At 45.7% G+C, this 57671-nt stretch carries 55 protein-coding genes and 1 riboswitch (2 of these 56 running past the window's edge); of the genes, 50 read left to right on the top strand and 5 right to left on the bottom strand.

Annotation, left to right across the window (positions count from 1 at the left end):
* The 4 genes from QBE54_RS09380 to QBE54_RS09365 form a co-directional block, all read left to right on the top strand.
* Window positions 1-431, top strand: partial view of a TspO/MBR family protein gene (locus QBE54_RS09380; protein WP_369017929.1) — the 3' portion only. It extends 34 nt beyond the left edge of the window; the window shows 431 of its 465 coding nt (coding positions 35-465); the start codon falls outside the window, past its left edge; the stop codon is at window positions 429-431.
* A 105-nt stretch (window positions 432-536) separates the two neighbouring features.
* Entirely contained in the window at window positions 537-1061 is a 525-nt protein-coding gene (locus QBE54_RS09375) for a Spy/CpxP family protein refolding chaperone (protein ID WP_369017928.1), read from the top strand.
* A 266-nt stretch (window positions 1062-1327) separates the two neighbouring features.
* A complete protein-coding gene (locus QBE54_RS09370; protein WP_369017927.1) occupies window positions 1328-2782 on the top strand; it encodes a methyl-accepting chemotaxis protein in 1455 nt (484 codons plus the stop codon).
* A gap of 16 nt (window positions 2783-2798) precedes the next feature.
* On the top strand, window positions 2799-4160 hold the full coding sequence (locus QBE54_RS09365; protein WP_369017926.1) for an HD-GYP domain-containing protein: 1362 nt from the start codon (window positions 2799-2801) through the stop codon (window positions 4158-4160).
* A gap of 263 nt (window positions 4161-4423) precedes the next feature.
* Here the strand turns inward: QBE54_RS09365 and QBE54_RS09360 are convergent, their stop codons facing one another.
* On the bottom strand, window positions 4424-5080 hold the full coding sequence (locus tag QBE54_RS09360) for a hypothetical protein (protein WP_369017925.1): 657 nt from the start codon (window positions 5078-5080) through the stop codon (window positions 4424-4426).
* A 196-nt stretch (window positions 5081-5276) separates the two neighbouring features.
* Between QBE54_RS09360 and QBE54_RS09355 the strand changes: the two genes are divergently transcribed.
* The 33 genes from QBE54_RS09355 to hxlB all read left to right on the top strand — a co-directional run bounded on the left by QBE54_RS09355 (window position 5277) and on the right by hxlB (window position 40622).
* Window positions 5277-6041, top strand: coding sequence for a GolD/DthD family dehydrogenase (locus QBE54_RS09355; RefSeq protein ID WP_369017924.1), 765 nt, complete (start codon window positions 5277-5279; stop codon window positions 6039-6041).
* Window positions 6042-6053: 12 nt separating this feature from the next.
* Window positions 6054-6803 carry an SDR family NAD(P)-dependent oxidoreductase gene (locus QBE54_RS09350; protein ID WP_369017923.1) on the top strand — a complete coding sequence of 250 codons (750 nt, stop codon included), beginning with the start codon at window positions 6054-6056 and terminating at the stop codon, window positions 6801-6803.
* 18 nt (window positions 6804-6821) lie between these two features.
* Complete coding sequence (gene xylB, locus QBE54_RS09345; RefSeq protein WP_369017922.1) at window positions 6822-8327, top strand: xylulokinase; 1506 nt, start codon at window positions 6822-6824, stop codon at window positions 8325-8327.
* A 42-nt stretch (window positions 8328-8369) separates the two neighbouring features.
* Window positions 8370-9347 carry a sugar-binding transcriptional regulator gene (locus QBE54_RS09340; RefSeq protein ID WP_369017921.1) on the top strand — a complete coding sequence of 326 codons (978 nt, stop codon included), beginning with the start codon at window positions 8370-8372 and terminating at the stop codon, window positions 9345-9347.
* Between the two features lie 217 nt (window positions 9348-9564).
* Entirely contained in the window at window positions 9565-10980 is a 1416-nt protein-coding gene (locus QBE54_RS09335; RefSeq protein ID WP_369017920.1) for an extracellular solute-binding protein, read from the top strand.
* 75 nt (window positions 10981-11055) lie between these two features.
* A complete protein-coding gene (locus tag QBE54_RS09330; RefSeq protein ID WP_369017919.1) occupies window positions 11056-11949 on the top strand; it encodes a carbohydrate ABC transporter permease in 894 nt (297 codons plus the stop codon).
* A 13-nt stretch (window positions 11950-11962) separates the two neighbouring features.
* Entirely contained in the window at window positions 11963-12826 is an 864-nt protein-coding gene (locus tag QBE54_RS09325) for a carbohydrate ABC transporter permease (RefSeq protein WP_369017918.1), read from the top strand.
* Window positions 12827-12842: 16 nt separating this feature from the next.
* Complete coding sequence (locus tag QBE54_RS09320; protein WP_369017917.1) at window positions 12843-13973, top strand: ABC transporter ATP-binding protein; 1131 nt, start codon at window positions 12843-12845, stop codon at window positions 13971-13973.
* Between the two features lie 17 nt (window positions 13974-13990).
* On the top strand, window positions 13991-15124 hold the full coding sequence (locus tag QBE54_RS09315) for an ABC transporter ATP-binding protein (RefSeq protein ID WP_369017916.1): 1134 nt from the start codon (window positions 13991-13993) through the stop codon (window positions 15122-15124).
* Window positions 15125-15138: 14 nt separating this feature from the next.
* Window positions 15139-16239, top strand: a complete 1101-nt coding sequence (locus tag QBE54_RS09310) for an alcohol dehydrogenase catalytic domain-containing protein (protein ID WP_369019431.1) — start codon at window positions 15139-15141, stop codon at window positions 16237-16239.
* A gap of 14 nt (window positions 16240-16253) precedes the next feature.
* The gene (gene rpiB / locus QBE54_RS09305) at window positions 16254-16712 is read left to right on the top strand and encodes a ribose 5-phosphate isomerase B (RefSeq protein ID WP_369017915.1); all 459 of its coding nucleotides are present in this window, start codon (window positions 16254-16256) and stop codon (window positions 16710-16712) included.
* 3 nt (window positions 16713-16715) lie between these two features.
* Window positions 16716-17714 (top strand): dihydroxyacetone kinase subunit DhaK, encoded by a 999-nt coding sequence (gene dhaK, locus QBE54_RS09300; protein WP_369017914.1) that lies wholly within the window; start codon window positions 16716-16718, stop codon window positions 17712-17714.
* Window positions 17715-17720: 6 nt separating this feature from the next.
* Window positions 17721-18368, top strand: coding sequence for a dihydroxyacetone kinase subunit DhaL (dhaL, locus tag QBE54_RS09295; protein WP_369017913.1), 648 nt, complete (start codon window positions 17721-17723; stop codon window positions 18366-18368).
* 147 nt (window positions 18369-18515) lie between these two features.
* On the top strand, window positions 18516-19490 hold the full coding sequence (locus QBE54_RS09290) for a sugar phosphate isomerase/epimerase family protein (RefSeq protein WP_369017912.1): 975 nt from the start codon (window positions 18516-18518) through the stop codon (window positions 19488-19490).
* Between the two features lie 56 nt (window positions 19491-19546).
* Window positions 19547-21073, top strand: a complete 1527-nt coding sequence (locus QBE54_RS09285) for an ABC transporter substrate-binding protein (protein ID WP_369017911.1) — start codon at window positions 19547-19549, stop codon at window positions 21071-21073.
* Between the two features lie 89 nt (window positions 21074-21162).
* Complete coding sequence (locus QBE54_RS09280) at window positions 21163-22035, top strand: carbohydrate ABC transporter permease (protein WP_369017910.1); 873 nt, start codon at window positions 21163-21165, stop codon at window positions 22033-22035.
* A 13-nt stretch (window positions 22036-22048) separates the two neighbouring features.
* A complete protein-coding gene (locus tag QBE54_RS09275) occupies window positions 22049-22864 on the top strand; it encodes a carbohydrate ABC transporter permease (protein WP_369017909.1) in 816 nt (271 codons plus the stop codon).
* A gap of 14 nt (window positions 22865-22878) precedes the next feature.
* A complete protein-coding gene (locus QBE54_RS09270; RefSeq protein WP_369017908.1) occupies window positions 22879-23991 on the top strand; it encodes an ABC transporter ATP-binding protein in 1113 nt (370 codons plus the stop codon).
* A complete protein-coding gene (locus tag QBE54_RS09265) occupies window positions 23991-25082 on the top strand; it encodes an ABC transporter ATP-binding protein (protein WP_369017907.1) in 1092 nt (363 codons plus the stop codon). The genes QBE54_RS09270 and QBE54_RS09265 overlap by 1 nt, the downstream gene beginning before the upstream one ends.
* A 195-nt stretch (window positions 25083-25277) precedes the next feature.
* Entirely contained in the window at window positions 25278-25922 is a 645-nt protein-coding gene (gene rpe / locus QBE54_RS09260) for a ribulose-phosphate 3-epimerase (RefSeq protein ID WP_369017906.1), read from the top strand.
* Between the two features lie 243 nt (window positions 25923-26165).
* A complete protein-coding gene (locus QBE54_RS09255) occupies window positions 26166-27146 on the top strand; it encodes an autoinducer 2 ABC transporter substrate-binding protein (protein ID WP_369017905.1) in 981 nt (326 codons plus the stop codon).
* A gap of 121 nt (window positions 27147-27267) precedes the next feature.
* Window positions 27268-28803 (top strand): sugar ABC transporter ATP-binding protein, encoded by a 1536-nt coding sequence (locus QBE54_RS09250; RefSeq protein WP_369017904.1) that lies wholly within the window; start codon window positions 27268-27270, stop codon window positions 28801-28803.
* A gap of 29 nt (window positions 28804-28832) precedes the next feature.
* The gene (locus tag QBE54_RS09245) at window positions 28833-29849 is read left to right on the top strand and encodes an ABC transporter permease (protein ID WP_369017903.1); all 1017 of its coding nucleotides are present in this window, start codon (window positions 28833-28835) and stop codon (window positions 29847-29849) included.
* A 17-nt stretch (window positions 29850-29866) separates the two neighbouring features.
* Complete coding sequence (locus QBE54_RS09240) at window positions 29867-30976, top strand: ABC transporter permease (RefSeq protein ID WP_369017902.1); 1110 nt, start codon at window positions 29867-29869, stop codon at window positions 30974-30976.
* Window positions 30977-31266: 290 nt separating this feature from the next.
* Window positions 31267-32286 carry a zinc-binding dehydrogenase gene (locus QBE54_RS09235; protein ID WP_369017901.1) on the top strand — a complete coding sequence of 340 codons (1020 nt, stop codon included), beginning with the start codon at window positions 31267-31269 and terminating at the stop codon, window positions 32284-32286.
* 17 nt (window positions 32287-32303) lie between these two features.
* Window positions 32304-32723, top strand: a complete 420-nt coding sequence (locus tag QBE54_RS09230; protein WP_369017900.1) for a cupin domain-containing protein — start codon at window positions 32304-32306, stop codon at window positions 32721-32723.
* Window positions 32720-33778 carry an alcohol dehydrogenase catalytic domain-containing protein gene (locus QBE54_RS09225; protein WP_369017899.1) on the top strand — a complete coding sequence of 353 codons (1059 nt, stop codon included), beginning with the start codon at window positions 32720-32722 and terminating at the stop codon, window positions 33776-33778. The genes QBE54_RS09230 and QBE54_RS09225 overlap by 4 nt, the downstream gene beginning before the upstream one ends.
* Window positions 33778-35307, top strand: coding sequence for an FGGY family carbohydrate kinase (locus QBE54_RS09220; protein ID WP_369017898.1), 1530 nt, complete (start codon window positions 33778-33780; stop codon window positions 35305-35307). The genes QBE54_RS09225 and QBE54_RS09220 overlap by 1 nt, the downstream gene beginning before the upstream one ends.
* Before the next feature lie 18 nt (window positions 35308-35325).
* Window positions 35326-36021 carry an L-ribulose-5-phosphate 4-epimerase gene (locus QBE54_RS09215; protein ID WP_369019430.1) on the top strand — a complete coding sequence of 232 codons (696 nt, stop codon included), beginning with the start codon at window positions 35326-35328 and terminating at the stop codon, window positions 36019-36021.
* A gap of 232 nt (window positions 36022-36253) precedes the next feature.
* Window positions 36254-38095 (top strand): ASKHA domain-containing protein, encoded by a 1842-nt coding sequence (locus tag QBE54_RS09210; RefSeq protein ID WP_369017897.1) that lies wholly within the window; start codon window positions 36254-36256, stop codon window positions 38093-38095.
* Between the two features lie 13 nt (window positions 38096-38108).
* Window positions 38109-39404, top strand: coding sequence for a DUF1015 domain-containing protein (locus QBE54_RS09205; protein WP_369017896.1), 1296 nt, complete (start codon window positions 38109-38111; stop codon window positions 39402-39404).
* Window positions 39401-40063 carry an orotidine 5'-phosphate decarboxylase / HUMPS family protein gene (locus QBE54_RS09200; protein WP_369017895.1) on the top strand — a complete coding sequence of 221 codons (663 nt, stop codon included), beginning with the start codon at window positions 39401-39403 and terminating at the stop codon, window positions 40061-40063. Before QBE54_RS09205 ends, QBE54_RS09200 begins: the two co-directional genes overlap by 4 nt.
* Entirely contained in the window at window positions 40044-40622 is a 579-nt protein-coding gene (gene hxlB / locus QBE54_RS09195; protein WP_369017894.1) for a 6-phospho-3-hexuloisomerase, read from the top strand. The genes QBE54_RS09200 and hxlB overlap by 20 nt, the downstream gene beginning before the upstream one ends.
* Before the next feature lie 6 nt (window positions 40623-40628).
* Here hxlB and QBE54_RS09190 read toward each other — a convergent pair whose 3' ends face one another.
* The 4 genes from QBE54_RS09190 to QBE54_RS09175 all read right to left on the bottom strand — a co-directional run bounded on the left by QBE54_RS09190 (window position 40629) and on the right by QBE54_RS09175 (window position 44900).
* Window positions 40629-41333: an anaerobic ribonucleoside-triphosphate reductase activating protein gene (locus QBE54_RS09190; protein ID WP_369017893.1), complete on the bottom strand. Its 705-nt coding sequence runs from the start codon at window positions 41331-41333 to the stop codon at window positions 40629-40631.
* Window positions 41334-41357: 24 nt separating this feature from the next.
* Window positions 41358-43466 carry a ribonucleoside triphosphate reductase gene (locus QBE54_RS09185; protein ID WP_369017892.1) on the bottom strand — a complete coding sequence of 703 codons (2109 nt, stop codon included), beginning with the start codon at window positions 43464-43466 and terminating at the stop codon, window positions 41358-41360.
* Between the two features lie 3 nt (window positions 43467-43469).
* Window positions 43470-43937, bottom strand: a complete 468-nt coding sequence (gene nrdR, locus QBE54_RS09180; RefSeq protein ID WP_369017891.1) for a transcriptional regulator NrdR — start codon at window positions 43935-43937, stop codon at window positions 43470-43472.
* Window positions 43938-44096: 159 nt separating this feature from the next.
* The gene (locus tag QBE54_RS09175) at window positions 44097-44900 is read right to left on the bottom strand and encodes a nitrilase-related carbon-nitrogen hydrolase (RefSeq protein WP_369017890.1); all 804 of its coding nucleotides are present in this window, start codon (window positions 44898-44900) and stop codon (window positions 44097-44099) included.
* 57 nt (window positions 44901-44957) lie between these two features.
* A riboswitch (cobalamin riboswitch) is annotated at window positions 44958-45128 on the top strand.
* A 65-nt stretch (window positions 45129-45193) separates the two neighbouring features.
* Here QBE54_RS09175 and QBE54_RS09170 point away from each other — a divergent pair.
* The 13 genes in view from QBE54_RS09170 to QBE54_RS09110 are tightly spaced (at most 51 nt apart) and all read left to right on the top strand, a layout consistent with a single transcriptional unit that may run on beyond the window.
* On the top strand, window positions 45194-46087 hold the full coding sequence (locus QBE54_RS09170) for a sirohydrochlorin cobaltochelatase (RefSeq protein WP_369017889.1): 894 nt from the start codon (window positions 45194-45196) through the stop codon (window positions 46085-46087).
* A 6-nt stretch (window positions 46088-46093) separates the two neighbouring features.
* Entirely contained in the window at window positions 46094-47140 is a 1047-nt protein-coding gene (locus QBE54_RS09165) for a FecCD family ABC transporter permease (protein ID WP_369017888.1), read from the top strand.
* Complete coding sequence (locus QBE54_RS09160) at window positions 47130-47906, top strand: ABC transporter ATP-binding protein (protein WP_369017887.1); 777 nt, start codon at window positions 47130-47132, stop codon at window positions 47904-47906. The genes QBE54_RS09165 and QBE54_RS09160 overlap by 11 nt, the downstream gene beginning before the upstream one ends.
* 13 nt (window positions 47907-47919) lie before the next feature.
* Entirely contained in the window at window positions 47920-49365 is a 1446-nt protein-coding gene (locus tag QBE54_RS09155; RefSeq protein ID WP_369017886.1) for an ABC transporter substrate-binding protein, read from the top strand.
* Window positions 49355-49978 (top strand): precorrin-8X methylmutase, encoded by a 624-nt coding sequence (locus tag QBE54_RS09150; protein ID WP_369017885.1) that lies wholly within the window; start codon window positions 49355-49357, stop codon window positions 49976-49978. The genes QBE54_RS09155 and QBE54_RS09150 overlap by 11 nt, the downstream gene beginning before the upstream one ends.
* Window positions 49962-51056: a cobalt-precorrin-5B (C(1))-methyltransferase CbiD gene (gene cbiD / locus QBE54_RS09145; protein ID WP_369017884.1), complete on the top strand. Its 1095-nt coding sequence runs from the start codon at window positions 49962-49964 to the stop codon at window positions 51054-51056. The genes QBE54_RS09150 and cbiD overlap by 17 nt, the downstream gene beginning before the upstream one ends.
* Window position 51057: 1 nt before the next feature.
* Window positions 51058-52254, top strand: a complete 1197-nt coding sequence (gene cbiT / locus QBE54_RS09140) for a precorrin-6Y C5,15-methyltransferase (decarboxylating) subunit CbiT (protein ID WP_369017883.1) — start codon at window positions 51058-51060, stop codon at window positions 52252-52254.
* Window positions 52247-52981, top strand: a complete 735-nt coding sequence (cobM, locus tag QBE54_RS09135; RefSeq protein ID WP_369017882.1) for a precorrin-4 C(11)-methyltransferase — start codon at window positions 52247-52249, stop codon at window positions 52979-52981. The genes cbiT and cobM overlap by 8 nt, the downstream gene beginning before the upstream one ends.
* A complete protein-coding gene (locus QBE54_RS09130) occupies window positions 52978-54669 on the top strand; it encodes a cobalamin biosynthesis protein (RefSeq protein WP_369017881.1) in 1692 nt (563 codons plus the stop codon). Before cobM ends, QBE54_RS09130 begins: the two co-directional genes overlap by 4 nt.
* Window positions 54666-55325, top strand: coding sequence for a precorrin-2 C(20)-methyltransferase (locus QBE54_RS09125; RefSeq protein WP_369017880.1), 660 nt, complete (start codon window positions 54666-54668; stop codon window positions 55323-55325). Before QBE54_RS09130 ends, QBE54_RS09125 begins: the two co-directional genes overlap by 4 nt.
* A 51-nt stretch (window positions 55326-55376) precedes the next feature.
* The gene (locus QBE54_RS09120) at window positions 55377-55883 is read left to right on the top strand and encodes a GNAT family N-acetyltransferase (RefSeq protein ID WP_369017879.1); all 507 of its coding nucleotides are present in this window, start codon (window positions 55377-55379) and stop codon (window positions 55881-55883) included.
* Window positions 55861-56907 (top strand): M20 family metallopeptidase, encoded by a 1047-nt coding sequence (locus QBE54_RS09115; protein WP_369017878.1) that lies wholly within the window; start codon window positions 55861-55863, stop codon window positions 56905-56907. Before QBE54_RS09120 ends, QBE54_RS09115 begins: the two co-directional genes overlap by 23 nt.
* Before the next feature lie 48 nt (window positions 56908-56955).
* Window positions 56956-57671, top strand: partial view of an acyl-CoA dehydratase activase-related protein gene (locus QBE54_RS09110; RefSeq protein WP_369017877.1) — the 5' portion only. 286 nt of this gene lie beyond the right edge of the window; 716 of the gene's 1002 nt are visible here — the first part of the coding sequence; its start codon is at window positions 56956-56958; its stop codon lies beyond the right edge, outside the window.

Genomic DNA, 57671 nt, shown 5'->3' with positions numbered 1-57671 from the left:
CTATTCCACTGGTTGCCGGGTTTGCAGGTTCTCTATTCACTTCTCAGTCACTTGAAGACTGGTATCCAGCGTTGCGTAAACCCTTTTTTACTCCTCCCAACTGGTTGTTTTTTCCAGTCTGGACCACGCTCTTTGTGTTAATGGGGATTGCTTTTTATCTTGTTTGGCAGAGAAACTTTGCAGGTTACAGGGTAGTGCTCTATCTTTATTGCTTGCAACTTGTTGCTAACGTTCTGTGGTCCTGGTTCTTTTTCGGATTGCGCCGTCCGGAATGGGCTCTGGTGGATATCCTGGTACTCTGGGTGCTCATTCTGGCTTGCATTGTTTCTTTTTACCGTATTTCGCATCTTGCTGGATATCTGCTCCTGCCTTATCTGGGTTGGGTTTCGCTGGCCAGCTTTCTCAATTATTTTATCGTGCGCCTAAATTGACTTTACCTGTTCACAGAATTTTCACACTCCTTTCCTTGTTTTGCCTCAGCTCCCCTGTATTATGGAGTTGCATTACAAAAAAGCGAACAAGGGAGGTAGAGGCAGATGAAAAGAAAAACTCTAATTGGTTTGCTGGTTGGTGCGATGCTGGTTTTTGGAGTTGCTTTTTCAGCTTTTGCTCTGGCTGGACCAGGCAGGGGCTGGATGTGGCAGGAAGAAGGGATAGTTTCTTTCCTTGACAAACAATTTGACCTTACCGATGAGCAGGAAGCAAAATTTGATGAATTAAGGGTTCAGATGTTCGAGGAACTCAAACCTTTGCGTCTTGAGCTTCAGCAGATTCAGATGGACCTTCAGGAGGCTCGCTTAAAAGGTGAGTCTGGTGAGGTTATCAAGGAAAAACTTTCTCAACTGCTTGACCTGTGGGATAAGATTCAGGAAGTACACCTCAAATATGCCAAAGAGTTTCTGAATCTCCTTACTCCAGAGCAGCTTAGCAAAGCTTCTTTCCCGGCTTTCCCGGGTTGGGGTTTCTTTGGCGGTAAAGTTGGAGATACAGATAGACCAGGTTTTCGGGCTTTTGATGGACGAAAGGCTCCCCTCCAGAGAAGGGCTGGCCCCTGCTGGTAGTGGTAATGTAGGTCCTGTTTTTACGGAGTAGGGGTGAGCTTCTCGACAAGATGGGGCGCATTAATGCGCCCCATCTTGTTTTTATGTACAGGATTTTTAGTAGTTAGATTGTTAGATTTCTTTGATAAAAGCTCTCTATGGTGGTTAAGAGGCGCATTTTGGCAAAATATTTTATGTTGATTTTCTAAAGAAGCTCGGAGCGGGCTTCTTAACAAAACTTTTGCAGGAAGTACACGGCAATTTCGTTTGTTGAAGGAGGGCTGGAAGTGGCAAAAGAATTGAGCTTTGAACACTGTCAGGAAGCTGCGACAATTCTTGATTATGTGGAGGCACTTTTTCGAGGGGAGCGTCCCCGGGAACCTCGGGTTGTGTATCCCCTGCATGTAAAGGTTTTGAACGCCTTTAAAAGGCTTTTTGAAAACGAGGCGAGAATGTCGAAAGGCTCGCGAGAGCTGCTTGATGCTGCAGCTTCTCTGAGTAGTTTTGATGTAGAAATGGCTCATGTTGCTGGGGTTATATCGGAGCTTGCTGAGGAAATTAACAACATTAGCCAGTCCAATCTTGCAGTAGTAGAAGAAACTATTGCTGGTATGGATGAGGTTAATCGGGCTATTAGTCAAATTTCAGAAAATCTGGGAAGGTTGGTTGACGAAACCCGTGCGTTGCACAAGCAAAACGATGAAAGTATTTCTCTGTTGCAGGAAGTGGTTTCTCTTAAAGATGCTCTGCTACAAGAAGCACACATTATGAATGAAAAAAGTCAACGGTTAATCGATCTGGTCAAGGAAGTGGAGAAGATAGTGGATAGTGTGGAGGAAGTTGCAGAGCGCACTAATCTTCTTGCGCTTAATGCTGCTATTGAGGCGGCAAGAGCTGGTGATGCAGGACGTGGTTTCGCGGTGGTAGCTCAGGAGATTCGCAAGCTGGCAGATAACACACGTAAAAACCTGGAAGGAATGCGACAGTTTATGCAACACATTCAGGATACTGCTCAAGAAAGCGAGAGAAGCCTTCAAAGTACCATTGGAGCAAGCGAAAAGATCAGCGAAAAAATAGAATTGGTTCAGAATACAACCGAAAAAACAGTGGAAATGTTTGATAGGATAAGCGGGAATGTCGAGGAAGTTAATCACTTTGCGGATGAAATTCGCCGATCGGCTTTGGAAGTGAATCAGGCTATGGAATCTTTGGGTAAAGACGCAGAGCACCTGAGTCAGCTTACTGAGAAGGCTAATGATTATGCTCGTAAGGTTAACAGTATTTCTAAAAGAGCTTCTCATATTGATGATACCATCTCGGGAATAGTGGCTGAGATGTTTGAAGGATTGGAAAAAGGCCTACACAGGGTAACCGATGAAGAAATCATTGAGAGAATTGAAAAGGCTCGTCGTGCTCATGGTGAGTGGATGAAGCTTCTGGAGGAAATGGTCAAGACCATGCAAGTTTATCCTTTGCAAGTGAATTCAAGAAAATGCGCTTTCGGGCATTTTTACTATTCAGTTCCTTTAAACCGTGACGCTATCGTAGAAGAGTGGAGAGAAATTGAAACTGTTCATAACAGACTGCACCGCCTGGGTGAGGAGGTCATTGAAGCGATCAAAAGAGGAGATAAAATTTCTGCTGAATCCCTTTACAAGGAGACCTTTGATTGCTCAAAGGAACTGTTAAAACATTTGCAAGCCGTGGAAGAAAAGCTAAAGCTTGCCTCTGGTGTAGAGTGAGACTACTTGATCTTGGATGTTTGGAGATGAAAGGGGGTGTTGTTTTCTGGTTTTTTCTTCTTTTCTTGAAGAAGAGTTGGATGAGGGTTTAGACTTTCCTGCGATACCGTTATTTGATTTGCTCCTTTGTCTTGCCGAAGTGGTGGATCTGGTTAGTCCTCGTCTTTTTGATCACCATTTGAAGGTAGGGTATCTTGCTTATCGTCTTGGTGAAGCTATGGGATTTCCTGAGAGAGGACAGGAACAGCTCCTTTTTGCTGGGTTAATTCATGACAGTGGTGCTTTCTCTTTGAAAGAACGTCTTGAAGCCCTGGAATTTGAGTTCAGTAATCTTCATTACCATGCTTTCGTAGCTCATTTGCTTTTTAAGGAGTTTTCTTTCCTTCCCGAAATTTCCCGGATATTACTTTTCCATCATCTTCCCTGGGAGGGAGGAAAGGGTTCCTACTGGCAGGGAGATAGGGTTCCTCTGGAGAGCCACGTCCTGCATTTTGCTGATAGATTAAGTATTCTTTTTAAAGCAGACAATGAACCTCTGGAGGAAGTGCGCCGGGTTGGGGAAATTTTGAGGGAACATGTTCCTGAAATTTTCCATCCTGAAGTTTTCGAGGCCTTTTCTTCCTTGCTTGCCAGGGATTATGTGTGGTTTGACTTTTCGTCTCGGGATTTACACCGGATAATCCTGGAAAATGCTTCACCGCAAAAAAAGTGTGTGAATCCCAGTGATTTCCTGGCTCTGGTGAAGCTTGTTTCACATCTCATCGATTTCAGAAGTCCCTTCACAGTAACTCATTCTGCGGGTGTGGCCCAGGTAGCGCTTTTTTTGTCCAAACTGGTTGGATTGGAGAAAAACAAACGGTTTTTATTCTTTGGGATTACCTTCTTGCACGATCTGGGAAAGCTTGCTATTCCGCTGGAGATTTTGGAAAAAGCCGGACCCCTTACTCAGAAAGAACATAACATTGTGAGGTCTCACCCCTACTATACTTATCGAGCACTTGCTTCCGTACCCTCTTTGCGTGTACCCGCTCGGTGGGCAGCTGAACACCACGAGCGTCTTAACGGTGGGGGGTATCCTTTTGGTTTAAAGGGTGAAGAAATTTCTTTAGAATCTCGTATTGTGGCAGTGGCTGATGTTTTTGTGGCTCTTTGTGAAGATCGCCCTTATCGGAAAGGGCTTAGCAGGGCTGAAGTGAAAGAAATTCTTGGCAGGTTGGCTTCTGAGGGGAACCTCGATGAGAGCTTAATTTCTTTACTTTTTGAAAACCTGGATGAAATTGATGAAACAAGAAAAATAGCTCAGGAGGAAGCCGTCCGGGAGTATCAGATGTTTCGTTCCCGCCTGAAAGACTTCAGAAACAAATTCTTTCCAAAATAGAGTTAATATGCTGTTTTTAGTTGTTTTTCTGGGTTGAGTGGGTGTGATTACCCGGAAAATACTAATTTCGAGAGTTTTGCCGTTTTCGGGGTAATCTTTTCTTTCGCTTTCTGGGTTTTTGAGTGAAGTTTTAGCCTTGTTTGTGCTCTTTTGAAGATGCTGCAGTGATGCCTCACCTAAAAATCTTGATGAAATGGATTCGTTGCCTCATTTAAAATTCTATACCAAATTCACCTCCTTAGGGTGAGGAATGGAATCATTTTTCAAGGTAACCATCTCGAACAATTGACATTGGTTACATCAAGAGTTTGGCAGAAATCCCCACTGGGGTTTCCGCCATCGTGGGCAACCAGATCCATTTCACAGAATCCCGGTCTTTTCTCATCCCAATCAGCAAAAGTTCGAACTGGAATCTGGTGTTTGAGAAGCGTTCCGGGCTTGGTGTAGGACCGAAAGGTGAAGGTGAGCTTTCGTTTTTCCTTTTGGAGAAGCCGATCGACGGTCGCTGGAGAAATAGAAAGAAGTTTGGCTTTGACCTCTTGGGAAAGAACCAGTTCCTCATGCTTTTCCAGTTTTTTGATCATCCAAGGAAGTGAGGGAGCGAGTCTTTTCCCACAGGGGCAATCAAAGATGAGCCAGATCTTTTTTAAAGAAGAAAGGACTTCCTCATCATAGATCTTTTTTCGGTTCCTTTTTACCTTGGTGATGGATCCAATGACTCGATACTTTTTGCCGTTTCGTCCGGTGAGATAGACTTTCCGTCTATGATGAGAAAGGAGCCAGGAGGCATACGTCCGGGTGTATCCAGTGAGATGGACGAGTTCATCCAAGATCTTTCTTTTTTCTTTCTTAGTGGCTTTTTGATACTCGGGTGCCATTTTCTTAATGATTTCCCTTCTGGTATTCATGGTGAGCTCCATTTCGTTACCTCCTGTTTTAAAAAAATCACCTGGAGGTAGAATAGTTTATATCAAGATTTTTAGTTGAGGCAACGATAGGAGTTCATCAAGATTTTAGATGATTCAACTCGGGGGCTTGACAAAGTAATAGTTTTCTGTTACTTTACCAAATGATAACTAACATTTGTATGATAAACTCTAAGGAGGGGGTGGATGAATGAGTTTTCAATTTGCAGAGTTTGACCTCACAGATAAAACCGCATTGGTTACTGGAGCAGCCCAGGGTATTGGCAAAGCCATTGCCTTGCTTTTTGCAAGTAAAGGTGCAGACCTTGTTCTTGTTGACCTTAAAGAAGGAGTAAAAAATTTGGCCGAAGAAGTCGCAAAACTGGGCAAGAGAGCGCTTCCTATTGTAGCTGACCTCACCGATTTTTCCTCGCTTCCTGGAGTGGTAGAGAAAGCAATGGATGTTTTTTCAAAAATAGACATCCTGGTGAATAACGCTGGAGTAGCCATTCTCGATGATGCTGAAAATCTTTCTGAAGAAGCCTGGGATAAGACAATGGATATCAATCTTAAGGCTCCGTTTTTGCTCTCTCAACTTGTGGGAAGAGAAATGATCAAAAGAAAAAGCGGCAAGATCATCAACATCGCTTCCCAGGCGGGCATCGTTGCTCTTGATAGGCATGTTGCGTATTGCACAAGCAAGGCTGGTTTAATTGCTATGACCAAAGTGCTGGCGCTTGAGTGGGGCGAATTTGGTATTAACGTGAATGCCATTGCTCCCACCGTGGTGCTTACCGAGTTGGGCAAGAAAGCTTGGGCGGGAGAAGTTGGAGAGGCTATGAAGCAGAAGATACCTTTACGCAGGTTTGCTCTTCCCGAAGAAATCGCTGCTGCAGCCCTGTTTTTGGCAAGCAATGCTTCCGACATGATTACCGGTACCACCTTGGTTGTAGACGGTGGCTACACCATACAGTAGGGGGGATCTTTTATGCGCCTTAAAGACAAAGTGGCTATTGTTACTGGTGCGGGTCAGGGGATTGGAAAAGCGATTGCTCTTGGTTTGGCGAAAGAAGGTTGTTCGGTAATCGTCAACGATGTTAACGAACAAACTGGACAGCAAACTGCCCAGGAAATTCAGGATTTGGGAAGAAAGGCGATATTTGTTCAGGGCGATGTGAGCAAGATAGAGACTGCGTATAAACTCAGAGATACTGCGCTGGAAGAGTTTGGGAGAATCGATATTTTAGTCAATAATGCTGGAATCATGATTTCTGGTCTGGTGGTTGATTACCGCGAGGAGGACTGGGACCGCATTTTTGCTGTTAACGCAAAAAGCGTTTTTCTAATGTGCAAGGTCATAGGTAAAGTGATGATTGACCAGCGCTATGGGAAAATTGTCAACGTGGCTTCCATAGGTGCTAAAGATGGAGATCGCTATCAGGCTGCTTATGCGGCAACCAAGGCTGCAGTTATGAACTTCAGCCGCGCTTTTTCCAAAGAAGTTGCCCAGTACGGGATAAACGTTAACTCTATTTGTCCTGGTTTTGTGGATACTGAAATGGGCAAGGTAAATCTTGCTGACCCTGAAAAGAGAAAAAAGTTTATAGAGAGAACGCCCAAAGGCAGAGTGAGTGTTCCCGAGGATATGGTGGGGCTCACGGTATTTCTGTGTACTGATGAGTCCGAGTTTATCGTTGGTCAAGCCATTAATGTGGACGGAGGAGTACTTTACTACTGATTGGAAGGAGCGAAAATGGTGTCTGGACGGTATATTTTGGGAGTGGACCTTGGCACCTCTTCAATAAAAGCCTCCGTTCTGGATTTAAAGGAGAAAAACATAATCAACGATAGTGTTCCTCTTGAAGTTTCCTATCCGGACTCCTTCAGCGCCGAACAGAATCCTCAAGATTGGTGGCAGGGTTTTGTGGGCTTGATACACAAACTCGCGCAGAAGCTCGGCAATCTCAGGGAAATCCAGGCCGTAGGTCTTTCCGGGCAGATGCTGGGTCTGGTGCTCATGGATAAGGGAGGTAGCCCAGTTCGCCCTTGTCTTATCTGGTGTGATCAGCGCAGTCACCGGGAGAATGAGGAGATTAAAAGTAAACTGGGCTTGGAGAGGGTTGTGAGGATGACAGCAAATACACCTCTTCCCGGCTACTGGCTTCCTAAGATTTTATGGCTGCGCAAGCACGAGCCTGAAAATCTCAAGCATACCAGTAAATTTCTCCTCCCCAAGGATTTTTTGCGTTTTAAGCTCACGGGGGTATATGCTACGGATGTTTCAGATGCTTCGGGCACCCTCCTTTTTGACGTTCAGAATCGCTGTTGGTCAAAGGAAATTTTGAGCATCTTCTCCATCGATGAAAGCCTTCTCCCTCAGGCCGTTGAGTCAACGACAATAACTGGCCAGATTACACAAAAAGCTGCTCTGGAGACTGGTCTTCCCGAAGGCATTCCTGTGGTGGGTGGTGGAGGGGACCAATCCTCAGGCGGTATAGGTCTGGGGGTTATCCGAGATGGCATTATTTCTTGTGTTTTAGGTACTTCAGGTGTAGTTATGGCGAAAACTGATGACGTCAAGCTTGACTTTGAAAACCGGGGTTTGCATTCCTTTTGTTATTCCATGCCAGGAAAATGGTTTTTGATGGGTTGTACGCTGGCAGCCGGTGGTTCTTACCGCTGGTTGCGTGAAGCACTTTCAGTCATAAAACCTGACCTGAGTTTTTCGGAAATGAACAGGCTTGCCGAAAGCGTTCCTGCGGGTAGTGAAGGACTTTTGTTTTTGCCTTATCTTATTGGGGAGCGCACTCCTCATTCTGACCCTATGGCACGGGGAGTTTTTGTGGGCTTGAGCTATCGGCACACAACTGCACATATTGTTCGTTCAGTCATTGAGGGCGTTGCCTTCAGTCAAAAAGACTCAGTGGAGATTTTGAAAAGTTTTTCGCTTACTGGGGAAACTTTGGTGCTTTCGGGTGGAGCAGCTAAAAGCCCTCTCTGGTGCCAGATTCTTGCTGATGTAATTGGTATCACCACCCAGACTACCAACATAGAAGATCCTGCTTCTTCAGGAGCGGCTTTTATTGCAGGTGTGGGTTCAAGAGCCTTTGGTTCTTTTGAAGAGGTTTGTGATTTGTTCATTCGAAGATTACAGTCTTTTGAGCCTTCCTCGGAAACGGTCGAGGGTTATGGAGAAAAGTATATTGCCTACAAAAAGGTCTACCACAGCTTGAAGGAGGTTTTCCCTCTACTTCAAATATAGGTATAATATGTGAAATTATGACCTGGTCGGAGGAGAGAAGCTTTGCCGAGACCGAAGTCTGATAATCCTGAGTTGATGGCCAAGATTGCACGTATGTATTATGAAGATGAGCTGAACATCATTGAAATTGCAGATATATTTGGTGTTTCCCGACAGCTTTGTTCCCGTCTTTTGAAGGAAGCAAAAGACCGAGGTTTGGTGCAAATCAGAATTGTAGATCCCACCAGAGAGCGCGAAAAGGAAATCGAGGATCGACTTCAGGAAGTTTTTGGCCTGCGAGCGGTAAGATGTGTGGAAACCTTTACCCTGGAAAGTGAGCTGACAAGGAAAATCGTTGGGGCAGCAGCAGGACACTTTTTGCTTCGGCTTTTGAAGGCTGGAGATACTATCGGTGTGGCTTACGGAAGAACCATTTATGAAGTAGTTCGCCTGATGCGTCCCAGTGTGTCCATTCCTAACCTGACCGTTGTCCAGATTATGGGAGGTATGAGCCGGGTTTCTGGAGATATTATGGCCACTGAGATACCTCGCAGATTAGGAGAGGTTCTCAAGGCAAAGGTGGTGTATCTTCTGGCACCTGCTTTCACCAAAGACCGAGCTTCAAAGGAGGCTATGCTTCAGGATCCCACTATTAGGGCAACGCTTTCTGAGAAGCTGGATGTGGCTCTGGTCGGTATTGGTGGGGTTTCTCCAGACTCAACGCTTATTCGCACTGGAACAATTACTCAAGAGGAGTTTCAGGAACTTGTAAATAGGAAAGCGGTAGGCGATGTAGTGGGAACCTATTACAACTTACAAGGTGAAATTGTGCATTTTTCGGGAGACGAACGCAGAATTGCTTTGTCGGTTGACGACTTGCGCCAGGTTCCCTGGGTGGTTGGAGTGGTAGGAGGCCTGGAAAAGGTTGATGCTATTTTGGGGGCATTGCGGGGTAGGTTGGTCAACGCTTTGGTGATTGATAGCGTAACTGCTCGAGAAGTCCTTAAAAGAGGCGGTTTCAATATCCAACCTGGAGATTAGGTAAAATTTTTCCAAATTTGTTCTGAAAATATATTGCGTTTGCTTGACAATGTTTTTATTTTACCTTAAATTATGACTGATGTTATTTAACAGAAGTAATAAATTAGTCTGAATCGGGAGGTGATGAGTATAGAAAAAGAGTTGGGATATATGCAAAAACTCTTTAACAGTGTGTTTGCATTGGCTAATTGATTAATTTGAATGGGAGGGATGTTTGGTGAGTCGTTTTCTGAAAGTAGTAGGAGTTATTGGTATCGCTATTTTCCTTTTAAGCGCGGTGGTTTTTGCTCAGGAGGAAGATCTTCTTTCGTACTGTCAGAAAGCCAAAATCAACTGGAGAGCTTACGAAGGTACTCAGTTAACCATTGGTTTGAATAAGCATCCTTTCACAGAATCACTACGCCCCCTTATCCCAGTTTTTGAGGAACTTACAGGTATGAAAGTAGCTTATGTCATATTACCCGAGGAAGAATATTTTGAAAAGCTATTGATTGACCTTTCCAGTGGCGGAGGTATTTTTGACGTATATATGACTTCCCCCATGTTTGAGTGGCGTTACCAGTATGCAGGATGGATCGAAGATCTGAACAAATACTGGAATGACCCCAACCTTACTGACCAGGAGTGGTATGACAGAGAGGACTTTTATGACAAGCCCTTGCGTGCCAACATGTGGGATGGGACCATTGGTGGTGGCCTGGGTCAGGGCCGCTGGAATGCCATCCCGGTGATGGTTGAGTTTTATTGCCAGGCCTACAGGAACGATCTGAGAGAAAAATGGGGTCTGACTGTGGCTCAGACCTATCCAGAGTTACTCGACGTTTTGACCAAGGCAGCTGAGTTGGGTAAAAAAGAACGTCCCCCAGTTTATGGGGTTGCAAATAGGGGTATTAAGAGTTGGTCAACAGTGCACTCAGGTTACTTCACTGCTTTCTTGAGCTACGGCCAGCGAGACCTGACTCCGGATTTGTATGCGGCAATCAATACCCCTGAAGCGATCGAAATAACCAAGATCTGGATTGACATCCTCAAAAAAGCAGGACCTCCGGGCTGGCCAAATTATACCTGGTATGACGCAAAGCAGAGCTTTGCGGCTGGCAGGTTCTATGAAATTACTGACTGTGACTTTTTTGCCGCAACCTATGAGAATCCCAACCAGTCGGTAGTGGCTGGTAAAGTTGGATATGCTCTTCCTCCAAAGGGACCGGACGGAACCATCAAATCCAACATGTGGACCTGGTCGCTGGGTATGAGTTCGCTGTCCAAGCATAAAGAAGCTGCATGGCTCTTCTTGCAGTGGGCAACTGCCCCTATGACCATGCTTGACGCAACTCTTAAACATGATAACTTCAATCCTACTCGTAAATCCGTGTGGGAAAATCCGGCGGTTATTGAAAAGACTATGAAATGGGGAACCAAACCTGGTGAATACAGAGAACTGGTTGACGCAATGTATGCTCAGTATGGAGATGTTGCCTGGATGCCCAATCCAGACGTTACCACGGTTGGCGATATCTGGGCTGAGGCTTTACATGAAGCGTATGAGGACAAAAAGACTGTAGAGGAAGCTCTCAACGACGCAGCTGCAAAGATCAACGAATTCATGGCAAAGTGGAGAGAAAAGAAGGAGTAAATATCCAAAGTACGTTTAACCTCCTCCTGGTCCATCCTTCTGGCGGACCAGGAGGAGGTTAAAGAAGGGAGCTTGATGAGAATGCTAAAGCAAGTTGCCAAAAAGAAGAACATCGCTTTCTGGCTTTTTTTGCCGGCCTTTGCCTTAACGGTAGGCATTCTGGTTCCTTTTGGTTATTCAGTTGCCATGTCGTTTACCAATCTTAATCTTACTGCCGGAACCAAGGCTTTCATAGGTTTAGGCAATTATATAAAAATGATGAAAGACCCAGAATTTTGGAACTCTTTAAAGGTGACGATCTTTTTCACGATTGGAGCCGTTGCTTTTGAAGTTCTGGTGGGCTTTGCTGCTGCGTATCTTCTTAATCTGGGGTTGATGGGCCAGAGAATTTATCGCACTCTTTTTCTGGTTCCGGTGATGTTGCCTCCAACTGTAGCGGCCATTATGTGGAAACTCATGATGGCACCCATACAGGGGGTGTTAAATTATCTTTTGCAACTTGCAGGATTTCTTGGCCTTGAATGGCTTGGTTCTTCAAAAACAGCCCTCATGTCAGTAATTTTGATCGATGCATACGTTTTTATCCCCTTCTGTGGAATGATTTTTCTGGCTGGAGTGCAAAATCTTCCGAAAGAACCTTATGAAGCTGCGGCGGTTGACGGAGTTTCAAGCTGGTTCGTTTTTCGTAAGTTGACTCTCCCGCTTTTAAAGCCGGTGATTCTTATCGTATTGTTGTTCAGGATTATGGATTGTTTAAAGCACTTTGACATAATCTACGCAGCTACCAAAGGTGGACCTGCCAGTGCTACTATGACTTTAACAGTGCAGGCTTATTATCACAGTTTTCGCTGGACGGATATGGGTTATGCCTTTGCCCACCTAGTTGTTCTCTGGGCTATTGTCTACGTTTTGAGTTATTTCATTGTTGAACAGTGGAAAAAAGCCGTGGCTGAAGTGCACGGAAGATAGGGGGTGAGAGAGAATGAGAGACGACGGACTTTCTGTTGGCAAGGCTCTGGCCATTTTTGGATTAGTTTTAATAATGTTGTGGACCCTTTTTCCGTTGTACTGGATATTTTTGATGTCCATTAAGACACCAGTGGATGTTATTGCTTATCCTCCTAAGTTTGTTTTTGATCCCACGCTTGAGAATTATTCGGTTGTTTTGTTTGGAAAGGCCTGGCTTGGAAAGTATGAAACAGTGAAAACGGACTTTCCCCGCTATTTTCTCAACAGTATCATTGTTTGTTCCGGAGCGGTCGCTCTCAGTATGCTGGTTGGTGTTCCTGCTGCCTATTCTCTGGCCCGCTTTGATTTCAGAGGGAAAGAAAACTTTGCTTTTACACTGTTGAGTTTCCGTTTCGCTCCTGGTTTGATAGTTATAATTCCGCTCTACATTATTTTCAGGAAACTTGGTTTCTATGGGACCTATCATGGTATGATCATCGCCTACCAGGTTATTACCCTTCCTTTTGCTGTTTGGTTGATGCGAGGCTTTTTCGAAGATATTCCTCAGGAGCTTGAACAGGCAGCCCGGATTGATGGGTATACCTGGTGGGGAGTGTTTCGCAAGGTCAACATGCCCCTTGTAGCTCCGGGCATTGCAGCCACCGCCATTCTCTCTTTCATCTTTGCCTGGAATGACTTTTTATTTGGGCATGTTCTTTCTTCCGACGTTACCAGGCCAGTTACTCCTTCCTTGATGGGTTTTATTTCCTATGAACAGGTTCTGTGGGGACAAATGGCTGCTGCAGCGATCGTTACTCTGTTGCCTTCAGTGGTTCTGGCTTTCTTTATTCAGCGTTATCTGGTTAGAGGCTTAACTTTTGGAGCAGTAAAGGGTTAAGGTGGAGGTCTGCGGGATGAAAGAAGTCGAATTTGTAGAAGTGGTTAAAAAGTATGGAGATCTGGTGGCAGTGAATAACCTTAATTTAAAAGTTAATGATGGCGAACTGCTTGCAATACTTGGTGCTCCGGGCGCTGGAAAAAGCTCGACTTTAAAAATGGTAGCTGGCGTAGAGGATATTACTTCAGGAGTCATAAAAATTGGAGGTCAGGTAGTTAACGATCTGGATCCCTCCGAAAGAGATGTGGCGATGGCTTTTGAAACTTATGCTCTGTATCCTCACATATCAGTTTTTGAAAATATCGCTTTTCCTCTCCGTTCTCCCAAACGTGCTAAGTACTTTACTGAAGAAGATATTAAAAAAAGAGTACGGGAAGTAGCGGAATTTCTGGAAATAGATATGTTGCTTAACAGAAAACCTAAAGAACTCAGTGGAGGTCAAAGGCAGAGAGTTAGTTTGGCAAGATGTCTTATTAGAGACCCCAAGGTGTTTTTGCTCGATGAGCCCATCGCTCATCTTGATGCCAAGCTGAGACATAAGCTTAGGAGAGAGCTAAAAATCTGGCAGCAAAGAAAGAAAACTACCATGCTTTACACGACCACCGATTATCTGGAAGCCTTTTCTGTGGGAGACAGGATCGCTGTTTTGCATCGGGGTTCGCTTTTACAAGTGGGGACCTGGGATGAAATTTACGAACGGCCTGCTCACCGTTTTATTGGGCAGCTGGTCAGCGATCCCCCCATGAACTTTTTCCAAGGGCAGTTGGTAAGAAATGGAGGGGCAATTCTTTTTGAAACCAAAGGTATTCGTTTTGCGCTTTCTCCAGAAATTCAGAAGAGATTGATGGAGCGCAGCTTCGAAGAAGTGATTTTAGGCGTTTTTCCCAGTAAAGTGCTATTGGAGTTTTCGGATTTCCGTATGGAAGAACACACTGGAACGCTTGTTAAAGCTGTAGTTAGGTTTTCGGAGGTGCGGGGTTCCCGTAAAATCGTTTTTGCTCAGACGGGAGAGGGCGTTACTTTTACTGCTCAAGCTGCTTTGGGTATCCAGTGTCCTCCAGGAAGCGAAAGGGAGTTTTTCTTTCCTGCAGCTTCACTCCAGGTTTTCGACAACATTACTCAACGCAACGTTCTTTTACTTGATTAGGTGGGGTGGTGTAAGTAATGGCTGAGGTGCGAGTTGAGCATGTTTGGAAGTTTTATAGAGAGGAGCTCGGTGAATCAGGGAGAGTACTTGCGGTAGAGGATGTTTCTTTTGTGTGTGAAGATAAAAGTTTTTTATGCTTGCTTGGTCCATCAGGATGTGGGAAAACCACCACTTTACGTATGATTGCTGGTCTTGAAAAAATTTCGAAAGGCGATATTTACATTGGCCAAAGGAAGGTAAACAATCTGCATCCTCGGGACCGTCAAATTGCCATGGCTTTCGAGTCCTACGCTCTTTATCCTCCACTCACCGTTTTTGATAACATTGCTTTCCCGCTTAGAGCCCGGAAATACCCGGAGAAAAAGATACGCGATAAAATCAATACGGTTGCAGAGCTACTGGAAATCCAGGACATCCTTAACCACCGTCCAGCTCGCTTAAGCGGTGGAGAACAGCAACGAGTGTCCCTTGCTCGGGCTCTGGTCCGAGAGGATGCGCTGGTCACTTTAATGGACGAACCTATCTCTCACCTCGATTCACAACTCAAAGCAAAACTAAGAATTGAGTTAAAAAGGGTCCAGGAGGAGTGGGGGTTGACCGTTATATATGTCACTCATGATCAGCTTGAAGCACTGAGTATGGCTGATCGGGTGGTGGTCATGAATTTAGGAAGGATACAGCAAATTGGTTCACCAATTGAGCTTTACGAAAAGCCCAGCAACCTCTTTGTGGCGGGTTTTATAGGTGAGCCCCCCATGAACTTTATTGAGTGTGCTTTAGCTAAAGAAGGAGATAAGTTTTTTTTGCGGTCGACTTTTTTCAATTTTGAGCTGGATAGGGGGCTGGGTTCGGAAATTGCAAAAGAGAGTAAAGCTCCTCAAAAGTTAATCATGGGTGTAAGACCTGGTGATATGACTCTCGGAAAAAGCGAGGATGCTGAATCATATTCCTTGCAGGGACAAATTTTCAGTATAGAACCTCACGGGGAGTCTTCAGTGGTAATCCTTAACCTGGAGAAAGACGTACAGATTTACGTTGAGGTTCCAGGTCTTCCTGAGGCTGCTGAGGGCGAGGTTGCTTGGGTTTCTTTTTCCAAACAAAAGATGCACGTGTTTGATGGAGAAACCGGTGAAGTAATAAGGATTAGTTAGTTTGAAAGGGGTGTATAGAAGTGGAAAGAACGAGTGATATTCCTCGCAAAATGAAAGCGGTAGTGGCTTATAAGCCTGGGGACTATCGTTTGGAAGAAGTCGATGTTCCAGCAATTAACGAAGATGAGGTACTTTTGAGAGTGGGTGGTTGTGGTATTTGTGCTGGCGATGTGAAAGGATACCACGGTGCTCCTTCTTTCTGGGGAGGAGATGGCCAACCTGCTTGGATTATTGCTCCCTTTATTCCGGGTCACGAATTTTATGGACAGGTCGTAGCCATAGGTGATCAAGCCCGAGAGAAGTACGGATTAAACCTTGGTGATTGGGTAGTCTCAGAGCAAATTATTCCCTGTGGTAAGTGTCGCTTTTGTTTAGAGGGAAGTTACTGGATGTGCGAAGTGCACCACATTTACGGTTTCCAGGGCAAAGTTGCTGATGGTGCTTTTGCAGAATACGTGAAACTCCCTTCTACAGCCCGCAATTATCGTTTGCCGGACGGCTTTCCTCTGGAAGTGGCTCCTTATGTTGAGCCTCTGGCCTGTGCCATTCATGCTGTAGAACGGGCAGATATCCAGTTTTACGATGTAGTGGTAATTGCTGGTATGGGTGCTCTGGGATTAGGCATGCTGCAAGCTGCGAAGCTTAAGAATCCCCAGATGGTTATTGTCTTGGATGTCAGGGATCAAAGGTTGGAGTTAGCCAGGAAGCTGGGGGCAGATCTTGCTCTCAATCCGGCCAAGGAGGATGTGGTAAAGAAGATAAAGGAACTTACCGATGGTTATGGTTGCGATGTGTATATTCAGGCAAGTGGGCATCCCAACGGGGTTATCCAGGGTTTGCAGGCCATAAGGAAAATGGGCAGGTATGTGGAATTCAGTGTTTATAATGAGCCAACCACCGTTGACTGGAGCATAATTGGAGACCGTAAAGAACTGGATTTGCGCGGAGCACATTTGAGTCCAAAGGCGTATCCTTCGGCAATTCGTTTTCTTAATTCAGGCGAAATAAAGGCCGATGAAATCATCACTAATCGACTTCCTCTTGATAATTTTATGGAAGGTTTTAAACTGGTAGAAAAGGGTGAGGAATCCATTAAGGTTGTGCTCATACCTTGAGAGGAGGTTAGGCTATGTACCTGGTCATTGCTTCAGACCACTTTGGATATCCCCTGAAGCAGGTAATTGTGGAACACCTGAAAGCAAAAGGAGTTGAGCTTGAGGACTTGGGAGTGTTTTCAGAGAACGAAGAAGTACTTTACCCCGATGTCGCCTTAAAAGCCTGCATGGGGATTAAAGAAGGGAAATACCAGTATGGGATTCTGGTTTGTGGCACCGGCATTGGAATGGCGCTTGCTGCCAATAAAATTCCCGGTATTTACGCTGCCTGCGCTCATGATATTTATTCTGCAGAGAGAGCCAAAAAAAGCAACAATTCTAACGTTTTGACGCTGGGAAGGCACATTGTTGGGCCGGAGCTTGCCAAAAAGCTGGTTGACGCCTGGTTGGAGAGCGATTTTCAGGGAGGGCGTTCTTTGCCCAAAGTTGAGCGTATCAGGGAAATCGAGAAAAAGTTTTTGAAGGAGGCATAAAGCATGAAAAAGTTTATTAATTCCCCTCAGAATCTAATTGAGGAAATGCTGGAAGGTTTTGTGGCTGCCAATTCCAATAAAGTGCGCCGCTTGGAAACAGAAAGAGTACTGGTACGCAAAGACGCTCCAGTGCAGGGTAAAGTAGGCATTGTAACCGGCGGTGGCTCGGGGCATAAACCTGCTTTCATCGGATACATTGGTAAAGGTCTGGTTGATGCAGTGGCGGTGGGGGATATTTTTGCTGCTCCGCCGGTGCAGCGAGCCTATGAAGCTATTAAGGCAGCAAATGGAGGAAAGGGAGTTTTGTTGTGCATTGGAAACTATTCGGGAGATATCATGAACTTTGGCATGGCTAAAGAACTGGCTGAGGCGGAAGGCATACCAGTTGAAACTGTTGTGGTCAACGATGATGTTGCTTCAAGCCCCAAAGAGCGCATGGACAACCGCCGGGGAGTTGCTGGTGAAGTGATACTCTGGAAAATTGCTGGTGCCCTGGCTGAAGAGGGGGCGGACCTCCAAAAACTGAAAGAAGTTGGAGAGCGAGCGGTTTTCAACACCCGTAGCATGGGTGTAGCGCATACTCCCTGCGTTTTGCCCACCACAGGAAAACCCAGCTTTGAAATAGGCGAAGATGAGATGGAAATTGGTGTAGGCCATCATGGTGAGCCAGGGATCCAGAGGACCAAGATGATGAGCGCAGACGAAGTAAGCGAACTTTTGACTCTGAAGGTCATCGAGGATTTGCCTTTCAAATCGGGAGACGAAGTAGTGGTGTTGATCAACGGTTTGGGATCTACTTCGTTGCTTGAGATGTACATTTGCTTCCGTAAAGTCAATCAAATTCTTGCTGACCACAACATAAAGGTTCACCGCACCTATGTTGGAGAGTTTTTCACCTCCCTTGAGATGGGTGGTTTTTCGGTAACTCTGACTAAACTGGATGATGAGCTGAAGAGGCTAATCGATGCTCCCTGTGATGGGGTGCATTTCATTCAACATTGAGGGTGAATGACCATGGAAAAAATCCCTTTCGAGAAAATCAAAGAAGCTTTTTCCAAGGTGGTCGAAAATCTTGAAAAAAACCGCCAATACCTCAACGATTTGGATTCACCCATTGGAGATTCAGACCACGGAGAGAGTGTTTGCAATGCCTTCCAGAAGGTAAAAGAAGCTGTTGATAAGTTTCCTGCTGATCGGAGAGACATTGGGGCGCTTCTTCAGGAAGCGGGCAAGGCCATTATCTTTTCCGGTGGGGCAGCCATGGGACCCCTTTATGGTACTGCTTTTATGGATGCGGGAAAAGCTGTGGTTGGCAAAGAAGAGCTGAACAAAGAAGACGTACTTGCCATGTGGAAGGCTTTTGCTCAGGGCATTCAAAGACGTGGCCAGGTGCAGCCTGGTGAAAAGACCATGTATGATACTATCTATCCTTCTCTCCAGGCCATGGAGAAAGCGTTTTCCGAAGGCAAAAGTTTGCAGGAGATGTTACAGGAGGCAATAAAAGCAGCCAAAGCTGGTATGGAAAGTACCAAGGATATGCTCTCTAAGAGAGGGCGGTCCAGTCGCTTAGGTGAGCGCAGCATTGGTCATATTGACCCTGGTGCTGCATCGAGCTATTTTATAATTGAAGCTTTCTTTGGGAGCCTGATAGAGTAAATCCTTAGGGGGCTTTTAGCCCCCTTTTCTTCCCACTCATTTTTTATAACTCCTTGATGCTTGACTTGAAAAGTGCAAAGTGTTATTCTCTTCTTAAGAAAAAGTTTTATTACATTTGTAACATAAAATCTTCTGGAGGAGGCAGAGATGAATCAACCAAAGCTTTCAGTAGGAATATGGTGTATGGGTGGCGTGGCTGACCGTTTTATGCCCCAGGGCTACGAAGAACCGGTGGATATCAAGGAAAGAATTAAGCGGGTTGCTAAGGTTCCTGAGGTTCGGGCAATTGAATTTTTCGATGACGAACTTATGCATATAGAAGCCAAGGAGCTAAAGTGCATCCTGGATGACCATGGACTGGCTGTGTGTTCAATGAATCTCAACACGCATTCTTTTCCAAAGTGGCAGCTGGGAGCCTTAACTCATTATGATGAAAAAAGAAGAAGGGAGGCGATAGATGCAGCGAAAAAATTAATTGATTTGACGGAAATCTTTGAGTGTTCGACGGTTGGTTTGTGGTTGGGGGTTGATGGATTCGACTATGCTTTTCAAGCAGACTATGAACGTAGCTGGAATTTGCTATCTGAGTCAGTAGCTGAAATTGCTGAATACGGCAACTCAGTTAAAATTGCTCTTGAATACAAGCTCAAGGAACCACGACAGTATTTGCTCCTGGGGAATGCTTTCCGGGCCATATATCTCATTAAAAAACTTGGCAAACCCAATGTTGGTGTTACGGTTGATTTTGGTCATGCTCTGATGGCAAAAGAAAATCCTGGGGAAGTGGTTTCCGTCCTGGCCAAAGAAGGAGTTCTGTATGGGGTGCATTTCAACGATGCGTACCGGGAATGGGATGACGATTTGGTTGCAGGTAGCGTAAACCTTTATGAGACGTTGGAGTTTCTTTACTACGTTAAAAAGAGCAACTACCAGGGATACTTGAGCTTTGACATCTTCCCATATCGAATGGCTCCGGAAAAGGCGCTTGAGTTGTGTGTGAAAAATACCCTGGGTCTTTATGCTCTGCTCGATGAAATAGACGAAGCAGCACTTTCTAAAGCGAGAGAAAGCATGGATGCCGGAGCGGTGCACGAAGTGGTGAGAAAGGTGTTTTTTAAGTGATGTAGTTTGGTAATCCGAATTTCACGTTTCTTGTACGTTTAATGGAGGGGGTTGACATGCGTAAGTACCTTTTTGTACTTGTCGCATTGCTGGTTGTGGCAACTTTTTCCCTGGGAGAGGCAAAAATCAAGTTATTTTTGCCTCCCGGGGAGAAGAATCCGGATGTTGATTTCAGCGGTATTACTTTGAGGGCCATCCATGATTCAGGAGCAGGTAGGATCTTAGAGTGGTATGCTCCGCTTCTTGAAAAAGAGTGCGGAGTTAAGATCGAACGTACTGAGATGGTTGACCTGCCACGGCTTCGCGAAAAGGTTATGGGCGACTTGCTGGCAGGTAAGCCAAGCTGGCAAATCATTGAGATTAATCCCCGTTTCATTGCTGACTTCGCTCTCACCGGTTTGATAGAGCCCCTTGATTCTTACTTTGAAATGTTTGATCCAGAGGACGTCAAAAAATACCTTGACGATATCATTCCAACTTATCGGGAATTCTACATGAAGTGGGGAGGACATTACTGGGCTATTCCTTTTGATGGTGATATCCACCTCTTTAATTATCGCAAGTCTTTCTTTGAAAACCCCAAGTACCAGGAAATGTTTAAGGCCCAGTTCGGGAAAGAATTGCAGCCTCCCGAAACCTGGGATGATTTCGTCGATCTGGCAAAATTCTTTAAGGAGAATGTTTTGCCGCCCGATATGTATTCCACCATGTGGTGGCTTTTGCCCCCTGATGGTTCAGTCTTTTATTTTGATATCGCTGCCTCATACGGAGTGCGTTACTTCAGCGACGATATGGAGCATGCGTTATGGCCCAGAGATAAAGCAGTGGCTGCGTTAAAAAAGATGGTAGAGACGGAACCATACTGTCCTCCTGGAGTGTCCAACTTTGGATTTACAGAAACGGTTGACTACTGGCTGGCAGGAAAGGTTGTATTCCAGATTTGGTTCATAGATATTAATGAGTGGGGGCAGATGGGACAACCCGAAGTTAAAGGTGATGTTGCCAACGCTCTGATCCCTGGCTACAGGGATCCGGAAACTGGAGTGGTAACTCATCGAGCAATGGCTCCCTATAACCGCTTCTGGATTATTCCCAAAAACTTACCTGAGAAAGTAAAGCAGGCAGCATTTTATGTGATGCTGCGAGTATCCAGCCCTGTCTACAGCATCTATTCAGTAGCCGATACCTACTGCGGCATGGATCCTTACCTCTATTCTCACTTTACTGATGAGGCTGCGGCACAGTATACCAAGCCCAATCCCTTGCGAGGTGTTGCTCCCGATTGGCCTGAAAATATACCCACTTTTTCCACTTTTGAAGAGGCCCGCAAGCACCTGGATGGGGGTTTAGCTAACCTGGCTGTTGCGTTCCCAGAAATTAACTGGCCTGGAGCTACCGAGTATACAGAATCTCTATCGAGATGGGTACAGAGAGCTATGAGTGGAGAAGTTACCCCAGAAGAAGCGATTGAGAAAGCAGCTGAGGAATGGGAAGCAATTCGCGACAAACTGGGCAAAGAGAAACAGAAAGAATACTACAAGGAATTTCTGGAAGCAGGCAGAAGAGTCGGTTTCTGGGATTAGAGTTTTAGGTGGTTGCAAGTTGAAAAAACTGCAGGAGGCATTCTGCCTCCTGCAGTGAATCGGAAAAAGAGGGGGTTAAGTAAGGAGAGATGCTCTTTCCCAAGAGAATGCCCAAAAGACCGCTTTATTTAATCATCCCGCCGCAGCTTCTGGTACTGGCTATAGTTATATTTCCCCTGCTTTGGGCAATTTACATTTCTTTTCATAGTTGGAATCCGACCATTTCTCCCGAAAGGCGCTTTGTAGGTATTGCCAATTATATTGCGGTTCTCAAGGACGAACGCTTTTTGGCTTCGCTGGGTAGGATGCTTTATTATTCCGGCGTTGGTGTTACCATTCAGCTTGTTTTGGGAACCTTGATTGCGCTTGCCCTGGTTGAGTACATTCGTTCTGAACGTTTGAGAACTTTTGCTCTGGTCGTTTTTCTCCTTCCCATGATGATGGCGGAAGCCGTGGTGGCCCAAATGTGGACTTTGCTGGTTACGGATACAGGCACCATCAATAACATCCTGGTCTGGCTGGGTTTTTCCCCAATTGGTTGGAGAACACAAAAACTTGCTCTGACCACTCTCATGATAGTGGATATCTGGCAGTGGACGAGCTTGCCTTTATTGATTGCTTATGCTGCACGCATTTCTGTACCCGAGAGATTACTTGAGTCAGCTCGGCTTGACGGAGCTTCAAAGTTTTTGATTCTCAGAAAGATTATTCTTCCCTATATGAGAGTTCCCTTAGCGATAGCTTTTCTGTTACGTTTCATGGATTCTTACAAGTTTCTCGATAAGGTTTTTATCATGACTTATGGGGGGCCAGGAACAGCTACCGAACTTCCGACTTTTTACCTTTATCAAACAGCATTTTCTTACTTTAACGTTGGTTATGCGGCTTCCATGTCCTGGATATTCGGCATTATGGCCGTTGTTGCAATGCTGATTTTCTGGAGATTAACCAAGAGGGCTTAAGGGGTGTTAAGAAATGCAGAAGGGAAAGTGGGGTAGAAGGCTTGGCATTTTAGGTCTTGTTGTTTATGGTATTTTTATTCTGTTTCCAATTTATTGGACAGTAAATACTTCTTTCAAGCATGTGGGAGATGTATACAAAGTTCCTCCAGCTTTCATCCCTCCAGACTTTACTTTAGAGGCTTACCAATTTGTTCTACAGGGCACAGGTAGAATTGCCCTTGGCAACAGCTTGATCGTTGGTATTTTGGCCACCGTTCTGGCGGTTGTTTTGGGTACTATGGCAAGTTATGCCTATTCGCGCTATCCAAACACTCCTTTGACTAACGAAACTGCCCAGTTCAACCTTTTGACTCTTCGTATGTTTCCTCCTATTGCTTTTCTCTTGCCTATTTTCTGGTTCTGGAAAACTTTTGGCTTGCTCGATACCTATTTTTCTTTGGTCATTACTTATGCTGCTTTTAACCTCCCTCTCGCTGTGTGGCTCCTTAAGGGTTTTCTGGATGCACTACCACGAAGCATTGAAGAAGCGAGTTATGTTGATGGCTACTCTTTCTGGCAAACAGCTCGTAGAATAGTACTCCCTTTGATTGGCCCAGGACTTGCTGCAACAGTTGCTTTGACATGGATATTTATTTGGAATGAATTCATCATCGCTTATCTTCTTGGAGGACGTAATGTGTTACTCTATACCGCTTATTTGCCAAGCCTGAGGCGAGGTATGAGAATTATGTGGAACCAGATTGCTGCCTTATCAATTCTGGCGATTATTCCTTCAATAATAATATTAATTTTCTTCCGTAAGCATTTGATAAAAGTCTATCTCCGTTGAGGGAATGAGACACGATGATTAATATAAGGCTTTCGAATATAAGCAAATATTTTGGTAAGAACCTTGCTCTAAAGGGAGTTAGCGCAGAGATTGAAGGGGGAACTTTTTTCTGCATTCTGGGTGAACCTGGTGCGGGTAAGACCACTCTTTTACGGATTATAGCTGGTTTGGAAATACCTGATGAAGGGGAGGTTTTTTTTGACGGGCAGGAAGTTACCTTGCTTCCCCCTCAGAAAAGGAACATAGCTATGGTTTTTCAGGATTTCGCTCTGTACCCACATATGTCAGTGTTCGAGAATATAGCCAGTCCCTTGCGCGTAAAAGGTCTGTCGGAAGAGGTGATTAGAGAGAAAGTTTTGCAAGTTGCTAAATTTCTAAAAATAGATGCTCTTTTGGACCGCTTGCCTGATTACATCAGCGGGGGAGAGAGACAGCGGGTGGCTATTTGCAGAGCCTTAGTAAAAGAACCCAGTGTTTGTCTTTTCGATGAGCCGCTTGTTAATCTTGACTTTAAAATACGAGAAGAAATGCGGGTACAATTTAAGTTGATGCAGCGAGAGTTCAGACAGACACTTGTTTATGCTACACCCGACCCTGTTGATGCGCTGTCGATGGCTGATATTTTGCTTGTTCTCCACGAAGGTAAGGTGCAACAATTGGGTAATGTTTGGGAAGCCTATTATCATCCGGCCAATGTGTTTGTGGCTACCTATCTGGGTTTTCCGGCAATGAATATTGTAAGGGGTTTTTTGGAGATGGAAAAAGGTTCGGTGCTTTGGAAGGGGTCTTCTTTGCAACTGGACCTCAGTGGTTGGGGAGATTTCTCAAAGCTCAACGAAAAAGATAGAGAAATATTTTTGGGTATTCGTCCTGAGAACATAGTGCTTGGTAATGTGGAAGGAAAAAATTTCACCTTCGAAGGCAAAGCAGTTTTGAGCGAAGTTGTGGGTTCAGATACTATTGTCCACATAGAGATTGGTGATTTAACTCTACGTTCCTTTGTGCCAGGTGTTTTCAGAGTCTCTCCGGGTGAAAAATTGCCCTTTGGCTTTTCAATAGAGGATGTGTATCTTTTTTCCGCATCTACCGGTGAAAACCTGGAGTTTATTGTTAAGGGTGAGCGATAATGGCGAGCATATTATTGCAAAACATTACCAAGGTTTTTGATAATAAAGTGGTTGCGGTTAAAGACTTGACTCTGGAGATTCCTGATAAGGGGTTGGTTAGTCTTCTGGGTCCTTCAGGTTGTGGCAAAACTACAACCATGAGAATCATATCTGGTTTGGAAGAGCCAACTGCAGGCAAGGTCTTTTTTGATGGTAGAGACGTCACGCAGGTTTCACCTGAAGAGAGAAATGTGGCAATGGTGTTTCAGTTTCCGGTTGTGTATCCGGGAATGACCGTTTACGAAAACATTGCTTTTCCACTGGTTGCCCATAAAGTGCCGAAAAAAGAAATCAGGCGCAGGGTCGAAGAAGTTGCTGAAGTGTTTGAAATCTCACACCTTTTAAAGCAGGATACTTATAATCTCGATGCAGGAATCAAACAAAAAATCGTTCTGGCCCGGGCTTTTGTAAGAAAACCCAATGTTTACCTTTTAGATGAACCCCTTACCAATGTGGATCCTGCAACGAGGTTGGAGTTGCGGACCATTTTGAAACGCTTGCAATCCAATCTTGGACAAACCATGGTTTATGTGACCCACGATCAGGGTGAAGCCCTGACTCTGGCTGACAGGATTGCCGTTATGAATGAGGGTAAGGTATTGCAGTATGATTCTCCTGAGGAGGTCTATTCTAACCCCAGCAATACCTTTGTTGGTTACTTTATAGGGAACCCAGGTATGAATTTCTTAAACTGTTCCTTGCAAGCGGGAGAGTCTGTTTGCATTATGCAAGCTCGTAGCTTTTCTTATGTTTTGAAAAATCTTTCTCGAGATTTTCTTGGTGATTCAGAAAAGAGAGAGCTTATAATTGGCATACGTCCGGAAAATCTGGAAATCCTTTTTGAGCCCCGCGAGGGTTATGTTCCCTTTGAGGTTGTTTTGTCCGAGCCAATAGGGAACAGGTTAGTTTTACACCTTCGTAGCGGGGAAGATACGCTGAAGGCTAAAATTCCGCGTACCAGTGTAGAGATTGGACAGAAAGTATGGGTTGGCTTTCCGCTTGAGTTTTTGAAGTTCTTCGATGCGCAGACTCTGGAGGCGGTCGAGGTTTAGGGTTGTAAGGGTTTAGTTCTCTTAATCTTGATAATCGTGTAATTTTCATTGGTAAAGCGTGAGCTTTTTATTTCTTTTATCGCTAAAATTGGAGGGGATGCTCTTAGCGGGGCATCCCTGTCTTTTTGAATGTTCCTGTAATGGATTACAAATGGTAAAAACACGATGTGGATTCTTTTGAAAGGAGTAAGGGTCTTGAAAATTTCCGCTTCGCTTTTGTCTTGTGACACAGCCTATCTGGGCGATACGGTCGTTGAGCTGGAACGGGCAGGAGTGGATTTCGTTCACCTGGATATTATGGATGGCCATTATGTGGAAAATTTTGCTTTTTCTCCCAAAACAGTTCAAGATTTGAGGAGAATAACTAATTTGCCGCTTGAGGTGCACCTCGAAATAGATAATCCTGAACGTTATATCACTGCTTTTGCGGAAGCTGGGGCGGATTTGATAATTGTTCAGCTCGATGTTTGCAGGCATCCGATACGAATTTTGGATACCATCCACAAATATGGTAAAAAGGCCGGGCTTGCTGTTAATCCTGGCGACAGTTTTGAGCGAATCAAGTATTTTGCTGAATATGTTGATTATGTGCTTTTGATGAGTGTTGAACCGGGCTTTGGTGGTCAAAAGTTTGAGAGGTCAGTTATGGGAAAAGTTCGGCTGGTAAAAACATTGTTTGAGGAATGCGATTATCAGATTCCTGTAGGCCTGGATGGCGGAGTGAGCCTTGAAAACATTGGTGCGATAAGAGAAGCTGGGATAGAGGTGGTCGTGGTAGGAACAGCCCTATTTTCTCAAGAACCTTTATCCCAGGTTGTTGCTGCGTTTAAGGGTTTGTAGGGTTGGGGTTTCCCACGTTGTGGTTGAGGCTTTTTGTCCAATTGACAGAATCAAAATCGTTCTGTTAGAATGAACAAAATTTTTTAAACAAAATTTCATAAATATTAAAAGAAAGGAGGTAGATGAACGGAGGGAGTAAGAGTTTTTAAATCATTAATTTGCAATAAAGCTTTTTTGGGATAGGTTCGCTTCCTATCTCGGAACCAATCACTGCAAAATCAAAGTTGAGTGAGGAGGTTGCACATGAAGAAGTTAACTCTTTTCTTAATGGTAGTTTTGTTGGTAGCCATTCTGGTTGTTCCAGCAATGGCAAAGAAGTATACCATTGCTACTGTAGTAAAGGTTGATGGTATCGCCTGGTTTGAACGCATGCGAGAAGGTGTTAAGAAATTCGCCGCCGATACTGGTCATGAGGCTTTCCTGGTGGGTCCTCCTCGTGCTGATGCCGCCCTGCAGGTTCAAATCATTGAAGATTTGATTGCTCAGGGAGTAGATGCTATCTGCGTGGTTCCCTTCTCCCCTGAAGCGGTAGAACCAGTTTTGAAGAGAGCTATGGATGAGGATATTGTGGTTATTACCCATGAAGCATCCAATATCCAGAATGCTCACTGGGATCTCGAGGCTTTCGATAATTACGCTTTTGGAGCCAAATTGATGGATATTCTGGCCAGCTACATGGGTGAAGAGGGAGAATACGCCACTATGGTGGGCAGCCTTACTTCCAAGACCCACATGGAGTGGATTACTGGAAGCGTAGAGCGCCAGAAGGAAAAATATCCCAAAATGAAGCTGGTAACCGAAACACCCCTTGAGGACTACGACGACCAGACCCGTGCTTACGAGAATATGAAGGAACTCTTGCGAACCTATCCCAATTTGCGTGGTGTGAGAACTGCAGCTTCCACCGCGGCTCCTGGTTGTGGACTGGCAGTGGAAGAAGCTGGCTTGCAAGACCAGATTGCGGTAGTTGGTCCCAGTCTGGTATCCCTTTGTGGACAGTACCTGGAGAGCGGAGCAGTCAAAGCTATTGGTTTCTGGGATCCGGCCGATGCAGGGTATGCTATGAACAAGCTGGCAGTTATGGTTTTGGAAGGCAAGGAAGTTACCGATGGAATGGACCTGGGAGTTCCTGGCTACAACAACCTTCGCATGGATGGACGCGTTCTCTACGGCGAGGCCTGGGTTTTTGTAACCAAAGACAACATGGACCAGTATGATTTTTAACGAGTAAATTCCAGCAGGGGTTGGTAGTGTTTTACTGCCAGCCCCTGTTTCTTCGAGGACAGGAGCAGTGTGCTTACTTTCGAAGCGAAAATAAAAGTTGCAAGAAGGGAGCCTTGAGGTTATGGGTGAAGAATTCCTGGTAGTGAAGAATGTAAGTAAATCTTTTGCTGGGGTGCAGGCTCTCAAAAAGGTTAACCTGACGATTGGACGGGCGGAAATTCGCTGTTTAGTAGGAGAGAACGGTTCTGGTAAGTCAACTCTCATTAAGATCATTTCCGGAGCAGAGGCCCCCGATGAGGGAGAAATCATTATCAATGGCAAAAAGTTTTTCAGACTTCATCCTATCGATTCCATTCGTGAAGGCATTCAGGTTATTTATCAGGATTTCTCGTTGTTTCCCAACCTTACCGCGGCTGAAAATATCGCCTTCAACTACTTGCTTGAGAAAAGAAGACGCTTAGTGGACTGGAAAGAGGTACATAATGTTGCGCGAAAAGCTGTGGAGAGCATCAACGTGAATATTCCTCTCGACCGCAAGGTGGAAGAGCTTTCGGTTGCAGATAAACAGTTGATTGCGATTTCGCGTGCTCTTTTGCATAACGCACGTTTGATCATCATGGATGAGCCAACCACCGCTTTAACCCGGAAAGAAGTGCGTTCCTTGTTTCGGGTGATAAAGCAATTGCAACAAGAAGGAGTTTCTATTCTCTTTGTTAGTCATAAGCTCGATGAAGTTCTGGAGATTTCGGAAAAAGTAACCATTTTGCGTAATGGACGTAATGTGGCTGACGGCGATCGCTCAAGCTTTGATCGCTCTAAATTGGTTTTTTACATGACAGGTCGCGAGATTAAAGAGAGTCGTTATCAATATAAGCCGGACGCTACCAGAGAACCTTTATTACGGGTTGAACGTCTTGGTTGTAAGGGCAGTTTTACTGATGTTTCCTTCGAGCTTTATCCGGGAGAGATTTTGGGTATAACTGGCCTTTTGGGTTCGGGCCGTACTGAATTAGCCATGGCCTTGTTTGGTCTTCAACCGGCTACTGAGGGCAACATTTATCTTGATGGAAAACCAGTTCGCATTCGCAGTGTGCAGGATGCTATTCGACATGGTATGGGTTATGTTCCCGAGGATAGACTTACTGAGGGGCTTTTTCTTCCTCAGTCCATAGGTAACAACATAGTTGTGAGCGTCATTTATCGTTTGTTAAAGAGAATGGGCATTATTGATCTTGTTCAAAAGAATCAACAGATAATGCGCTGGATAAAAGACCTCAAAATTGTGACTCCCTCTCCGGATTTGCCAGTACAGAGCCTTTCTGGGGGCAACCAGCAGAGGGTAGTTCTGGCTAAATGGCTGGCTACCATGCCCAAACTTTTGATTTTGAACGGTCCTACCGTTGGGGTGGACATAGGTTCGAAATCCGATATCCACCAGATTATCCGTTCTCTGGCGCAACAGGGCATGGGCGTGATTATCATTTCGGACGATATCCCAGAGGTTGTCCAGAATTGCAATCGTATCCTTTTAATGAAGAGGGGGCGAATAGTCGAAGAATTTTCTGGTGAACAGGTTACCGAGGAAGAGTTGACCCAGAAGATGATTGGTGAAGAAGGACTGGAGACAAAAACTAAGAAGACGCCAACTTTCGTTTGAAATTTCAAGACGAAGGGAAATGAGGAAAAATGAGTAAATTTTTTGACAAAGTCCTGAGTAAAAACGAGCTTTTTTTGGCTTTTATCATTCTGGGCTTGATTCTAATAATTGGTGCAATTAACCCTAATTTTTTTACTCTGGCTACCCTGTACGATATGTTGCGTTCCAGCGTTGTTATGGGGATCTTTGGTGTAGGAGTTTTGATGGTATTGGTTTCGGGAGGAATTGATATTTCCTTTACGGCTATAGCAGCTTTTGCTATGTACGTTACTACTCGTTATCTCAAGGGTATTGGCTTTGAAGGGTCTATCCTGTCTGCTTTCATTATTTCTGGTGGTTTGGGCGCGTTACTCGGGTTCATAAACGCCGTGCTTATTTCTTCTTTTAGGCTACCAACACTTATTGTAACCTTGGGGACATCCAATATGTTCAGGGGTTTCTTGCTGGCCTTCGTAGGAACCAAAATTATCAGCGTTCTTCCTCCAGGCATGGTACGTTTTTCACGGATGGAACTTTTTCCAGTTAAAACTATGATTGGGGGAACCAATGGTCTTTCGGTGTCGGTTTTCGTTCTGGCGTTGGTTATTCCGATAACCTGGTTTATATTGAATCGCACCATGCTGGGTAGGGGCATTTACGCCCTTGGAGGGGATAGGGTAGCAGCTGAGCGTGCTGGGTTAAATATTGCTTTCATACAGTTTTTTGTGTATTGTTACGTGGGTTTTCTGGCGGGCGTTGCTGGCGTTGTTCACGCTTCTTTGATCCGCACTGCCAGCCCTTTTGACCTGGTAGGTACAGAACTTTCTGTTATTGCGGCAGTGGTTCTGGGAGGTGCTCGCATAACGGGAGGACATGGAACAGTTTTGGGTTCCATTTTGGGTGTTTTCCTGGTAGTGATAATGAATAACAGCCTCATCATGATGGGTGTTCCTTCTTACTGGCAGACTGCAGTCGTTGGCATCATAATCATACTTGGTACTGGTCTTACTGCTTGGCGGAGCAGGCGAACACATCGCGTCAGTTTGCTTGATACTCAAGAAAGCTGATAAGGAGAAGATCGGTCATGAAAAGTAACTCGGTTAATAATCAACAAAAAGCATCGAAGTTTGGAAGAATGGATTCTGGTGCATTCTCAGTTGGTGCATTGAAGGTAGACAGCAACATCTTGCGTTTGCTGCTCATAGCGGTGGCCATTTTTCTGGTTATGGGCCTTTTACGCCCTCATACTTTTTTAACTTTACGCAATTTCCGCTCCATGTCCTATCAGTTTCCAGAGTTGGGAGTCCTGTCAGTTGCCATGATGTTGACCATGCTCACAGGAGGAATAGACCTTTCTGTAGTGGGAACTGCCAATCTGGCAGGTATTCTGGCTGCCAAGTTGATGACTACTGCTTTGCCGCCGGGGACAGGGGGAAGCCAGGTTGCTCTGGTCATTATGGGAGCAATCCTTATTGCACTTGGTACAGGTATTTTGTGTGGCCTTTTTAATGGTTTTCTCGTGGCCAGGGTGGGTATTCCTCCTATTCTGGCTACTCTGGGAACCATGCAGCTTTACACGGGTATTGCCATGGTGATTACCAAGGGTTATGCGGTGCTGGGATATCCGGAGCAATTTTTGTTTATCGGTAACGGTGTGGTAGGGATATTCCCTGTACCTTTGATTTTGTTCGCAGCGGTTGCTGTAGTTTTTGCAATAGTCCTCAATAAGACAGCTTTTGGTTTTCAGGTTTTTATGCTGGGAACCAACGCTACTGCTGCTCGTTTTTCTGGAATCAACAATACTTTAGTGCTTTTGAAAACCTATTTAATATCTGGGTTTCTGGCTGGGCTGGCGGGTATCATTGTTATAGCTCGTACCAATTCTGCTAAGGCTGATTACGGGACTTCTTACGTTTTGCAGGCTGTTTTAGTATCAATCCTGGGTGGGGTGAATCCCAGCGGGGGTTTTGGAACAGTTTCTGGATTGGTTTTGGCCATTCTTTCCTTGCAGTTCCTTTCCAGCGGTTTTAACATGCTTCGTTTCAGTAATTTCTTTAAAGAATTTACCTGGGGTTTTGTTTTGATTCTGGTGATGGTAATCAATTATCTCAGCGTTACCTATCAAAATCGACGGCGTTTGGCCAGACAAAAAAGAATGGTTGCTGCTACGGATAATTTGGTTGATGATGAGTGAATTTGCTGGAAGACCTGTAGCACTCCCTTTTGGGATGAAGTGGTTAGCAAAACAGAGTCTATAAGCTTTTGGTGTTGTTGATTTTGTCTTACACGGGTTTGTGTCTTTCGGCTTCTTTGGTTTTTTAGTTTGTGTATTTTATTCTTGGATCCGGTTTCCGTGCCGTTGATTCCATTTGTTCCGCTCTTTACGACAAATCGTTGACACCCGGCTGGCGGGTGTGCTATATTTTCCAAGTGTGAATTTTCTTAATGACATTTGTAACACTTTGTGAAGAGGAGGCCTTGGTTTTGCTGGCACTGGTTCAGGAAACGGAGAGCAAGGAAAGTATTCGTCTTTTAGAGGTGGAAGAACCTCGTTGTGGTCCTCGGGAGGTTAAAATAAAAGTCAGGGCAGCAGGTATTTGTGGAACGGATGTTTATGGGATTGCTTCTTTGCGTCCCCCTGTTATACTGGGTCATGAGTTTTCCGGTGAAATAGTCGAGATTGGAGACCAGGTTCGTCATTTCAAAGTTGGTGAGCGAGTGAGCTCAGAAACCACTGTAGTGCGCTGTGGGGAGTGCCCTTACTGCCGCGAGGGTTTGTACAATTTATGTGTGAACAGAAAGGGTATTGGTTCAGGAGTTAATGGGGCTTTTGCAGAGTATATTGTGGTTCCTGAATTTACCCTTTATCGCCTGCCAGAGTATCTTTCTTTTGAAGAGGGTACACTTCTGGAACCCCTGGCCTGTGCGGTGCGTGGTGTTATGGAACAGGCTGCGCTGAAGGGCACAGAAAAGGTGCTGGTCTTCGGCCCTGGTCCGCTGGGCATTCTGGTGAGCTGGGTGGCAAACTTATCCGGTGCCCAGGTGTTTCTGGTGGGAAAAGCTCAGGATAAAGAACGGTTTGCAATTGCTTTAAAACAAAATATTGCGGGGATTATTGATATTGACGAAATAAATATATATCAATTTGTTCGAGAAAAGATCGATCCTTACGGTGTGGACGTGGTTTTTGAGTGTTCTGGTTCTGTTCACGCTGTGCATCAAGGGTTGGAAGTTCTCAGAAAGCGTGGTAAATTAGTACAAATGGGTATATTACATCGAGAAGTGGAGTTGGATTTTGATACCTATTTTTTCTCACGGGAGCTGGTGGTTACTGGTTCGAGAACCCAGACCTCTTCGAGCTGGCAAAAAGCTATAGCATTGCTGCACAAGCACCACCTACCCCTGAGAGAACTGATTACTCATGAATTACCTCTTGAGCGTTGGGAAAAAGGATTTGAGCTGGTCCGCCGCAGAGAAGCCCTAAAGGTTATTTTGAAGCCTTAATCCGGGAGGCAGGTTAAATGGCTATACTGCATCGATTGGTGCATGAGGGAAAGGATAGTTGGATTTGGGAAGGCGTAGAAAGGAAAGAATATCCCTCTGGTGAGGGACCCCGGGACCCTCGCGGAGTAAGTGTTTGCTGGCTGATCGGCAAAAATGAAGGTGCCCCGTATTTTGCGGTGCGCTACTTTGAGGTCCAGCCCGGTGGGCAAACTGTTTTTGACCAACATCAGCATGACCACGGTGTTTTTGTGTTGCGGGGTAAAGGAAAAGTGCTGGCCGGAGAAAAAGAGTATGAAGTTGGTTTTGGGGATGTTATATACATTCCTCCTCAAGAAGTACATCAGCTAAAAAATGTGGGTGACGAGATTTTTGCTTTTCTGTGTGTGATTGCGAATAAGGATTTCTTGAAAGAAGTCGGTGTGCTTACACGAGAATGAAGGTTTTACGCTATTATGACCGCCATACCCTTAAAATGGAGGATTGGCCGGTGCCGGATATTGGAGAAGATGAAGTCCTGGTTGAAACCAGAGCCTGCGGTATTTGTGCAAGTGATATCCTGGATTGGTATCGAGAACCTAAAGCACCAACCTTCCTGGGGCATGAGCCAGCAGGCGTTATAGTTAAGACTGGGTCTTCCGTTCAGAATTTGAAAGTCGGGGATCGGGTGTTTGTGCATCATCATGTACCGTGTTTTGTATGTCGCTACTGCCGTGCTGGTGAGTTTTCAATGTGTCCGGATTTTCGTGCAAGCCACATATACCCTGGTGGTTTTGCAGAGTTCATCAAGGTTCCGGGCGAAAATGTGAGAAAAGGGCTTTTATTGCTTCCGGAAAATGTTTCGTTTGTGGAAGCTACTCTGGTAGAACCTCTGGCTTGCTGCATTCAGGCTTTCAAGCGTTCTCTTTTTAAGCGTGGTGATACGGTACTGGTAGTTGGTGCGGGATTCAACGGATTAGCGTTAACCCAGCTGGCGAGAATCTATGGTGCAGGCGCAGTTTTGGTAAGTGAACCTGATCCTTTTCGAAGAGAACTCGCTTTTTCCCTGGGGGTAGATGCAGTGATTGACCCCAATCAGGAAGACGTGGCAGAGGTTTTGAAGGAACAAAATAAAGGCTACCTGGCGGATGTGGTTTTTGTGACGCCACCTTTTCCGAAGGCTATTGAGGGGGCAATAAACTGCCTGGAGCGGGGTGGAAGGCTCTTGCTTTACGCTCCTTCCCAACCTGGTGAAAAGGTTTCTTTAGAGATAAATAGTTTTTATTTTTCTCATCTGACGATTCGTGCCAGTTATTCTGCTTCACCTCTGGATACTCGCGAAGCACTGTCGTTGCTTGAGAAAGGCTTAATCAAGACGGATTTGTTGATAAATTGTGTGTTGCCCTTTTCTCAGTTTCAAGAGGCTTTCTGGAAAGTGAGAAATGATAAAAAAGTTATAAAGTGTGTGTTGACTTTTGAAAAAAAATTAGTTTCTGAAGTGGGGAGAACTCGGTGATGAAAAAGTTGCTCATGGGGGTAGATGTCGGTACCAGTGGGATTAAAGTGGTCATTTTTGACCTTGAAGGGAACGTTCTTGCCTCAAAAGCAGAGGAGGTACCAATCATCAGCAAGCAACAGGATCAGGCCGAAGAAAATATGCAGGTTATCTGGGAGAAGACTTCACAGGCAATACGTAGTTGCCTTACTTCTTGCGGTGAAGAAATTGCCTCTTCCATTGCAGCGTTGGGGGTAACTGGTCAGGGTACGGGATGCTGGCTACTTGATTCCAATCTGGAACCTATAGGAAATGCTATTGTCTGGATTGATGGACGAGCGAAGCAATTAATTGACCTCTGGAAAGAAGATGGGAGACATGCCGAAGCTTTTCGGTTGACCAGTAACAGCATTTTTACTGGTTCGCCTTTGGCTATTCTGGCCTGGTTAAAAGAAAATCAACCGCAGCACTTGCAAAAAGCGCGCCATCTGGTTTTTGCCAAGGACTGGGTAAAATTTAAGCTAACTGGAAAAATTGCAACCGACCTTTCAGACCTTTTCATGCTTCCTTATCCCATCGAAGGTGAAGTAAAAGAGGTATTGAGGCTTTTTGATCTTCTTGAAGTTGAAGACCTGTTGCCTCCTTTTGAAGACCCCTGCCAAGTTATTGGAGAGGTTACGCCCCAGGCAGCCCAGGCTACAGGCCTTCCAGCAGGAATTCCTGTGGTGAACGGCGTTGTGGATGTGGTGGCCTGTGCTGTTGCGCTGGGCATACTGGAGGCAGGACAAGCCTACTCTATTTTGGGAACTACCTGTTTCAATGCTTTTTTAACTGATTGTGTGGATGCTCTGTTTAAGCCTGAAGGGGTAGGTATCACGGTTGCCTATCCGCTTCCTGGTCTGTATCTCCGCTCCATGGCTACGATGTCGGGAACGCTCAGTCTGGACTGGTTTTTGAACAATTTCTTTTCTCATCTGCGCGAGAGGTTTCCTGATAAGCAGGCTTTTTTTGCGCATTTAGAACAGGAAATGCAGAGGGTGCCTCCGGGAGCTGGTGGTATCATCTTTCTTCCCTATATCAGTCCAGGAGGCGAGAGAGCGCCCTTTATCGATCCCCATGCCCGGGGGGTTTTCTTTGGTTTGAGTCTGCCCCATGATGAAATGTATATTCTGCGCTCTGTTTATGAAGGTGTGGCTTTTTCGGTACTGGATTGCTTTCAGGCTCTGGCAACCGAACTTGAAGAGATACGCCTTTCGGGTGGAGGCGTGAAAAGTTCTTTCTGGTGTCAGGTACTTTCTGACGTTTTAGGTGTCAAGGTGGTGGTTCCCAGGGCTCCTGAGCTGGGTGCGCTGGGTATCTCCATGATTGCAGGGGTGGGTGTCGGAATGTATAAAGATTTACGGGATGCTTTTGAGAAGGTTTTCAGGGTTAGCAAGGAATTTTACCCTCGCCTGGAGCATCATCGGCTTTATAGGGAAAAGTATAACGTTTACAGAACTTTGAGAGAAAAACTGGTTGATGTCTGGCGGATGAATGACTTGATTTCTTAAGAGAAAAGGAGGATGAACATGCTCGAGGAATTGCGCAAGAGAGTTTTTGAAGCTAATTGCGAGCTGCAGCGAAGAGGTCTTGTTGTCTACACTTGGGGTAACGCAAGTGCTATTGAAAGAGAAAAGGGTCTGATTGTAATTAAACCCAGTGGTGTACCTTATGAAGAACTTTCTCCTGAAAAGATGGTGATTGTGGATCTTGAAGGGAAACTGGTAGAAGGAAATTTGCGCCCTTCGGTGGATACCATGATTCACGTTTACCTTTACCGTCATTTTGAGAAAATAGGTGGAGTGGTTCATACTCACTCCCTTTGGGCCTGTGCCTGGGCTCAGGCAATGAAACCAATTCCCTGCTTGGGAGGGACTCACGCTGACTATTTCTACGGGGAAATTCCCTGTACTCGAGCACTGCGTCCTGAAGAAGTGGAGGAGCTCGAAAAAAATACAGGGCGGGTCATAGTGGAAACCTTTGAGGGTAAAGACTACTTAGCTACTCCGGGGGTTATCGTTGCCTTTCACGGGCCTTTCACCTGGGGGGACAGCGTGGAAAAAGCAGTATTTAACAGCGTTGTACTTGAAGAGGTGGCCAAAATGGCAGCAGCTACCCTGACTGTTAACCCCCATGCTCCCGGTCTTCCTGCGCACCTTCTTGAAAAACGCTATCAGAGAAAACATGGTAAAAATGCTTACTATGGACAGCCTAAAGATGCATAAATAAAAATGACAGCGCTTTTGATGTCCGAATTGGCCCCGAAAAGCAGCGTTGTTTTGCGGGGCCATGTTTAAAGCATTTTCCTCTTCTCATCAAAATTTGGTTCTTTTAAGTGTTTTCATTTTCTGACAAATCTATTTTTCCCTTGACGAGTGTGATAAACTTTCACTGATATTTAACTTTTCAGAACTGCTTGACCTGGTTGCTGTTTAGGTGGGTAAGGTAGGATAAGCAATGTTTAAAGTGGAAATTCTGGACCAAGGTAAATTTTTTGTCTTAGAACCTACTCAGAGTCTATTTGAAGTTCTGCAGCAAAAGGGATTGCTGACAGAGGCTTACTGTGGCGGAAAAGGGTTATGCGGTAAGTGCTTGATTCAAATTATCGAAGGAGAGGTCTCTCCCCCCACGTCTTTTGAATTTCGCCATCTTGGTGAAGATAAAATTCGCCAGGGCTTTCGACTGGCCTGTCAAATTCAACTTCAAAGCAGTGTCAAGGTACGGATTCCGCATGAAGACACTTTTTCACTGCAAACCGCTTTTTACGGTTACCATCAGGGTTTAATTAGAGATTTACCACTACGCAAGAAGCGCGTTGTTGTGCGTAAACCGGAACTTGCAGAGGGTCTTTCCTTGCAGGAAGTTTTGGAAAAGCAACTCGGTGATTCCGTCTCGGTCCCTGAATGGGATATCAATTATCTTCGAGTTCTGGGCTCGATTGGCAGTGAGGAAGCAAAATCTTTCGAAGTGGTGTATGGAAGGGAGAAGATATGGCATATTGCCGAAAGCAGCCAAGGAGAAAGTGGCGGTTTTTTGGGTGTGGCATTTGACCTGGGAACCACCACCCTGGCCTGTGAACTTGTAGACCTCGAAAGCGGTACCTCTCTTTACCGAGGGGCCACGCTCAATCGCCAGGCCAGTTTTGGGGCTGATGTCCTTTCTCGTATTGAGGCTATTCAGAGGCATCCAGACAACCTGGTTGCGCTTCAGAAAGCAGCTATTTCTACCATGAATCAGCTTATTCAAGAGGCGATAGAAAAAGCTGGCCGGAGTTTCCAGGATATCTTTGTAGTTTCTGTGGCTGGCAATACGGTCATGGAACATATTTTTTGGGGTGTTTCGCCCGTTTCAATTGGTGTTGCTCCTTATGTTCCGGTATTTGTTCGCTCCAGTGTTGGTTTGGGTGAAGAATTGGAGCTTCTGGTTCATCCTAAAGCTCAGGTTTACCTTTTTCCTTCCTGCGCTGGGTATGTTGGGGGCGATATTGTTTCTGGTCTGGTTGCTTTTGAAATAGAGGAGAGCGAAGAAACCACCCTGTACATAGATATTGGCACCAACGGGGAAATCGTGCTGGTTCATGAGGGGAAGATATGGTGTTGTGGGACGGCTGCTGGTCCTGCTTTTGAGGGGGCGCAAATTCGCCAAGGGATGAGGGCCACACCTGGCGCGGTGAGTTCGGTGTCTTTCAGAGATGGGGATCTGATCTGGCAAACCGTTGGTGGCGAGCCACCTCGAGGAATATGTGGTACTGGCCTGATAGATGCACTGGCTATGTTGTTGGAAAATGACCTGCTTAGTCCTACTGGGCGTTTGCTGGAAGCAGCGTCTCATCCGCTTTCTGAGCGGATTGAAGAAGAAGGAGGAGAAAAGGTTTTTGTTCTAAGTAGAGAACCCCGCCTGGTGATTACCCAGAAAGATATTTCGCAGTTGCAACTTGCCAAAGCTGCCCTTCAGGCTGGGAGAACCATTCTCCTTAAAGAAGCTGGGTTAAGGGAGGAAGACATTCAAAGAGTTGTTCTGGCCGGGTCTTTTGGAAGTTTTATTAATCCCCACAGTGCAGTTAAAATAGGTCTTATTCCGCCAGCAAAGCGAATAGAGTCGGTAGGCAACGCTTGTCTGGCAGGAGCGAAGGAAGCGCTGCTTTCGGAACGATTTCGCAAGCGCTGTGAGGAATTGGCCCGGAAAGCTCAATATATTGAGCTTTCCGGGAGGTCCGATTTTCAGGACGTTTTTACTCATGCTTTATTTTTCGAAAATAGAGAATACGAACAATTCACCCGGTTGTCGGGCAATTTGTGATGGAGGTCGGGCGATGGCTGTTTTGAAACCTTTTCGTGGATATCACTATTCGCAGAGGCTGATTGAAAAGGGCCACATTGGGGAGCTGGTTGCTCCACCCTATGATGTCATTTCTCGCCGTAAAAAGGAGCTACTGGCTCGCAATCCCCAGAACATTGTGCATGTTATTCTGGGAAAAGATGATAGTGGCTACCAGAATGCTGCCAAACTCTTCAGAAACTGGTTGGCAAAAGAAGTGATTGAAAGAGATTCCTTGCCCGCTTTTTATGTTTATGAGCAGGAGTTTACTGTTCCACGTTCCGGCGAGAAAAAAGTACGCACAGGTTTTATCACTTTGGTGCGTATCGAAGAATTCGAAAAGCGCATCATCCTGCCTCATGAAAAAACCATGCCCAAGTATTCTCAAGACCGCCTGGAGCTGCTCAGAGCCACCGAGGCCAATCTGGAGCAGATTTTTGGTATTTTTAACGAAAGCACCATGGAAGTGGATTCACTGTTGGAAGAGAACAAAAAAAGAGAAAACCTGCTTATGGAATTTGTGGACTTTGATGGTGTATTGCATCGGATTTTCAGAATATCCGATACCCGGGTAATCGACAGAATCCGAAGGCTTTTAAACCCGAGGACTATCATCCTTGCTGATGGGCATCACCGTTACGAGACCAGCCTTATGTATCGTCAGGAAGTTCGGGAAAAGTTGGGAGACCCTCCTGGGGATTTACCAGCGGATTACGTGATGATGACTCTGGTTAACCTTAAAAATCCGGGTCTTCTTGTTTTGCCCACCCATCGCCTGATACATGGTTTGCCGGTAGAGAGAATAAAAGACTTTTTCAAGCGCTGTGAGGAGTATTTTGTGGTCCACCTGTTTGAGGGTGAGGAATCCATGGAACTTTTCTTAGAACAGGCTCCCCCCAACACCATAGGTGTTTACGACAAAGTGGAGGGAACCTGGGGTTGTATTACTTTGAGGGATCGCCGCATCATGGATGAAAAACTGGGCAAAGAAGACGTCAATCGCTACCTTGATACCTCAGTTCTGCATAAACTGGTTTTCGAGGAAATATTGGGGATTGACGAGGAAACCCAAAAGAAAAACCTCTATATCGATTATCTTAGAGGTACCAAAGACGTTTTCCAGATTGCTAATGAGGAAAACGAGTATCAGTTGGTGTTTGTTATGAAACCTACGCCGCTTGAAGATGTGGAACGAGCAGTGCATGCTTTTCAGAGAATGCCTCAGAAATCGACCTACTTTTATCCCAAGGTGTGGAGCGGGCTCATTATGAGGTTGCTTGAGGAAGAATGAAGAAAGTGCTCTTGCAGGTTGCTCTGGATTTTGTCTCTTTTGAGGAGGCACAAGAGCTTTGTACTCCCATTGGAGAACTGGCAGACATTCTGGAAGTAGGGACGCCCTTTATCTTAAAATATGGTCTTTCTTCACTACCTTCTTTGCAAGCATGTTTGAAGAAGCCAATTCCCATATTTGCTGACCTGAAAATCGCTGACGGGGGATTTCTGGAAGCGGAAATGGCAGTGGAATACGGTGCTTCTTTAGTTTCGGTTCTTGCTGGTGCAAGGACGGAAACTCTGGAAGAAGTTTACAGAGCCTGCCAGGAAAAAGGAGCCAAAGTAGTTGTAGATACTGTTGATCTTTTGCCTTCTGACCAGGAAAAAATCCAGTACTTGCTCACCCATCCTCCCCATTACCTTTGCCTCCATGTTCCCCATGATGTGGTAGAGAAGGGAGTAGCATTTCTTGATGAATTGCAAGAATTATTGATTTTTAAAGAATACAACCTTTCTCTTATGGTTGCTGGTGGTCTGAGCCCTCGTATTTTGCCTCGGGTTCTCGAGGCGCTTTCTCCTGAAGTGGTGGTGGTTGGCTCTGCGGTGACCAGGAGTTCTGCTCCGGAGGAAACCTTGAAACTTTTGAGGAGGCTGCTCGATGAGTACGAATCTACCTGATTTCTCTTCGGTTTTAAAAGTAGTGCTGGATGAGGCTTATGCATTGCTTAAAACTTTGGACCAAAAGGCACTATCTGGACTTTTCAAGGACGTTGCATCGGAGTGGAAAAGTAAACGCCTTTTTTTCTGGGCCCGGGGAAGAAGTTTTTTGATTTTGAAGGCTTTTGCTATGCGACTCATGCACCTTGGATACAGGGTGTATATTGTGGGAGAGGTAGATTGTCCTGCAATCGGTGATGGTGATGTGCTGGTGGTAGCCAGTGGTTCAGGTTCTACTTCCTCAGTTTTGCTTTTCAGTGAAAAGGCTAAGAACTTTGGTGCTCAAGTGGTTGCGTTCACCGGCAAGGCTGATACACCACTTGCTAAAATTGCTGACGTGGTAGTTTCTTTTAAGAGCGAGAAAGCACCACCCAGCATTCAGCTTTTTGCAAATGGCAGTGGAACTCGTTTTGAAGACGCGCTTTTTCTCTTTTTTGACGCTTGCATACTCTATCTTATCTGGGATAGGAGAGAAAAAGCGTATCAGGAAATGATGCTACGACACGCCAACCTGGAATGACTATGTTCATTCACGGACAAAAGCTAACTCTCTTTCCAGTTTGGAGTTAATCTCCTTTGCCCAAGCTTTGAGGGTTTCTATCGGGTAAGGGGCAACCTTTTGTGCCTCTGGAGATAGAGTTTTCTGGTTTTGAAAATTTTGCCAGTACCAAAGGGGAGCTTCTCGAAGGTATTGAGCCATTTCTTCCAAAATTTTCGAGTTGTGAAAAGGAGGGTAAATGGTAGTTCGAAACTCTACTTTGTGGAGAGGAAAATTCAAGGCCATTTCCAGGGTTTCGAGGACCTTCTTCTTTAAATCCGGTGGAGCAACCAGTGAATAGTTTTCTGGCAGGAGTTTAAAATCGATTGCCCAGTAATCCACAAGCCCTTCTTTTTCAAGATCTTCTACTCTGGCAGGAAAACTCCCATTGGTGTCCACCTTGACCAGAAAACCTTCCTTTTTGACCCATCTCAAAAAGGGTAGTAATTCCTCAAAGTGAAGCAGCGGCTCTCCACCGCTTATGCATACTGCATCGATAAAGGTTTTACGATTCAAGAGGAACTCACGAACCGCACTTTCCTCAATAAGAGGTAGTCCTTGCCACTCCCTAACCAGTTCTGGATTCTGGCAGTAGGGGCAACGAAAGTTGCAACCGCCTACAAATAGCAAGGTAGCGATTCTGGCCGGGTAGTCGATGTAACTTACTTTTTGCCATCCCCGAAAGATGTTCATGATGCCCTCTGGGAGCCTGATTTATCAGGCTCCCAAAACTTTCACTTTTTCAAGCTGGTACTCTTTGCGTTCTCTAAATTCTTCCTGCTTGCCCCGGTTCCAGCGCCTTACCGGGCGGTAGTAGCCCACCACTCGGGAATACACTTCGGTTTCCTGATTGCAGTGGGGACAAATAAAGGTTTTGCCAGACAAATACCCGTGATTGGGACAAACTGAAAAAGTAGGGGTAATGGTCAAATACGGTATGGGGTAGTTTTCGAAAGCCCTTTTAATGAAGAGTTTCACGGCCTGGGGGTGAGGAGTTTCGGGCAGGAAAAGATGGAAGACAGTGCCCCCAGTGTAAAGTGTTTGCAAGTCTTTCTGGTGTTCCAGAGCTTCAAAGGGATCTTCAGTATAGTTAACCGGGAGGTAGGTGCTGTTTGTGTAGTAGGGTTCGTTTTCACCGGCAGTTATAATGTCCGGGAATCTCTTTTTGTCGTGGCGTGCCAGACGGTAACTGGCACCTTCTGCCGGAGTTGCTTCCAGGTTGTAAAGATTGCCCGTTTCTTCCTGAAAATCAGCGAGTAGTTCCCTCATGAAGTTCAAGACTTTGACTGCAAAGGATTTACCTTCAGGATGCGCTATGGATACTCCCAGAAAATTAAGGCAAGCTTCATTCATGCCCACAAGACCTATGGTTGAGAAATGATTGCGAAAAGTGCCCAGATATCTTCGTGTATAGGGAAGAAGGCCATTTTTCATATTGCGCTCGATGACTTTGCGCTTGATTTCCAGGGCGGTTTTTGCTATGTACATGGCTCGTTTGAGACGCGCGAAGAACTCTTCTTCGGATTTGCTCAGATAGCCAATGCGGGGTAGGTTGATGGTGACCACACCAATGGAGCCGGTTTTGTCCGCCGAGCCAAACAGGCCCCCAAAACGGTTGCGCAGAGTGCGTAAATCCAGTTGCAGTCGACAACACATGGAGCGAACGTCTCCCGGGTGCATGTCAGTAGAAATAAAATTTTGAAAGTACGGCACACCGTACTTTGCGGTAAGTTTCCACAAAAGTTGGGCGTTTTCCGACTCCCAAGGGAAGTCAGGGGTTATGTTGTAAGTAGGTATGGGGAAGGAAAAGACTCTCCCTTCGTAATCTCCTTCCAGCATGACTTCGAGAAAGGCTTTATTAATCATGTCCATTTCTTCTTGGTAGTCGCCGTAAGTACCCAGGTCTGGTCGTTCTTCTCCACCAATGATGACCGGGCGCTCGCGCATGTCTTCAGGAACGATCCAGTCGAAGGAAAAGTTAATGAATGGTGCCTGGCTTCCCCAGCGGGAAGGCACGTTCATGGCAAAGACCATCTGCTGAATGAGTTGTTTAACCATCCGATAATTAAGCCGATCGAAACGTACAAAAGGAGCAAGGTAGGTATCGACTGAGTTAAAGGCCTGGGCTCCTGCAAATTCCATTTGCATAGTGCCCAGGAAGTTCACCATTTGCCCGGTCAAGGCGGAGAGGTGCTTGGCTGGTCCGGCAGCGATTTTGTCTTTTACCCCTCCAAACCCTTCACGGATTAACTGCTCCAGTGACCATCCCGCACAATATGCCGTTAATCCGTAAGAGAGGTCGTGAATGTGAATATCAGCGTTAGTGTGTGCTTCCCGGACTTCATCGGGATAAATGCGGTTTAAAGTGTAGTTAGCCATTACAGAACCCGCAACGTGCAACACCAGGCCCGGGTAAGAGTAGGTAGTGTTGGAGTTTTCCTGGGTGCGCCAGTCCGCTTGCAGAAGATATTCCTGAACGATTTTTTCTATATCCACCCTTGCCTGAAGAGCTTCTCTTAGCTCCTGACGTTTGCGACGGTAGAGAATGTAGGCCTTGGCTACTTTGGAAAAACCATTTTCGATTAATGTTTCCTCAACAAAGTCCTGGATGGTTTCGATGTTCACCGTTGCATCTGGACCGAACTTTTCAAACAATTTAGTGGTTACAATTTTGCTCAGCTCTTCAGGAACACTTGCTGTTTCTTCTCCCACAGCCTGAAAAGCTTTGTAAATAGCTCGCTCGATGCGATACCTATCAAAAGGCACGATTCTCCCGTCCCTCTTTTGAACTTTTCGGGGAGCGAGTAGATCATAAGTTTCTTCCATTTTTTAAACCCCCTTTTCCTTTTCCTTAACCAGAGAGCCTAAGATTTCTATGAACTGGTCTACATCGCGAAACTCACGGTAGACCGAAGCAAAGCGTACGTAAGCTACCTGGTCAATTTTTTTCAATTTTTCCATAACCTTTTCCCCAATATATGAAGAAGGTACCTCTTCAAAGCCCTCTTCCTGGAGCTCTTTCTCGACTTCGCTGGCTACGGCCTCTAAAGTTTCCGTGGACACGGGTCTTTTCTCACAGGCTTTTAAAAGCCCATTGAGAATTTTTTTACGGTCGAACAACTGCCGGTTGCCGCTTTTTTTAATCACTACTAAAGGTTCCCGTTCACAACGCTCATAGGTTGTGAAACGACGGTGGCAACTCTGGCACTCTCTACGTCTGCGCACGCCATATCCGTTTTCAACAACTCTGGTATCGATTACCCGTGAATCTGGCTCACCACAGTAAGGACAATGCATGATAACCCCAATATGTAGGATTAATGCAATTTAAAACATCCATATATAGTATAACTCCACATTTTGGAAAGTCAATCGCTGATGGAGAAAATTTTTTTGCGAAATAATTTGTTTTTTCGAATTCAAGGAGTATGAGTCGTCAAGGGTGTTTGCGATTTTTCAAGTTCGATAAAGTTCAGGGCGGCGCAAGTCCTGGAAGAGGATATGTTGCATAGAGTTTTCAGCTTTGGGATGATGATAGCGTTTGATTTCTGCTTTCGAAAATTCGAAAACCGCTAACTGATTTCCTGGAAGATACAGTTCCCTTAACACATCGCCTCGGGGATTAATGACTATCAAGCCTCCACCAGATTTCTCTTTTTTGGGGAACCACAGGTTGCAACAGGCTATGAATACCCGATAGTCATAAGCGCGGGCTGGCAAGTATTTATTCCAGAGATTGTTTCGCGGGAAAGGTGTGGCATGAGGTCCAAATATTATTTCTGCGCCCTTGCTTTTCAGGGTAGCTATAACTTCTGGCAGGTGCCATTCCACGCACAAAGCGATGCCAAAACAAACTTCGGGGTGTTCGAAAACGGGGAGTTCATTGCCCGGATGGAAAAGGCGTTTTTCTTTCGCGCTTAAGTGGGTTTTTCGGTAAACTTTTCTTTCGCCCCAGGGGAAAAAGATGCCGTGGGCTATGAAGAGGTTTCCAGATTTATCCTGTTCGATGAAGCCAGCCAGGACGGTAATCCTGGTTTCCCGGGATAGCTTCTGAACTGACTGCAGCAGAGGGCTGTTCGGGCCACAGGGTCGAATGGTGACTGGATTCAAGGAGTATCCATGTAGGGAAAGCTCTGGGAAGCAGAGAATTTCCACACCAGCTGCTTGAGCTCCGTAAACCATTTGGCGGTGCAAGTTCAGAGCGGCTTCGTCGTTTAGTAAATTTTCAATTTGAGCTATTCCTATCCGAATATTTTGCATGTCCTATTGTTTTAGAAACCAACTTTGCTATAATATAGCGGAAAATTTTAAAAGTGAATAGTAGCGATTTTCTCAGGTGTTCGGGAAACCGGTGCAAATCCGGTGCGGACCCGCCGCTGTGAGAGGGAACGAAAGGTGCACAAAGCCACTGGCTGAAAAGCTGGGAAGGCGCACCGAGTAGGCTGAAGCCCTCAAGCCAGAAGACCGGCCTGAGAAACGAAGTTTTTTCGGCCTCTGCGAGGTTCAGAGGGCGAATTTTCGTTTTTTCAAAAACCATGAAAGGGGGAATTGGTATGTTCAGAAGGTCTCTGGTGATTGTTTTAAGTATTGTGCTGGTTTTGTGTTTGTTGGTTGGGGTAAGCTCTGGAATGTCCAGAGAAGATAAGAAAGCGTTGTTACTTGTTGCTTTTGGCACTTCTTATGAGGACGCTTCTTCCGCTATTAAGAATGTTTTTGAGCTTGCCAGGAAGGAGTTTCCAGGGCTGGAAGTGCGCCTTGCTTATGCTTCCTCTATGGTACGTAAAGCTCTTGAGAAAAAGGGACAGAAAATTGACAGTCCCGTTACCGCGCTGGCTAAACTTGCAGACGAAGGATTTAACAAAGTTGCGGTACAGCCTCTTTTCGTAATTCCAGGGATTACTTACGACTATGTAGCAAGCGTTTGCCAAGCTTTTTCTGCGATGAAAGATATATATGGGAGACCGGTTTTTGAAGAGCTTTATTTAGGAAGACCTCTACTGGAGCATCCCTCTGATTATGAAGAGGTTGTCCAGGCTTTGCGGGAAATATTTGCTCCAACCCTCTCTAAGGAAGGAACGGCGTTGGTTCTGATGGGTCATGGAAGCGAACATTCTGGAGGGGCTGCTTATTCTATGTTGTATCTCATGTTGCAGAAGGAATTCGGAGAAAATGTTTTCCTGGGTACAGTAGAGGGTTTCCCCTCTTTCGAAGATGTGGTAACGGAACTTGAAGCACAAAAGGTAAAGAAAGTAGTTCTTGCGCCTTTTATGCTGGTTGCTGGCGATCATGCTCTGAATGATTTGGCTGGAGAGCATAGCGATTCCTGGAAAGTGCAGCTTAAGCAGCGAGGTTTTTTGGTGTCAACCGTTTTAAAGGGATTGGGGGAATATGATGCTTTTGCCAGGATTTTTGTGGAACGCGCGAAAGAAGTCGTCGAAAAGCTCTAAAGCTTTATGTCTTACGTAGCAGGGCGTAGAAGACAGTTGCCAGGCAGGACCAGGCGAGAGTCTCTCGCCTGGTCCTGCATCCTCATTCTTGGGGCGGTTTTACTCTTTGGTGTTCTTTATTTTGTAGGCAAAGGTTTTGTGGAGGTTCCCTTAGTGGAGGTTTGGAAAATTATTTTGGGGAGAGATACCGCTCAGGAAATGTGGCATGATGTGGTGCTCTATATACGTTTGCCCCGTATTTTAGGTGCTCTTTTGATTGGATTGATTCTGGGTTGTGCAGGTTGTATCTTCCAGGCTTTACTTTTGAATCCCCTGGCCAGCCCCTACACTCTTGGGGTTTCTGGGGGAGCTGCTTTTGGGGGAGCCTGTGCACTGTATCTGGGATTGTCTAACCCTATTTTTCCTGCTTTTTTGGGCGGTCTTGCTTCGCTTTTGCTGGTTCTTTTTATGAGCGGGAGAAGGGGTAGTTTTCGAACTGAAAGTCTGGTTTTAGCGGGGATTATAGTGAGTTCAGTTTTTTCTGCGGGAGTAAGTTTCATGAAGCATCTTTTTGGTGAGGAAGTGGGAAGTCTGGTTTTTTGGCTAATGGGTACCCTGGTGGGTATTCACCTCAAAGAGGTGATGTGGCTTTGGCCTTTTGCAGTGGGAATAATTATGGTGGGTGTTTTTTCAGCCAAGGCGCTGGACGTTTTGTGTCTTGGGGAGAAAGTAGCCCGTCAATCTGGAGTGGCTACTGAGACTTTTCGCCTTTTGCTTTTGATCGTGGCTACTTTGGGCACTGCTGCAGCAGTGTCGGTAGGAGGCATAATTGCTTTTGTGGGTCTGGTGGTGCCCCATATTTTTCGAATCGCTTTTGGTCCGCTTCACCTTTATCTTTTGCCGCTTTCGGCTCTGGGAGGTGCGCTGTTACTTTTGGTTTCGGATAACCTTATTCGAGTTTATTTTGGAGTAGAGATACCGGTTGGTGTTTGGACTACGCTCATTGGTGGTCCCTTTTTCTTTTATCTTTTCATTAAACGAGTTTCCTGGCGTGAGGGACGAAGTGAAAGTTGAAGTGGAACTGCATAAGGTTTCTTTTTCATACGGGGAGGGATGGGTGTTTAAGGAAATTTCTCTACGCCTTACAGGAGGAGTTTTCTATGCTTTGCTCGGTCCCAATGGTTCGGGCAAAAGTACTTTGTTGTCTTTAATTTCTGGTCTCCTCGTGCCTCAAGAGGGAGAAGTTATACTTTGTGGGAAAAAGATGAGAAAGATATCTTTACGAGAAGTGGCTCGCCATGTGGCTCTGGTTCCTCAAGATTTTTTTGTACGTTTTCCTTACACGGTTTATTACACAGTTCTTACTGGTAGGTTTCCCTTTTCCTCGGGAAGGTGGGCCTACTCTGAGGAAGATCATCGTTTGACCAAACATTACCTTGATGAAGGGGGCATTCTCCATCTTGCAGATTCTCCGGTGACTGCTCTGAGCGGCGGAGAGTCTCAGAAGGTGGCCTTTGTGAGAGCTTTGGTGAGAGAAACACCGGTTCTTCTTCTGGATGAGCCGGTTTCCAACATCGATGTTGCTTCTACACTCAATTTTTTGAAGAAAGCTCGGCTTCTGGCTCAAGGGGGAAAACTGGTAGTAGCAGCTTTTCATGATCTAAATCTTGCTTCGCTTTTTGCCGATCAGATCATCTTTGTAAAAGGGGGGCAGGTGGAACTCTGGGAGGATAAAAGAGAAGCTCTGAGTCCTCAAAACATTCAGCGGATTTTTGGTATCGAGGTGGTACCTTACGAGAGCCCTGAAGGGGAACTATATCTTTTATACAGAGTGGAATAAGGGGGTGTGGTTGATGCGTCTGAAAAAGGTTGTTTTGTTGATTTCTGTTTTCTGGGTTGTCGTGTTTTGTATTTGCCAGGGAACCTGGGCCGAAGTATCCATTCGTGATTTCCGGGGGAAAGAGGTTGTTTTGGAGGAACCGGCGCATCGTATAATTTCGCTCTATACTGCTCATACCGAGAGCCTTTATTTTCTGGGTGCCCAAGAGAACCTGATAGCGGTTTCTACTTCCTGTGACTTTCCTCCTGAAGTGGCTCTCAAGAAAATCGTTGATTATCGCTCGGATCCAGAAAAAGCCATAGCGCTAAAACCTGATGCGGTTTTGGTGCGGGATTACGTTGTAACCAACTATCCTCGCTTTGTAGAGGCGTTAGAGGGGGTGGGTATTCCGGTCATCGATTTAAATCCCGAACACCTTGCCGATCTTGATGATTACTTTGCCGCGCTCGGAGCAATTACCGGTTTAAGCGGACAGGCCAGGGAGCTTTCCGAGAGTTTTCATCAGGAAATAACGAAAATTGTCGCCAAGATTAGCAATATCCCTCCAGAGCAAAGGAAGAAGGTGTTTTTCGAGAGTGTGGCTAAAGACTATAAAACGGTTACCCCAGGGACATTGGTTGATGAGTTGATTGCTTTGGCTGGTGGTATTAACGTTGCTTCTTCTGCACGACCGGTTAGATCAGGTTCTCGCATTGCTGCTTTTGGTATTGAGCGTCTTCTCAGTCTGGCTGACGAAATCGACGTTTATATTGCCCAGCGTGGGGTCATGAATCGGGTAACCAGAAAGAGTATTCTTGAGCGTCCAGAGTTGCGCTCTCTTCGTGCTGTCAAAGAAGGTAGGGTTTATGTAGTAGACGAGGCCATTGTCAGCAGACCTGGTCCTCGTCTTTCTTGGGGACTTGAGGAACTGGCCCGCATGCTTTATCCCGAGATTTTTGAAGATCTGAAGGAATTTGCTTTTCCTGAAGCGATTTCCCGAGCAGTAGCTGCTCAAGCCGTAGTTTGGGGCTTGGGAATACCTTTGTATGTGCCCACCAAGAAGGATTTTAAAACTGAGGGATATGTTGCCGGTAAATGTGAAGATCTTTCCTGGAGCGATTCCTTCAGTAGATACGTAGAGACCCTCATCCATACTGGAGCAGCGGTTCCCGAACAAAAGGAAGGAAAGTTTTTCTTTCATCCCGACCAACCACTTACCAGGGTGGAACTTGCCCGGTGGCTTTACATTCTTCTTGACTTTGAGGTAGAAAACGGGGACTTTCCCGTTTTGGTGGATATAAATTCTCTGAGCCGTGCCGATCAAACTGCAGTGTTAGTTACTGTCGCTTCAGGAATTTTTGATGGATTGATTTCCGGAAAACATTTTGAGCCTTACAGGCCGCTTACCGGAGAGGAGTTGGTTAAGATACTTGAAAGAGCCCGGGAAAAGGGAAGGAGAGGTTTTTTCTTTGAAAGGTAAAGAGATTGAAAAGAAAAGCTTTGCTTTAATAAACAAATTACTCGATTGTTACGCTCTTCCTGAGTACGGACGTTTTATTATCGAAAGAGTGGTGCATGCCAGTGCAGATTTTTCCTTGGCTTCTCTTTTGGTAGTTAAGCCGGGTTTTATAGAAAAGTTCCGGGAAGCCGTCGCAAAGCCAGGTTATACTGTTTTTTGTGATGTTTCCATGGTGTGTCATGGTATCTCGCCCTCTCTCATCAAGCGAAGTGGTATGATTCTCTGGGAAGCAGTACATAGCCTGGAATGTCGGCAACTCGCAGATAGGGCTGGTTCTACGCGTTCAGAAGCAGCGGTGGAGCTTGCTATAGCTAAGGGAATACGGGGGTTCGTTTTTGGTAACTCTCCTACAGGCTTGTTGCGCTTGGTTGATAGAATCAAGGCAGGTTATCCGGTGGATTGGGTGATAGGATGTCCGGTTGGTCTGATAATGGCTGCTCAGGCCAAAGAGGAGCTGCTTTCGCTCGAAGTACCTGCGGTGGTTTTACGTGGCCCTCGGGGAGGGAGTCCAATAGCAGCAAGTATTGTAAACGCCATGTTAGCCAGGATTTTTGGGGATGATGGAAGTGACTGAACCTTCAGAAAGGTTGTTTGCAGAGAGAAAAGAGTTGCGCAAAGGGCTGAGCACAGGCACTTATGCTGCCGCCTGTGCTAAGGCTGCAGCGCTTTTTTTGCTTGGTGAGCGACGGGAAAAAGTGAAAGTGTGGTTGCCGTGTGGTCAGGAGAGGGAGGTTGCGGCAACGGTGTGCCTAAAAGGAGATTACGCTGAAGCCTTAGCTGTGAAAAACGCGGGTGATGACCCCGATGTTACAAACGGTATCGAAATTGGGGCACGGGTGTGGTTGCGTAAAGGTAAGCAGAGTATATTTATTCGTGGGGGTGAGGGGGTAGGAGTAGCTACTAAGCCAGGCTTGAGAGTGAAAGTTGGGGAATGGGCTATTAATCCGGTTCCCCGACGTCAGATTGAAGTGAACTTAAAGGAAATTCTTCCATCGGATTTTTTTGCTGAGGTGGAAGTCTTTGTTCCCCGGGGCAGAGAGGTGGCCAAACACACCTATAACCCGATTCTGGGTATAGAAGGGGGTATTTCCATTCTGGGTACTACTGGTCTGGTTCTTCCCATGTCTCATCAAGCTTTTCAGGAGACCGTCTACTTGCATCTGAAACAGTGTTTCCTTTTGGGAAGAAAGAAAATCTGTCTGGTGCCTGGCAACTATGGGTACGCAAAAGCTCTGGAGCTGGGTTTTGCGAAAGAGGAAATTGTAAAAATCAGCAGCCTGGTAGGCTTTGCTCTGGAAACTTGTGCAGAATTTGGCGCCGAAAGGGTTTTTTTGGTGGGGCAGGTGGGCAAAATGGTGAAAATTGCTGGAGGTATTTTTGATACTCACCATTTGGTTGCCGATGCTCGGCGGGAAATTCTTTTTGCTCATCTGGTGCGAGCTGGATTGCCAGTTCCTTTCTGGAGTAAAGTTTGGGAAGCCCGTACTGCGGAGGAAGTGGCTTTGCACATCGCTTCCTGGGAAGGGGCGACTGAGTTTTGGCAATATCTGGCCAGAGAGATTTCTCATCGAGCTGAAGAAAGGGTTCAAAGAGCTTTTAGGGTGGAAAGCATCGTTTTCTCTCTTCATCTTGGCGTGCTGGGGAGAGGTTAAATTGGGCTGGATCACTGTGATTGGAGCTGGTCCTGGTGACCCTACTTTGCTAACTCTTCGGGCGTACGAATTGCTTCGGGAAGCGAAAGTGGTAGTGTGCAGAGAAGATCTTGCGCAGTGTTTTCCCGACTTGCAAACCGTAGTCCCTTTGCCGGGGAAGCTCTCAGAAATGTTACAGGTTCTTGAAGACCTACACAGAAAGTATTGCGAGGTAGTGTTGTTGCTTTCTGGAGATTCTACCCTGTTCAGTCTTATCAAGTATCTCCCTGAAGAGTGGGTTAAGGAAATTGTGCCGGGAATCAGCGTTCTTCAGTATTTTTGTGCTCGTTTAAGGATAGCCAGGGACCATCTTGCTTTGTTGAACCTCCATGCCAAGGAGGATTTTTCTGAGTTGCGCTTCGTGCTTGAGGAAGGCAGGGGGGGATTGGTTTTAAGCGGGGATTCAAGTAAGACCAGCAAGGTGCTCGCTTTAGTTCAGCGGGTGCGCCCTGGCTGTGAGGTGGTGGTGGGTGGTGATCTTTCTTTGCCTGGAGAAAAAATAATCAAGGGTAAACCTGAGGAGGTGAGAGAAAAGCTTGGTGGGAATCGTTTTCACGTGGTTTATTTTCCCTTTGTTTCTCCTTCGGGTATCACCTTTTTTGAAGACGAAGAATTTGTGAGAGAAAAGATACCTCTTACCAAGAAAGAGAACCGGATGCTTATTATTTCTATTTTAGAGCTCTCCCCTGGTATGCAGGTTCTTGAAGTGGGCAGTGGCTCGGGGGGAGTTACTGTGGAAATAGCCCGGCGCATTGGCGGAGGAACGGTTTTTGCTGTAGAGCGTGATGGGCGGGCACTTTTTTATTTGAGCAGCAATCTGGAGCGTTTTGGAATAAGTAATGTGCGATTAATAAGGGGAGAGGCTCCCCAGGCTATTCCTCGGGAGAATTTCCATAGGGTTTTCATAGGGGGTAGTGGAGGGCGTCTCGCTTCTATTATGGAGAGAGCTTTTCCTCTTCTGGTTGAGGGAGGTATTATGGCTTTTGTAGCGATAACCCTGGAAACCCTTGAAGAAGGAGTGCAGATTATGAAAAAAATGCCTTTTCGGGATTTTCAGATAGTTGAACAGAATGTTACTCGTTTTGAAGAAAGAGGGGGACGAAGAATGGCTCACTCTTTGAACAGCATTTTTTTGGTGTGGGGGAGAAAAGATGCCTAAAGTGTACTTTGTGGGAGCAGGACCTGGCGATCCAGAGTTGATCACCCTTAAAGGCAAAAAGTGTCTTGAAGAGGCGGATTGTGTTGTTTACACTGGTTCCCTTGTCAATCCAGCTGTTTTGGATTTTGCGCCTTCTTGCGCTACCTTGGTCGATAGCTCTTCGCTTTCGCTGGAGGAAATCGTTGGTTTTATGGTTTCTCAGGTAAAGGCAGGAAAGAAAGTGGTCAGGTTGCATTCAGGAGATCCCGCGCTATACGGAGCTATTAATGAGCAAATCCGGGAACTCGAGAAGCAAAGCATCGAGGTGGAGGTTGTACCAGGGGTTTCCTCGGTTTTTGCTGCTTCGGCGAGGTTAAAAAGAGAATATACTATTCCCGGGGTTTCGCAAACCCTCGTTATTACTCGCCTTGCTGGAAAGACACCGGTACCTGCCCGGGAAAGGTTGAGCAAGCTTGCTCAACATCAAAGTTCAATGGCCATTTTGCTGAGCACTTCCATGAGTAAGGCTTTGCAGGAAGAACTACTTTCTGCTTTTCCTCCTACTACTCCCTGCGCTGTTTTGTACCATGTGACCTGGCCTGATGAGCTGATATTGAGAGGGACTCTGGAAGAGTTGCATAGCATGATTTCAGAGCATGGTCTTCAAAGGAGTGCCATTGTTCTGGTGGGAGATTTTTTGTCATCGGAAGGAATGCGGTCCTACCTCTATAGTGGTGATCGCGGATGAAAGTTTTACTGGTTGAGGTTTTGGATAGCGACTTTCCTGGTAAAGAGATAAAGGAATTTCTGGAGAAAGAAAAAGGAGCTCAGGTGATAGTTGCCCGGTGTGAAGAGATCGGAAAGTTCTGGAATGCGGTGGACATTCTGGTTGTGGTAGGAAGCCTGGGCATTGCTGTGCGTTTGGTAGCTCCTTTTCTGAGGGATAAAAGGAGTGACCCCGGAGTACTGGTGGTGGATTCAAAAGGCAACTTCTGCATTGCTCTTTGTGGTGGCCACTGGCGGGGAGTTAACCCCTTAGCTCGATCGCTTGCCCATTTCATAGGAGCAGAGGCGGTGGTGACTACTGCTTCCAACGTGCGCGGCTTGTTTTCCCCGGAAGAAGTGGCATCACGGCTGGAAGGAACTCTGGAGGGCGAACGCGAAAGCTTGCTAAAGATATTGAGTCGTTTAGTTAGAGGAAATGAAGTAGATTTCTTTTTTGACTCGGCTTTTTCCCTCCCAGCTTTCCCTGGCTACTCTTTGAAGGAGTGGACCGGGAAACTCCCTGGGCAGGAGTTTTTGTTTTTTGGAGAGCGGATTTTGGCCGCAAAGGGCTGGGTGGCAATCAGGCCGCGCACCCTGGTTGTGAGCATTGGTTTTAGAAAAAGCGTTTCCGTTGAAAGGATAGAAGAAGCCATTCGAGATTTCTTCAAGCGGCATGCATATTCTATGGCTTCTATCAAAGAGTTGCTTACTTTAGAGCGCAAAAAAGAAGCTTTGTTGCCACTTGGAGAGAAACTGGGCGTTCCAGTGAAAGGAGTTTGTGAGGAAGAGCTACGGAGAGTTGAAGGGAATTTTAGCTCTCCCTGTGCCAAAAAGCACCTTAACATCCCGGGTTTGGTTGAGCCAGCTTTAATTCTTTCGGGGTGCGAAATTCTGGTGCCTAAAACCGTTTACCCAGGGATAACTTTAGCGCTGGGTAGAAAGAGCTGGTGCAGAAAAGGTTTGCTTTATCTGGTTAGTTTAGGAGCTGGGGGCAGCCCAAACCTTACTGTTCAGGCTCGGGAAGCCCTTGAGGATAGTGAATGGATTTTAGGTTACCGCAGGTATCTCGATTTGGTACCTCCGCATCTTGAAGGAAGGGTTGTGAGGAAATACTCGGCGATGGGTGAAGAAGTGAAGCGGGCTGAGCTGGCAGTTTCTTTGGCTGAGAAGGGCAATCGAGTTTCTCTGGTCAGCAGTGGTGACGTGGGCGTTTTTGGGATGGTTTCTCCTGCCTTAGAAATTGCTCTATCTCGAGGTGTTTCCTGGAAGATAATTCCCGGAGTAAGTGCCTGTCTTTATGTGGCTTCCAGGCTGGGTTCACCCTTGGTAGGTGGTTTTGCCGTGGTTAGCTTGAGCGACTACCTGGTGCCCTGGGATAGGATCAAAAAAGACCTGGAGCTTCTGGCGGCTACTGACCTGGCTGTGGCTGTTTACAACCTGGTGGAACGAGGAAAGGAAGAAAAAATAGCTTTTTTGAAATCGGTTTTTGCGAAATATCGAGGTTCTGGTGTTGCGGTAGGCCTGGTCAGAGCTTCAGGAGAGAAGACAGTGATGACTATCGAAGATCTTGAAGCCTCGCAGCTTGATATGCAGTGTACGCTTATTGTGGCACCTCCACATGCCCGGGTGGAAGGAGATGCTATTCTTGTAGAAAGGGGATATTCGCTGTGAAGTTGTGGGTAATTGGAGTGGGGCCAGGAGATCCTAAGCTGTTGACTCTGGCTGCTTTGGAAGTTTTACAAAAAGCGGAGCTGGTTTTTGCCCCTTTGATGGGTTCTGAAGCTTCAAGTAGAGCTTATCAGGTGGTAAAAGTTTTTCTTCCCGACCACTGTAAGGTGGTGCAGCTTTGCTTCGATGGGGATGAAAGAAAAATATCGCAGACAATTCTGGATGAGATAGCAAGGTATTCTTGCAAAGAAGCGGTGTTTTTGGTTCTTGGAGATCCCCTGCTGTATGGCTCTTTTTTCAAGTTGTTTCCAGAGATTCAAAAAAAAGCAGACCTGGAGATAAGGATAGTTCCGGGAATCAGTGCTTATCAGGCTATGGGTGCCCGCCTCGGTATACCTCTTGCTCAAGGAGATGAGGTGGTAAGTATTGTACCGGGAACTGTTTCTCTTGAGCGATTTAAAGCGTTGCTCGAGCTTTCAGATACTCTTCTCCTTTATAAGTTAGCTCTTTTCCTTAGGCGAGACTTCCTTGTCTCACAGGATTTTTGCAAAGGATGGATTGGAGAAAACCTCTCCACGGACAAAGAAAAGATTTACCCCCTGTCTGGAGACTCTCGTAATTTGCCCTACTTTTCGATGGCCATTTTAAAGAAGACCTGATTTGTGAGATAATAACTTGAAACACTCTTTTTGTTTGCTGGTGAGTGTTCGGTGGCTAAGGCGTTGGATGTAGAAATAAGAAGGCTTTCTCCGCTGGAATTTAAAGAGCGGTTGCCTGAGTTTGAGGCTATTTATCGGGATGCTTATTCTGACCTTTCTGAGTATCGCTATGACCGCCCCTCTCGCATCAGGCATTATTTGCAGTGGCTCTACCAGGGTGACCCCGAAGGTTTCTTGGTAGCTTTTGAAGGTGAGAAACCGGTGGGTTTCATTGGTGTACATAGCGAATGGGTAGAGGACGAGGAAGTCATTGGCGAGATTCACGAGTTTGTAGTGGAAGGCTCTGCTCAAGGAAAAGGGATAGGAAAGATACTTTTTGAAGAAGCTCTTCGCTATCTCTTGCAGAAAGGCCGAAAGAAGGTTGGTCTCTGGGTGGGTGAAAGGAACCAGCGAGCTATTGACTTTTATCTGCGCAATGGTTTCCGAAAGAAAGGGCAGTGGGGAAAGTGGGTGCGTATGGAGAGGGTGTTTGAAGATGCAGGCAATAGAAATCCTTGAGAAGCTATATCAGTTTTATTCACCAAGTGCTCAGGAACGGGACCTCCTTTCCTGGATAGCCGCTTTTCTTAAAGAAAGGGGTTTTGATGTTTTTTGGCAGGAGTATGACCCGGGGCGTTTCAACCTTTATGCTTTCCGGGGTGATACACCCTTTCTCTTAGCCACTCATGTTGATGTGTATTACGGTGGTCGCCCTAATCGGTTGCTTTTGAAAAACGGGTTTTTCTATGGTCCGGGAGTGGTGGACGTAAGGGGACAGATTGCGGCATTGCTTGATGTCGTTTCCAGGGTGGATGCGCCTTTTGCGTTGGCTTTTTTTTCCGAAGAAGAAACCAGCGGAGCTGGTTCCTGGCATTTTGAAGCCCATCGTGAGTTTCGAGGTGCGGTGGTGCTTGAACCTACCCAGCTCTCCATAGCCAATCTTTTGGCTGGAGATGTTGAAGTGCGTCTCACTCTTGAAGGACTGATTCGCCATGGTGCCTTTCAAAAGAGCGCAGTGAATCCGATTAGCTTTTCTTGCAAGCTACTTGCAAAGTGTGAGGAACTGGTTACAAGCTGGGGAAGCGATTCTCGATTTTGTCCTCCTCTTTCTCTCATGGTTGGCAAAATCGAAGGTGGAGAAACCAGTTATGTTGTTCCTGGAAACTGCGTTATAGAATGTTCTTTTCCTTTCGCACCACCACAAACACTGCAGGATGTTAAGCAGGAGATTGTTTTGTTGCTGGAGAGTAATGAGGTACATTTCGAAATTCTTGATGAAAACCCGGCTTTTGCCATTTCTGAGAAAGAGCCAGTGGTTTCTCTTCTCAAGAAGGCTTTTTGTAAAGCATTTGATAAAGAGCCAGTTTTTTCAGGTATGCCTTCATGGACGGATGCCACGTACCTGAACCTTAAAGGAATTCCAGCTGTGGTTTTCGGTGCTGGAGACCTGGCCCTGGCTCATTCTCCGCACGAGACGCTCAGTATCGAGGACCTTTCGAGTTTGGTGGAAGTGCTTTGTCAATTTGCACGGGAATACATATAATATAACGATGTTAATAAGATTAAATGGCGACAAGATGGAGCGTGCGCAATGAAGAAAGTAGGCCTTCCCAGAGGATTGTTGTTTTATCGATTTTACTTTTTGTGGAAGACTTTTCTGGAAGAGCTGGGCTTCGAAGTGGTGGTTTCGCCACCTACTAACAAGGAAGTTGTGCATTGGGGACTTACCAACAGCGTTGATGAGATTTGTTTTCCAGTTAAAGTTTTTCTGGGTCATGTTTTTTCTTTGATTGACCGGGTGGATTTTTTGTTTTTACCCAGAATGGTGAGCTTCCATAAAAACGAGTATAATTGCCCCAAAATTCTGGGACTCCCAGATATTGTTCGCAACCTGTTTCGGTATCCTGATGAAAATCTGCTGGATAGCGAAGTAAACATGCGGGATCGCGGAGTGCGAGGCTGGCTGCAAGGGTATCTGGAAATTGGGCGCAAACTGGGAAAGAGTGAACGAGAAACGATGCGTGCTCTTTCCCTGGCTGAAGAGAAGCACCGTTCTTTCAGGGAACAGGTTCGTTCTGGTTTACTTCCTGAAGTTCTCATCGACGGCAAAAAACCTTTTCCCTCTTTTCCAGAAAAGGTTCTTCTCCTCGGTCATCCCTATCTGGTTAGTGATAGCTACATCAATATGAACCTTGTGCAAAAGCTGGCTGACCTGGGTTTCTCGGTGTTTACTTCGGAAATGCTTCCTGAAAAAGATATTCGCAAAGCACTCAAGCTGGTGCCCAAAATCAGTTTCTGGACTATTTC

Source organism: Thermatribacter velox (assembly GCF_038396615.1).
In the GTDB taxonomy this organism is placed as follows: domain Bacteria; phylum Atribacterota; class Atribacteria; order Atribacterales; family Thermatribacteraceae; genus Thermatribacter; species Thermatribacter velox.
The sequence above is the reverse complement of the archived record's forward strand: the minus strand, read 5'-3'. Positions and strand labels throughout refer to the sequence as shown.

Bases quoted from the DNA above. Each gene is read 5' to 3' on its own strand.
- QBE54_RS09375 (WP_369017928.1), top strand. From the start codon at position 537: ATGAAAAGAAAAACTCTAATTGGTTTGCTGGTTGGTGCGATGCTGGTT.
- QBE54_RS09365 (WP_369017926.1), top strand. From the start codon at position 2,799: ATGTTTGGAGATGAAAGGGGGTGTTGTTTTCTGGTTTTTTCTTCTTTT.
- QBE54_RS09360 (WP_369017925.1), bottom strand. From the start codon at position 5,080: ATGGAGCTCACCATGAATACCAGAAGGGAAATCATTAAGAAAATGGCA.
- QBE54_RS09355 (WP_369017924.1), top strand. From the start codon at position 5,277: ATGAGTTTTCAATTTGCAGAGTTTGACCTCACAGATAAAACCGCATTG.
- QBE54_RS09350 (WP_369017923.1), top strand. From the start codon at position 6,054: ATGCGCCTTAAAGACAAAGTGGCTATTGTTACTGGTGCGGGTCAGGGG.
- QBE54_RS09330 (WP_369017919.1), top strand. From the start codon at position 11,056: ATGAGAATGCTAAAGCAAGTTGCCAAAAAGAAGAACATCGCTTTCTGG.
- QBE54_RS09325 (WP_369017918.1), top strand. From the start codon at position 11,963: ATGAGAGACGACGGACTTTCTGTTGGCAAGGCTCTGGCCATTTTTGGA.
- QBE54_RS09320 (WP_369017917.1), top strand. From the start codon at position 12,843: ATGAAAGAAGTCGAATTTGTAGAAGTGGTTAAAAAGTATGGAGATCTG.
- QBE54_RS09315 (WP_369017916.1), top strand. From the start codon at position 13,991: ATGGCTGAGGTGCGAGTTGAGCATGTTTGGAAGTTTTATAGAGAGGAG.
- rpiB (WP_369017915.1), top strand. From the start codon at position 16,254: ATGTACCTGGTCATTGCTTCAGACCACTTTGGATATCCCCTGAAGCAG.
- dhaK (WP_369017914.1), top strand. From the start codon at position 16,716: ATGAAAAAGTTTATTAATTCCCCTCAGAATCTAATTGAGGAAATGCTG.
- dhaL (WP_369017913.1), top strand. From the start codon at position 17,721: ATGACCATGGAAAAAATCCCTTTCGAGAAAATCAAAGAAGCTTTTTCC.
- QBE54_RS09290 (WP_369017912.1), top strand. From the start codon at position 18,516: ATGAATCAACCAAAGCTTTCAGTAGGAATATGGTGTATGGGTGGCGTG.
- QBE54_RS09285 (WP_369017911.1), top strand. From the start codon at position 19,547: ATGCGTAAGTACCTTTTTGTACTTGTCGCATTGCTGGTTGTGGCAACT.
- QBE54_RS09280 (WP_369017910.1), top strand. From the start codon at position 21,163: ATGCTCTTTCCCAAGAGAATGCCCAAAAGACCGCTTTATTTAATCATC.
- QBE54_RS09275 (WP_369017909.1), top strand. From the start codon at position 22,049: ATGCAGAAGGGAAAGTGGGGTAGAAGGCTTGGCATTTTAGGTCTTGTT.
- QBE54_RS09270 (WP_369017908.1), top strand. From the start codon at position 22,879: ATGATTAATATAAGGCTTTCGAATATAAGCAAATATTTTGGTAAGAAC.
- QBE54_RS09265 (WP_369017907.1), top strand. From the start codon at position 23,991: ATGGCGAGCATATTATTGCAAAACATTACCAAGGTTTTTGATAATAAA.
- QBE54_RS09255 (WP_369017905.1), top strand. From the start codon at position 26,166: ATGAAGAAGTTAACTCTTTTCTTAATGGTAGTTTTGTTGGTAGCCATT.
- QBE54_RS09250 (WP_369017904.1), top strand. From the start codon at position 27,268: ATGGGTGAAGAATTCCTGGTAGTGAAGAATGTAAGTAAATCTTTTGCT.
- QBE54_RS09245 (WP_369017903.1), top strand. From the start codon at position 28,833: ATGAGTAAATTTTTTGACAAAGTCCTGAGTAAAAACGAGCTTTTTTTG.
- QBE54_RS09240 (WP_369017902.1), top strand. From the start codon at position 29,867: ATGAAAAGTAACTCGGTTAATAATCAACAAAAAGCATCGAAGTTTGGA.
- QBE54_RS09230 (WP_369017900.1), top strand. From the start codon at position 32,304: ATGGCTATACTGCATCGATTGGTGCATGAGGGAAAGGATAGTTGGATT.
- QBE54_RS09225 (WP_369017899.1), top strand. From the start codon at position 32,720: ATGAAGGTTTTACGCTATTATGACCGCCATACCCTTAAAATGGAGGAT.
- QBE54_RS09220 (WP_369017898.1), top strand. From the start codon at position 33,778: ATGAAAAAGTTGCTCATGGGGGTAGATGTCGGTACCAGTGGGATTAAA.
- QBE54_RS09215 (WP_369019430.1), top strand. From the start codon at position 35,326: ATGCTCGAGGAATTGCGCAAGAGAGTTTTTGAAGCTAATTGCGAGCTG.
- QBE54_RS09210 (WP_369017897.1), top strand. From the start codon at position 36,254: ATGTTTAAAGTGGAAATTCTGGACCAAGGTAAATTTTTTGTCTTAGAA.
- QBE54_RS09205 (WP_369017896.1), top strand. From the start codon at position 38,109: ATGGCTGTTTTGAAACCTTTTCGTGGATATCACTATTCGCAGAGGCTG.
- QBE54_RS09200 (WP_369017895.1), top strand. From the start codon at position 39,401: ATGAAGAAAGTGCTCTTGCAGGTTGCTCTGGATTTTGTCTCTTTTGAG.
- hxlB (WP_369017894.1), top strand. From the start codon at position 40,044: ATGAGTACGAATCTACCTGATTTCTCTTCGGTTTTAAAAGTAGTGCTG.
- QBE54_RS09190 (WP_369017893.1), bottom strand. From the start codon at position 41,333: ATGAACATCTTTCGGGGATGGCAAAAAGTAAGTTACATCGACTACCCG.
- QBE54_RS09185 (WP_369017892.1), bottom strand. From the start codon at position 43,466: ATGGAAGAAACTTATGATCTACTCGCTCCCCGAAAAGTTCAAAAGAGG.
- nrdR (WP_369017891.1), bottom strand. From the start codon at position 43,937: ATGCATTGTCCTTACTGTGGTGAGCCAGATTCACGGGTAATCGATACC.
- QBE54_RS09175 (WP_369017890.1), bottom strand. From the start codon at position 44,900: ATGCAAAATATTCGGATAGGAATAGCTCAAATTGAAAATTTACTAAAC.
- QBE54_RS09170 (WP_369017889.1), top strand. From the start codon at position 45,194: ATGTTCAGAAGGTCTCTGGTGATTGTTTTAAGTATTGTGCTGGTTTTG.
- QBE54_RS09165 (WP_369017888.1), top strand. From the start codon at position 46,094: ATGTCTTACGTAGCAGGGCGTAGAAGACAGTTGCCAGGCAGGACCAGG.
- QBE54_RS09155 (WP_369017886.1), top strand. From the start codon at position 47,920: ATGCGTCTGAAAAAGGTTGTTTTGTTGATTTCTGTTTTCTGGGTTGTC.
- cbiD (WP_369017884.1), top strand. From the start codon at position 49,962: ATGATGGAAGTGACTGAACCTTCAGAAAGGTTGTTTGCAGAGAGAAAA.
- cobM (WP_369017882.1), top strand. From the start codon at position 52,247: ATGCCTAAAGTGTACTTTGTGGGAGCAGGACCTGGCGATCCAGAGTTG.
- QBE54_RS09130 (WP_369017881.1), top strand. From the start codon at position 52,978: ATGAAAGTTTTACTGGTTGAGGTTTTGGATAGCGACTTTCCTGGTAAA.
- QBE54_RS09115 (WP_369017878.1), top strand. From the start codon at position 55,861: ATGCAGGCAATAGAAATCCTTGAGAAGCTATATCAGTTTTATTCACCA.